A 57,671-nucleotide genomic window follows, 5' to 3' on the forward strand; every position below is an offset into this window, starting at 1 on the left:
CCTCACGGCACAGCTCGTCTTTGAACTCCTGGGTGAAACGCCTACGTGCTGCGGTCATGCTGATCTCGACTTTCAGTGATCCCTCATTTTAAGAGGGCCCACTGTCCGAGATATCCGCGGCAGGTCAGATAGCCAGTTTGCGGCTAATCATCCGTTCCCCCAAACGATCATCGTCGAATTTGTCTAATGATAGCCAGAGTTGAAAAATGCGACCACCTACCACCTACCACCGACCACCTACCACCGCCCGTAAGCCGAACCCTCTACGGAACGACAACAAGTTTGGAGTCGCCACCATCAGTTGCGCGGTACACGGCTAGAAGCGCAGTGCGCTGACTTCAGCTGTAGTCGGCGCTGACTGCGCGGACTATGCCGTCGAGCCGGATCGTGTTGCCGTGCGGGACGATCCACTGCGGTCTGGTGTGTCCGAATGGCACTCCAACGCAGATAACGGCTTCGGAGTTATATCGAGCGACTTGCTCGATGATGGTGTCCCGCTGAACTGCGCGCAGTCGAGCGCGCTCGATCGCGAACGGGACAGCTGAATTCAGTTCGCTGACCGGTGGACGGGCGACGAGAACACCGGCGACGGCATCGAGAACTCCTCGCTCGCCCAGGGCACGCACCCAACGCTTCACTGTGTCGGCATTTGGGAGTTCCTCGCTCGTTTCGAGCAGAAGAATCGCCCCTTCCAAGTCGGCGACGTCGGGCATCCGGTTGGCGAGAGCGATCTGATCAATGACTTCGATGCATCCGCCCCACGTTGGACCTTCGGCCACCGTTGTTGCGCCCGACCATGCCCACGGTTCGGTCGGTTCACGAATACCGAATTTTTCTAGAGCCAGGCGATCCGTCCACGAGACGCCGAAGTCTTCGGACTCGCCCGGATCGGTGAGGTCGATAACGCCTCCGTCAAGAAGCGCCGCACGCAGTGAAGCCACATGCACGTCATCGACATGCGGGCCTGGTCCGAGGTGAACTTGTGTTGAGCCACGGTAGTAGCTGGGCACCCCGAGGTTCCACAGGAGGTTGTGCAGGTTCGTGTTGACACTGTATCCGAGGAACGGTTTGTGGTTTGAGGCGAGGATGTCGGTGTCGATATGTGGGATGACGGTGATCTGATCATCCCCTCCGATCGTTGCAAGAACCGCCCGAATACTCGGATCAGCGAACGCCGCCTCAATATCGGCAGCTCGCGCCTCGGCAGCTCGCGCCGAGCTGCCGTGTCGTCGGATACTCAACCGGCACAAGCCCAGTAACTTCTGTGAGGCGTCGCATCGCCAGCTCGTGAACGTCCTCGGACACCGCAGGAGCCGCGAACGCCGGGGATAGGATCGCGACTAGATCGCCGACAGTGGCCTTGGGGACGTTAGTGAATGTGCGCATCCAGTCATTGAATCACAGGATCGGAACGCCACGCACGTTCATACCGCCCGCAAAGGGAACCTTCATCGCTGCAGCTCATGCCCTAGGTCAGCCATGCCCATTGCGATGATTTCGGCCAAGAGCGTGGCGTAGCGTCCGTCGGGATCAAGATCAGGATCGAATACTGTGACTTGGCCTCCGATCGCTCCGGGGGCGAGTGCCTTGAGAAGTTCTACGAGTTGTTCCGGGTTGAGCCCGCCAGGATCAGGGCTGTCAACGGCGGGCATGAAGATGGGGTCAAGCACATCGACATCGAGATGCAGCCAATAGCCGGCGCTCCCAATGGTGGTTCGAGCGGCTCTCGCCGTCGCGGTCATTCCGATCTCGATCGATCGGTGGGCGGGTAGAACGAGGGCGAGGAAGCGTCGGACGTCTTCGACATGTTGGTCGTCCTCGCGGCATCCAATGTGCACGGTGTTGGCGGGCGAGAAGTACGGTCCGCGGCCGTCGATGTCGGCGACTGCTGGCCAGTGTAGACCAACGGCCGCAGCCAGATCCTCTCCGGCGACGCTGGCACACTGATCCGAGTTCCCGGGATGACGAAAGTCTGTGTGCCCATCGATGTGCACGAGGCCCGCGTTATTCTGGAGCGCGAGCCCAGCCGCCACGAGAAGGCTGCAGTCACCTCCAATCACCAGCGGTGCCCGGCCGTCGGCGATGACTCCAGCGATCCGGTGCGCGAGGCGACGCGCGTGGTGGATCAACTGAGCTTCGTTTCGCACGTGGCCGGCGGCGCGAGTGATGTCGTCGTCGACGTACCGACCGGGAAGAACAACACCACCGTCGACAGCGCCGCCTACTATCAAACGACGGAACAGACCCGCTTCTCGAAGTGCCTCAGGCGCCTTGGACGTGCCCGGGACAGTTCCCGGCTCGGGAGGTCGAAGCCCTAGGTTGGACGGTGCAGATAAGAGCGTGATCACGCACCCAGACTGTCAGGTCCTCATCACGGCGTCGACCATTCCCGACGGCCTTACTACTACGAAAGTCAGCCGAAGTAGAAGTGCCCGTAAATCGAACGTCCTACGGGACAGTTTGGCCGAGCTGTTTGCTCTTGGCGATTGGCCCTAGATCATCAACTTCGCCCGGTTCGTCACCTCTGCCGTAACTCGTAACCCACTGCGCCAGTACCGCACAGTCACACCCTCAGCGGGCGGGAGCGACAGTTTCAAGGACTGGCCTCTGCCAGATCAGTGCAAAGCGCCACATCCCGAACTGCTGCCAAGCCACCCCGGGTAGAACCTCGACTGCACAATCGTGAACTTCTCGGTAAGTATGAGGCGGGGGCCACGCTGTGGGCGCGGAATGCACCCACACGTTTCGCGTCCGCGAGTACCACTGGTGTTGGACAATCCCCAACACGCCTTTCACATGGTCGCGCAACGAGGCGGCTCTTGCCAGCCCGACAATCACCAGCACACCTCCCGGCGATGTGAGATCGGCGAAACGCCTCAACGCGTTGGTCAGACTCGAGAGGTGGTGAACTGTCGCGACCGAGGCGACCACATCGAACGTTCGGTCGAAGTCGAGGCTCATGACGTCGCCGTGCACCCAGTTGATGTCGCGGTGTTCCGCGGCCGCTCTAGTCAACACGCCAAGGTCGAGGTCGACGGCAGTGACGTCCGCCAGAACGGTGCGTAGCTCTGCGGCGAGAAGGCCGTCGCCTGTCCCGATGTCCAGTGCGGAGACCGCTCCTGCTGGGATCGCTTTCATCACCACTTGGTGAAAGTGGATGTTGTGATTCCATCGCGGTTCGCTATGCGCTCGCATTCGACCATTATCCCTTGCCCCAACCTCCCGCAAAACGATTCCTCGCTCTGCCTCATTGACTGATCGTGGCCAGAGGATACCCACAAACGAAAGATGAGTGTGTATCTTCCAAGACTTATTTCACGCTGCGGCACCCGTGTACGCGCCCTCTCCGGGGTCCGCTATCCGTAGGGATATGAGACACCCTGGGAGCAGAAATGACGAAACTGATCGGTGTCATATCTCGAATTCGTCTGCAAACATGTTCGTACTCGCGTGATCACCTCGCTCAAGCCGCCGTCGAATCTCAATTCCCGTGAGGGGAACCTTCTACGGAACACTGTTCGAGTGCTGGATGGCCCAGACACGGGACCGGCACGGTGGCGGTCGGGGGCCGTCTGGGGCCGTAGGGGGCCGTCAGGCTGCGGTTGTTGACCCTGCTCGGTGTGTTTCAAAGACCATGATCGGCGAGCCGTCGGTAGAGGGTGTTCGGTTCCAGTCGCTCCATACGCCGTCGATGACAAACCCGGCCTCGCGCAGTTGTTGTTCGATGAGCTGGCGTTCTCTGAAGGCGAGGGTGAGCTGTTCTGTGATCTGTTCGCCGGTGTCTTCTAACCGGTTATGCGCGGTCAGTACGATCTGGCCGGGCTCTGTTTCGTTGACGTCATACCATTCCCGAAGCGGCCCATTGACGGTGTCGCGCAGGGTCGGCTCTGCAGCGGCCCACTTCTCCCAGGCGCGGGCTTGCGGGTTACGACTCTCGAATGCCAGCACGCCGTCGTCGCGGAGTGCCTCGCTGATGTCCCGAAGGGTCCGTTCCCACTCAGTGTCGGGAATGTGTTGCGCGACGTTCCCGGTCATGACGGCGTAGTCGAACGGCTCGGCTGGTATGTCGCGGCTGTCGCCGAGCATCCAGCGCACGGATCGGCCATTTGCGCGGTTGGTGGCGTACGCGAGCATGTTCGGAGAAGGATCGATTCCGACCACCGTGCGAGCAGCCCGGGCGAAAGTCACCGTCAGGATGCCCGTGCCGCAGCCGAGATCGAGGATAGCTCGCGCGTCGATCTCATCGGCGACCTGCCGGTAGAACTCGTGGTCCGCGCCGTCAGGGTTGTCGCCGTCATATAGCTCAACGAGTCGCGCGTCGTAGTCGTCCATTCACCCACCATATTGGCTTGGTAAGTAACCGTTCAGCGGTCGCCAAGCGGACATAGCTCGAACCCGATGATCTTCCTCATGATGAGTTTGTCCTCTGTTTCTATCCCAAAAAATTCCAGAAGGGCTCAACGCACGCCTTGGCCTGTGTTAGCTCGATGAGCTATGGATGCGTGGTCGTGCCTGATTCAGACTAGTTAACCTAACTGGCAGTCTTGAATCTAAGTGGCTCGTTTTCTTGTGCGCAGCACACCGATGATTGCGGGAACCACAAACGTCACGATCGCGAGCAGCACGACGATTGCGTAGAGCACGAGCGAGGCCAGCCGCCATGCACTCGGTACATACGTAGCGAGGCCCGCGAGGGTGATTTGAAGGAGAACTGAAACAACGAACCAATTCTCGCGTCTTCGCCTCTTGGGATCCCGAGATGATGACATCAGAACACTCGTCGGCTGGGGAGCACGTACTGAGTGACCAGTTGCGCACATTTCGAACAGAATTTGACCCCGCTTTTGCATTTCACAACGGCCCTCTCACGATTGTTTGACGTGCAATTAATTAAGGGACTTGCTCCGCGGTACTGGCCTCACCCAACCCTGACACGTAGGCGCCCGCAAAGGGGAAGGCGGATTCAACCGGTCGTTGCAACACTCGATTTTTGTGAGGTGTTGTACGTGTGGTCGAAGTATGAGTTGGTGGAGAAGCAGGCGCGGTTTTGGGTGTTGATGACTCAAGGCTCGACGCTGACTGCTGCGTGCGATGCTGTCGGGGTGAATCGACGAACTGGACGGCGTTGGCGTCAAGCAGCGGGTGGGCGGATCCCTCGTCCTGAGGCAGAGAAGTCTGGGCGGCACTTGTCCTTGGAGGAACGACTGCGGATCGCAGACTTGCACCTGGCTGGCACCGGCGTGCGGGCGATCGCTGCTCTGGTGGGCCGGTCTGCTGCCACGATCAGTCGAGAGCTGGCTCGAGGCGGGTCCAAGACTGGCCCGCAGGCACAGACAAGGTATGCCCCGTATGCGGCGCAGAAGCAGGCCGAGCTCCGCGGCCGTCGACCCAAGGCCAGCAAATTCGACCATCCGGAACTGGCCCTTTTGGTGCAGAAAAAGTTGTGCCTGAAATGGAGTCCGGAACAGATCAGTGATCATCTGGCCGCGGTGTTTCCCGATCGGCAGGAAATGTGAGTCAGCCCGGAAGCCATCTACCAGGCGCTTTATGGGGGCGGCCGGGGTGACTTGCGTGGTGATCTGCATCAGCATTTGCGCACCGGCCGCGCCATCCGGCGTCCCAGGCGCCCTGCTGCGAAGAACTCGGGCAAGATCCCGGACATGACCATGATCAGCGAGCGACCGGCGGAAGTTTCCGACCGGGCCGTGCCGGGGCATTGGGAATCTCAATGTCTTTGTCAAGCGGTTTTGAGCATCGGGATCTCGGCTGGTTCTTGGTAGAGGGTGTGGTCGCGGAGCATTGCCCAGAGGACGTTGATGCGTCGCCGGGCGAGAGCGAGCAGCGCCTGTTTGTGGTTTTTCCCTTCGCGGCGCTTTCGGTCGTAGTAAGCCCTGGAGGCGGGGCTGTTCTTCAAGCTTGATAGTGCTGCGAGATAGCAAGTTCGTAACAGCCGTCGGTTGAATCGGCGGGGTCGGTGGTGGTTGCCGCTGATGCGGCCGGAGTCTCTGGGAGCTGGTGCGACGCCGGCAACGCTTGCAAGCCGGTCCGGGTTTTCGAAGCTGCGCAGGTCGCCTCCAGTGTTGGCAAGGAACGTGGCGGCGAGGATGGGCCCGAATCCTGGCATGCTTTCCAAGATCTCAGCGTTCTCGTGCTCGTTGAATCGGGCGGTGATGGTTTTGTCGAGGTCGACGAGGTCTGCGTCGATTGCGGTGATTACGGCGGCCAGGCGCGACACGAGGGTGGCGGCGACAATCTCGGTGCGCAACGTCGTTTCTTGCTCACGCGCGGCGTCGATTGCTTTCTGGGCGACGGTGGCGCTGTTGCGGCAGCCGCGGGCTTTCAACCATGCCGCCAGACGCGTTACTCCCATCCGGCGAAGCGCTCCGGGCGTCTGGTAGGTCGATAAGAGGGTGAGAGCGGCTTTGCTTTTGGAGTAGTCGAACGCGCGCTCCAGCGCGGGGAAGTACTCCAGCATGGTCGCGCGGAGCCGATTGATTGCGCGCACCCTGTCGTGGATGATGTCCAGGCGTCGAGCGGTCAGGAGTTTCAGGTCGACGCTGATCTGATCACTATCGCGAACGGGTTGGAGGTCGGTGCGCATCCGTGCCTGATCGGCGATGATTCGGGCATCTTTCGCGTCAGTCTTGCCCTCACCGCGGTAGGTCGCAGCCGCATGGTGAATGATTCTGCCCGGGATATAGAGCAGCTGCTGGCCGTGATCGACCAGCAGGGAAATCAGGAGAGCTGCGCCGCCTGAGTTCAGATCCGTCGCCCATACGACCTCGTGCCCATCGGCAATCTCGGTGACCGTGGCGATGATTTCGAGCAGCACGGTCTCGTCGTTATCTATCCGTTGGGAGAGAAGCATCTCCCCGGCCTGGTCGATCACGACGCAGTGATGCGCCCGCTTTCCTGAATCGATTCCCGCCCATACTGCTGGCATCTGAATGTTCCTTCCGTCTCGTTGATAGCAGTTTCCCTGTCGATAACCACGCCGGCACGTCCTTACCCAGCGATCAATGTCGCAATTCTCAATCAGCGGTCGAGTCATCTGCGGGCAGCGGGCGGCCATTCCCAGTGAGCCGTTTATGCGGCAAGGCGATCTCAGCCATACCCGCCACCCGAGGGTGATCGACACACTACGACAGTCCCGAAATCACCCACCACAACAACGTAAGGAAGGAGATCTGATCTGGGGGTCACACTGCCGGTCGGCGATCGCTACGTTGGTGGAGCGTCAGACCCGGTTCACGATGCTGGTCCACCTCCCTGGTGACCACGGCGCGATCACGGTTCGCGATTGCCTGTTGGCAGCCATACAGACTCTGCCAGAACGCTTGGCGAAGACGTTGACGTGGGATCAGGGAACCGAGCTGGCCCAGCACCGGCAGATCACGCTGGCCACAAAGATGGCTATCTACTTCTGTGATCCGCATTCGCCGTGGCAGCGGGGCACCAACGAGAACACCAACGGGCTGCTGCGCCAGTATTTCCCCAAAGGCACCGACTTATCCGTTCATTCGCCCGAGCGGCTACTCGAAGTCGCTACCGAACTCAACAATCGACCCCGCAAAACACTCGGCGGCAGCACACCCGCTCAAGCCATGCAACGACTATTATCAGAGCCAGAAATACCCATCGTTGCGACGACCGATTGAATCCGCCAACCCTCTACGGGACTGTCAGATTTTGAATCTGTCGCTGACTTTATTGACGCCATTGAACCGGCTATTCATTGTCGAAAACCTCGCTGCGTAGAAGTGGCGCGTCCTTGAAAGCGCACCTTGGGCCTGCGCCTACATCACGTGCACGCCGCAGTTGGGAGCTAACACTTTTGCTATGTCGCTGCAGGCCTCTCTGTGGCCTCGTTCGAAGCTGTGCGTTTTGCCTCGGTGGCGATGGTCGCAAATGCCGCTCGCAGCGCTGGTGGGTCTAGGACGGTCAAGGGTCTATCCATCAGAAGCAGCCAGCGTGCTATTGCGTTATAGCTGTCCGCGCCCGCCTGGACGATTGACGTTTCGGCTGTTTCCTCGGTAATGGTTCCCCAGGCGGCTGAGATCCAGTGGGCGACCTCAGCGCGGGGAGCGTGCACGCGCACGGTAGCGGTGACCTGCCGGACCGCCGTACCGACTCGGCCCGCGACATAAAGATCAAGGTCCTCCGCGGGCGGTTGTCGAGGGCGACTTGAGGCTGACGTGATGGTGGCATCCTCTAGGCGGTCGACGCGAAATATGCGCCAGTCGTTCGCATCGAGAGAAAACGCAACGAGGTACCACCGGTTCATCGTGCGAACCAGATGGAGCGGCTCGAGGTATCGGCACTGACTCGTTCCCGTGTGGCCCTGGTACGTGACGTCGACTTGTCGACGATCCCGGCAGGCTCGAGCAAGCAGCACGAGAGTGTTCGCGTTCACGGGCGCCGGGTCTGAGCCGATCTGGCGGCCGAGGTCGATGCGGCTGGAGTTCTGTGCCAGGGCGTCGATCGTGGAACGCAGTCGGGGTGGCATGACGCGATTGAGCTTGTCGAGGGCACTGAGCGCCCCAGGGGCTGCGCCACGATTGCCTGTCGCAGATGCATCCTGCAGCGCGAGCAAGGTGGCAATTGCTTCTTCGGCGTCGAACATTAGCGGAGGCAATGTTGCACCGGCTTCGAGCTGGTAGCCACCACCAGCGCCGTGAACGCTGGCCACCGGGTAGCCCAGATCACGAAGCCGGGCGACATCGCGTCGAACAGTGCGGGCAGTTACCTCCAGCTCTGCTGCTAACTCGGCAGCATTCCACTCGCGGGTGCGTTGTAGCAGCGCCAACAATCTCAGCAGTCGTCCGGAGGTATCCCACATGACATTCATCTTCCACCTTGTAGCGGACAAGACCTGTCCGGTACTGCTTCTACGGTGGCAACTGCCCGGCAACCACCGGGCCGAACCTAACTGGAGTTCTTCACATGCCCAACATCACCGCGCTTGCCACCACCACCGAAGAGATCGTCCTGAACCAGTACCGCGCCGATCACACCGTCTCTCCTTCGCACTGCCTCACGATGCAGACGATTGAAGCCGCACGTCTGGAGCCCGGTCAGGTTCGAGTGCGGAACGATTTCATTCAGATCACCGCCGTCATGGCCGATCTCATGACGGAACATCCGGGCCTTCCGATGCCGCCCTATGCGCTGGGGACGCCGCTCTGGGGCGGGGCCGTTGGAACAGTCACAGAGTCAGTAGCCGACCTGCCGGTCGGATCCGTCGTGACGCACATGAGCGGATGGCGGGAGGAGACTGTCGCGGCTGCAGAAACGTTTTGGCCGGTACCGATCGAAGTTTTGCCGGGAGCGGAATACGTTTTGAATCAAGGTGTCACTGCGTATCACGGGATCGTTGATATCGCCCAAGTACGCGCGGGCGATGTGGTTTTCGTCAGCGGGGCGGCGGGCGGCGTTGGTTCACTGGCCGGACAAATTGCTAAAGCGCTGGGCGCGAAGACCGTCATTGGGAGCGCCGGCAGCGAGGCCAAGGTCGCCTATCTGGTCGACGAGCTCGGCTTCGACGCCGCGATCAACTACCGCACGGAGTCGATCGCCTCCCGCTTGCAAGAACTAGCACCAGAAGGCATCGACGTATTTTTCGACACGGTTGGCGGTGACCAATTTGAGGCGGCAGTTCAGGCCGCGACTCCCGGCGCACGCTTCGCGCTCTGCGGGGCGCTGGCCGGTCAGATTGATGGCGGCACCGCAGGCAGTCCGCGTCTTGACATCATGACAGCCATCGTCAAACAAATTGAGATTCGCCCCTTCTCCACCTTCCACACCCCCGACCAGATCCAAGCCTGGAACCAGCACTACGGGCTCTGGCTCAGCGAAGGCAAAATCGTCTTTCCGCACACCATCATCAACGGCGGCCTCTCGGCTGCGCCGGCGGTACTTGACGGACTCCTCCTGGGGAAGTTTCGCGGCAACGTCATCGTTCGCCTCGACCGCGAGTGAAACAACACCGCGCTATCCTCACCGTCTGCAGCATCGCGCAGGTCCTGGTCGTTCTCGATAGTTCAATCTTGACCGTCGCACTTCCTCAACTAGCAGCAAACCTCGGCATCTCACGAGAAAACCTGCCCTGGGTCGTGAACGCTTTCGCTATCCCGATCGCCGGGCTGCTCCTCGTGTCGGGACGCCTGGCCGATACCTTGGGCGCGCGTCGGATCCTGCTTATTGGGGTTGCCCTTTTTGCAGTGGCCAGTCTGGTCGGAGGAACGGCTCCAACGGCCGGCGTCCTGATCGCGGCGCGTGTGGCCCAAGGGATCGCTGCGGCGCTCATCTCGCCAGCGACGCTGTTGCTGCTTTCGCTTTCCTTCCCTGCAGGCCCAGATCGCGCTCGTGCTTTTGGACTGTGGGGCGCCGCAGCAGGCAGCGGCGGCGCGATTGGCGTTCTCGCCGGTGGTCTGTTGGTCGAATGGTCGAGTTGGCGGTGGACTCTTCTCGTAAATATCCCGCTGTGCGTGGTTCTCTTTGGCCTTTTGACTATCGCTATCGGACGCATTCAGCCAGTACAGAGGGGCAGCCTCGATCTGCCCGGAGCGGCGGCGGGGACAGTCTGCGTCACGACCGTGACACTGGGATTCGCGTCGCTCCAATCAAAGTTGCTCGACATCACGGCGGCCGTCTGGTTCATCACAGCAGGGGCGACCCTCATGCTGTTCGTATTCATCGAAATCCGGTCATCGACGAAGCCACTGTTACCCCTTCGACGACTGGCGGGAAAAAGAGTGTGGCAGCTCCCCATGGCAATGCTTCTCGTCGGTGGGGCAATGACCAGTACCTTCTATTTTCTGACCCTGAATTTCCAAGTGCACAGAGATCTGAATGCGCTCCAGACAGGGTTATCATTTCTGCCTTTGTCCGTGGCTGCCTTCACCGCAGCCGCCGCCTCTCCGGCCATCGTGAGAAAGCTCGGATCCATGAATGCGGCTGTCCTCGCCGTCTTACTGATGAGTGCTTGTCTGTTCGCCATCGCCGCTATAGCCCAAGACGGTTGGACGGGAGCGATCATCTTCATCAGTGCTGGCTTCGGCGCCGGCATGGGGGTGGCGATCAGTACCCTTGCAAACCTCATCACAGCATCCTTTCCCAGCAGCCTCGGGGGCATCGCCTCCGGAATCCTCACGACTGCCCAGCAGATTGGGAACACCGTCGGACTCGCGGCCATAGTCACCATCGACCTCGGCACCGCATCTCCAAGCCACAACATTGCGTTCCTGGCGGCCGCGACACTGGCACTCACCGCAGCCGGATGGCTGGCCTACCAAGCTGGGACACGACGATCCAACAGATCAGTCGACACACCATCGCCACGTACTGCTGCACACAACAGCCTCTAAAACGTTGCGGCACACCATCGGCCGAAATTAGACCAATATTGCTGCGTCCCGTAAGACGAACCCCTGACGGGACCACACCACCCCTACGGTAGCGCTCGAACTCACCAGAAGTGCGGCGGCTGCATCCGGATCGTTGAGCGATACCGCGAGTCGTTTGCCCTTGGCAGCGTTCAGCACCTGCCAAGGCTCCAGGTCGAGTTGTGCGGTGTCACGCGTCTTGCCAATGGGGCGGCATTTTCAGATCCGCGGGTAGTCGAGTGACGTGGTTGCCGTGCGCGGCGTTGAGTTGCGGCTGCGTCACGTACAGGGCCTTCGAGAGGTCAGCGCCGTCAAGGAGTGCATCTCTGAAGTCGGCACCGAGCAGATCTACCCCTGACAAGTCGCTGTCCCGCAGGTCTGCGGCGATGAGATAGGCCCCACGGAGATCTGCCCCGCACAGTGGGCGGGACCTGAGATTCTTGCCCATCAGGTCTGCTCCCGGTTTCAGCGCGGATTCCAGGTGGTCATCGCCAACGGCAAGGTAGGCCGCCCGTACTTCTTCGCTGACCTCGATCAGCGTTAATCTCACTTGGGAGTGAAGATCCTGAACATCCAGTGAAAGCAAGTCCGACAGTTCACCCCCGACGGCCTGCTCGATCGTGTTCCTGAGCTTTGCCGCACGGTGTGAGGCGTCGGGATCGAACGTTCGCGTCTGTGCCTCGGCCAGATACCACAGCATCTCATGGAGCTGCCGTGCGGCAGCGAACGCGGCAAACATCTCGCTCTTGGTGTCAGGGCTTTCGATCCAGCTCTTTCCGAAGAAGAGCCCTTGCGACACGTTTTGGCCTGCACCGAAGCAGTCAAAGACGGTGCAGCCACGGAAGCCCCTCGGGCGCAGTGTGTCATGGATCGTGCACGAGAAGTCAGGTGCCAGGTTGTGGCACGGAGCGCCTGCGGGTTTGTCGACAGGAAAGTCTGCAGAACGTGAGAAACCGAAGGCAGTGCAGCAGAGGGCAAAGCAATTGCCGCAGTCAGGTCGCAGGGATTCCCGGTCGAGGGCGGGCATAGCAGGCTCGAGAGAGTTCGTTGATGTCATGCGAATGGGTTCTTCCAGTGATGAGTTCGATAGGTGGCCGGTATGCACGGGAACTCCAAATGGAGTTCCCGTCGCGGGCGCACTGAATCACAGCTCCTCGGCTGAGGAGCGAACTGGAATCCCTACAGGGGCTCTGGGTCACAGAGACGAATGAAATATCACTCCCGTCAGAGTACCTGACACTTGGGCCACCGCCTGTGCTCCATGCTCTTCGGTACGTCCCCGTAAGCCGGACGGCCAGCGGACACGTATTGCGTGAAATGGATCACGTTTACGTCTGAGGTGAGATGCCGCGTAGGCGGAACCCTGACCGGGACAGTCGGCGCTGACGCAATCCCATTTGGATTGGCCGGGTTGTCCCTTTATTGAGAGAGGTCGAGGTTAGCCTCGTCGTCGTGCTGCTTGAGCGTGTCTGGCGCTGTCACTTCATGATCTGAATGGTCGGCGGGCTTGGTGGCGCGAGCGGCCGCATGTCAGGGCAAGTACTTGTCTCGTCGAAGCTGCCGGAGTTTCGTGGCGATGTTGTGATGTGAGTCGAGGCTGTCTGGGAAGCCGGCCTGACGTATCTTGATGGTGCTCTGGACCATGTCGAAGTCGGCAGACCAGAGGCTATCCGTGAACTGCCACGAGGTGAGTTGTCCATACGGAATCGGCCGCAGACCGTGGGCAGTGCGCAGAGCGTTCCAGGCTGGCTCCTTGTCGAACATCTGCGTGACGAGGCTCATCGGTTGCGGGGCCGAGGTCGGCATGTTGAATGCGTTGGCGATGTCTTCCCAAATGTGCTCCCACCGGAACTGGTCGCCGTTGGTGACGTTGAAGATCTCACCTCGTGCGGCTTCAGCGGTGAGCGCCCAGCTCACCGCTGAAGCGAGGAGGTCGGCATCCGTGATCTGATGCAGCGCTGTCCACGCGCCCGCGGTTCCGGGAAACCGGAGCGGAACGCCGGCCGCTTTGGATAGTGAGGCGTAGACGCCGATGGTATTGAGCAGATTCATCGGCGAGCCAAGGCTGAACCCGATCACCACATCGGGGCGGAGCACTGAGTAGGTGAACCCGTCTCGGTCGGCGCGGGACGCGAGCAAGTCTTCCTGGTCGTTATAGAAGATCGGACCCAGGAACCTTGGATCGGATTCTTTCGCCGGCGTCTTGTACGCTCCGAGGTGTTCCCCGTACGATTTTCCTCCGCCGATGAGAACCACGTGTTCGAGCGGTGCACCGACTGCTGTGAGGCTGTCGAGGACATGTGTGAGCATCGCAAGGTTCGGTGCGGTGGTCTCGGCCATCGTCGGGCGTTCAACGTAGGCGGCGTAAACGAGGTGAGTGACACGGCCGAGAATCTCGACGCCGGCTAGTGCCTGCGGGTCCAACAGATCGACGCTGAGGTGTCTGGCGTTCAGGCCGGCCGGTGCGCCGCGGCGTGAAGCGGTGATCACGTCCCACGCATCGTCGTCGGCCATCCTTCGGGCGATGGCGCCTCCGACGACTCCGTGCGGTCCGATGATGAGGACGGTGGGCTTGCTCATGCGTTGACCTTGTCTGACTTTGCGGGGCGAAGAAACAGGGCGACGGCTGCGGCGGTCAGCACGCACAGTAATGCGTTCACGCCGATGGCGGTTGTGACACCCCCGAGGACGCTGGCGGGTCCGGTGTCGCCGAGGGCGGTCATCCGTGCGGTCGCGATCGCGGACATGATCGGGATTCCCATCGTGATTCCGACCTGCTGGCTCATCGTGACCAGGCCGGTCGCCAGGCCTTGTTCCGTATCGGGCAGGCCGGAGGTGGAGGTGACGACGTATCCGACGATCGCGACCAGGTTTGCGACACCCCCGATGAAGGTGGCGACGAGCAGGAGAGGAATCCAGCCGGAGTCGGAGCCGAGGAACGCAAGCGGAATCGTGGCAGCTGCCTGGAGCAGGAACCCGGCGACGATTGAACGGTGTGATCCGAGTGTGCCGATGACTTTCGGACCGATGATTCCGCCGAGCACGGTTCCCGCGCCGAGGACGGCGAACGAGAGTCCCGCCGCAAGCGGCGAGTAGCCGAGTACTTCCTGCAGGTACAGGGTCAGCAGGAACACCAGAGAGGTTTCGGTGGCGAAGGCCAGGAGCCCGGCGATATTACCCCAGGCGACCGTTTTCCGTTTGAGGATAGCGACAGGTACCAACGGATGCGCCACCCGCTTCTCAATCTGCCAGAAGACGACTAGGAAGACGGAGCCAGCCAGGATCGACCCCCACGCCAACGGGTTATCCCACGAGGTTTCGCCCGCCGTGGTCAGCCCGTAGACGAGAGCAAGAAGCCCGAAGGTCACGGTGGCAGCACCGGAGAAGTCAAGCTTGGGGTGTTCGTTGGGGCGGCTTTCCTTCAGGACGAAAGGCGCGATCACGAGGACCACAACCGCGACAAAAACGTTGATGAAGAATGCCCACCGCCAGCTGAGCAGGTCGGTGAGTACCCCGCCAAGAATCGCGCCGGTCGTGAACCCTGCCGCCATCAAAGCGCCGTTAAGGCCGAGTGCCTTGTTTCGCTGCGATCCTTCGGAAAACAAAGTCGTCAAAAGCGATAGCGCCGCTGGCACGACCATCGCCGTCGCGAGCCCCTGGGCCACCCGGGCGACGATCATCAACACCGGTTCCTGTGCAAGACCGCCAACGAGAGAGGAGACGCCCAGCAGGGCCATGCCGATAAGGAAGAGGCGACGACGACCGAACAGGTCAGCGATCCGCCCGAAGAACAGGGTGAACCCTGCCGCGCACAGGGCAAACGAGGTCGCGATCCATTGCAAATGATCGAGGCTGAATCCAATGTCGGCGCCGATGGTCGGCAACGCCACGTTCAGGATCGAGAAATCCACGGCAAGGGTGAAACTGGCCGTGAGTAAGACGAAGAGGGCGAGGCGTTGCCGCCCCGTCAATCTCATGGCATCCCCGGCGGGGTCTGCACGGTTGACGGCGTGGTCGGCGGATTGAACGGTGCTGGACATGCCCGTCCTTTCGGTAGAGGGAACAATTCGTGGGCGCCGGGAAAACCGGCACACTGCCACAGTGGGCCACCGTGCGCGCATCAACCAGACCCGCGTCATCCGACCCCCGCGGTGCCTAGCACTGACAGGGACAGGCTTGATCCGCTCAGACAGTCGAGAATGTAACCATGGCTGGTATGAACCACACAGAAGAACTCGGCGAGTTCCTTCGAGCTCGGCGCGCACTACTCACCCCCGAAGGGGCCGGGATTACCTCCTACGGCGCCCGTCGGGTTCCTGGCCTCAGACGCGAGGAACTCGCTCAACTCGCCGGCGTGTCGGCCACGTACTACACACGATTGGAGCAGGGACAGTCTACGAACGCCTCCGAAAACATCATCGACTCGATCGGGCGGGCGTTGAACCTGAATGACGATGAGAAGGTGCACCTGCACGACTTGGCGCGACCCGCCAAAGCCAAGCGGCGCACTCCGGGCAAACCCGACCAGGCAACCCCCGGCACGATACGCCTGCTGAACGCCATGGCCAATGTTCCGACCGTGATCATGGGCCGAAGGAACGAAGTTCTGGCTTGGAACCCCCTCGGGCATCTGCTCGTCGCCGGGCACACCGACTTTGACGCGCCAAGCCGGCCATTCGATCGACCCAACCTCACCCGAATGCTCTTCCTCGACCCCCACACGAAAGACCTCTATCGCAACTGGCGTGACGAGGCCTCCCTCGCCGTGGCATCCTTGCGGTTCATCGCCGCACAACACCAGGACGATGCCGAACTGACCCAGCTCATCGGCGAACTCACGCTCAAGAGCCCCGACTTCGCTGCGATGTGGACGAAGCACCCGGTGCAACAATGCGTGAGCGGTGTCAAGCGTTTCCACCACCCCGAGGTGGGGGACTTCGACCTCAGTTTCGAGGTCCTCCACCTCCCGGGTGCCAGCGGACATCGAATGATGACGCACGCTGCCGAACCCGGCTCAACCGATGCCGCAGCATTGGAGCTCTTATCGGCTACAAACGAGACCTCTCTCGCGCAGCACGTTCCGTCACGGATCTGACGAACGCTCTGGCCGGAGGCAACCGCGGACCTTTTAAACCTGGCTCGATGCACGCTCCAGTTCTTCGGACACCATTCGACACGATCCGATTCCTCAGTGCCCAAGGCTGAGGGCGCAGGTAACCTGACGCCAATGGCCCCATTTCGACAGATCAAGCTTTGATGCCCGTAAGCCGAACCCCTGTCGGTGCGTGGGCGATGGATCTGACAGCGAGGCTCTGAATGCACTGCCGGAAGTCACGGTCGCCACTTCAGGTGATCCAATCGCTCGGCCACGCGGCGCGGTAGTCCTCGTGTAGCCAGCCAGCGGGACCTTGGTCAGCAAAAACGCTTCGTTACCAGGTGTGGAAGGCTGATGCAATGGAAGCCTTGGACTTGATTCGAACACTCACCGCACGACCGGCTGTGCGTTCATTCATCGATCGCCCGGTGCCGATGGAAGTGCTGACACAAATTATTGAGATTGCCCGATGGAATGGTTCAGCCAGAAATCGGCAGCCTTGGCGCTTTATCGCAGTCTCTTACAAAGAACGCCTCGAAAAACTCAGTGCACTGGGAGCGTACGCGCAGCACCTAGCGACCGCACCGTGCGCCCTCGTTCTCCTCTCGGCCGACAACGGCTTTCAGGACACAGAGTTCGATCTCGGCAAAGTCAGCCAAACGGTCACTCTCGCCGCAACCGCCTTAGGGCTCGGGAGCTGCCTGGCAACGATCTACCCGGAGAGCAACGTGACGAAGGCAGCAACATTGCTCCGACTGGAAAGCGGATGGCGCCCACACTACGCCATATCCCTCGGCTACCCGGGAGTTCCGCTGACGGGCACGCGCGCGATCACCACCGGCCGACTATCTACCTCAGAATTGTTATCCACACACCGCCCGTAAGCCGAACCCCCTACGAGACAATTTGGCCGAGCTGTCTGCTCTTGGCGATTAATCCTGGATCAGCTATGTCGCCCTGTTCGTTTCCTGACATTGGTCGGTGCGCCGTTGGTTACGGCACGCGGAGTTCTTTGAGCGGATCGCGGCGGGCGGCCGCCAGCGCGGGTACCAGGGCCGCGATCACGCCGATGGTGGTCGACAGGAGTGCGACGGCGCCGACGAAGTCCCAGCCCGGGAGTGGATCTCCGGAGGCGGTCAGCCCGATCGACGCTGCAATGCTGCCGATCGTGGCACCGACCAGGGCGAGGGCACCGGTTTGCGTGAGGAGCAGCGAGATGATCAGGGCTTGGGAGGCGCCCAAGGCGCGGCGGCGCCCGAAGTCCTTGCGACGCAGCATCACCAGGCCGTAAAGAATCGCTGCCACCAGCACCGCGGTCAGTGCGAAAACGACGACGACGAGGCTGCGGCCGAACGAATCCAGCTGTCCTTCAACCAGGCCACGGAGTGCGGCGAGGTTTTCACTCGTGGTCAGGGTCACTTTGGCGGGATCGGTGACCGCCAGGACGGATCGCACCGCGTCGGAGACGGGAGCGACCAGGTCGGGGCGGTCGGCGATGACAATGAGCACGGCGACCGTTCCCGGGGTGTTTTCGGTCTGCGGGGCGATGACGAGGGGTTCAAGGAAGGCGAGAAAGTCCGGAACGGTCAGGCTCCCGGTCACCGCGAAGTCGACACCGGAGTCGTCCACGACAGCCCCGACGGCGTCCGGCATTCCCAGGCCGGCCAGCGCAGTCGGTGATGCCCAGATCGAGGCGTTGCTCACTGGCGGCAGCGTGGCGATCCCGAGGTGGTTGAGTTGGCTGCTCCAGGCCAAGCGCATCGGGACCTTGGTCGCGCCGGCAAATCGGAGGTTGGTGACGTCCTGGGCGATACCGAACGCTCCAGCCCATTGGATGCCGTCGATGTGTGCCAGCCGGTCCAGCACTGTGGCGTCGAGCCCGGCGTCGGTGTCGGCACGAATGATGATGGAACGCGTCCCCTCCGAGTCGATTGAGCCGAGCACGGCCTGCTCCGCCCCGACCGTGCGTCCAGTCGTCAGCAGTACCGTGGCACACATACCGGCGACCATGACGATGGTGACAACGGATGCGACGGGTTGCGCCCACGCCGTCGCCAACGCTTCCCGCACCACGGCAGCCCACCGGCGCAGCGCGCTCATAGTTCGAGTCGGCGGTCGCAACGGGCGACCAGTGCCGGGTCGTGGGTGACGACGATGACGGCCGCGCCGCGGTGCGCCTGAGCGTGCAGAGAATCGACGACGAGGTCGGATGAGGCCGGATCGAGGTTGCCGGTGGGCTCGTCCGCGAGCAGAATCTGCGGGTCGTTGAGTAGGGCACGGCAGAGCGCGATGCGTTGCGCCTGACCGCCCGACACCTGACCCGGTTTCGCCCCCGCTCGCAGCGCGACGCCGAACTGGTCCATCAGCTCGTGCGCGCGACGAATGGTCGGCTTCCTGGGGGTTCCACGGTAGAGGGTCGTCTCGATGATGTTGTCCAGCACCGTTCGGGTGGCATCGAGGGCAGCGTCTTGAAAGACGAAGCCATACTGATGCGCCCGTAAACCGGCGCGGTCTGCGTCGCGCCGGTGCGCAGCATCCGTCCCGTCGATCTGCACCTGTCCGGCGGTGGGTTTGAGCATGAGGCCGAGCACGTAGAGCAGGGTGGACTTGCCGCGCCCGGACGGGCCGGTGATGGCGACCACCTCTCCGGCGTGGAAGTTCGCGCTCCAGTCCGCCAGGATCGGTGTCGTCGGCACGTAGCCGAAGGTGATGTCGCGGGCGGCCAGCCGGATGGTATCGACCACGGCTAGTCGGCCGTCGCCGGGATGCGCACCGAGGTGCCGTCGGCGACGCCGTCAATAATCGACATGCCGCGGGCGCTGGTAATCACCGTCACGGGATGACTCGTGCCGGCGTTGTCGATGACGGATGCGGTGCCGTCGGCCGCGCTGAGCAGCGCGGCACTCGGGACTATCAGTCCGGCGATTGATTCCACCGTGACGATCCGTGATAACAGCAGCGACTGCTCCGTGACGGGGATGCTCGCGCAGGCATCGGCGCAAATGACCGCGCCGTCTTTGCCCACGAGGGTGATGATAATCAGTCCGGTCTCATCAGCGGCCTGGTCGGCCACGAACCCTTCCCAAATGCCGCCGTCGATGCTGGTGATTTCTACCCGGGTACCCGTGGGCATCAACGCGGCCTGGGATTCACTGACCGGCACGGTGAAGACCGGCGCGGCCGGCAACGCCCGCACGACGTTTTCTCCGCCGGTGAGGAGCGCCCCACGCGTGACGATCTCGGTATCGAGAGCTACCTGGGTCGGCAGCGTCGGGACAAAGATGATGTCGCCCGGCTGCACGACGCCGTCGGCGGGAACGCCCAGAGACTTCTGCCACGTCTTGACCGCCGTGGTGGTGCGGGGGCCGAACTGTCCCTCGACCGCGCCAGTGTAGAGCGCCAGGTCGGTGAGTGCCTGCTGCAGCTGCGTGACATCCGCTCCTTCAGCGTCCTGCGCCAGCGCACGGAACGCTGGCACCTGGCCCTGGGCGATCACGACCGGTCGCAGGTTCACGGTGTAGAGCGTCGCCCCGACCGCGACGCTTTGGCCCGCGGTGACATTCACGGAGGTGACGGTGCCGACTGCCTGGTTTGATCCGGCGGGCACCGGAGTCCACTGCGCCACCGTGTTCAGGTTGATGCTCGACCCCACCTCGCCGGGCACAACCTCGACGAGGGTGAACGCGGTTGTGGCCACAACATCTGTCGGGGGTGTGAGCGCGGTCGTCGCCGCCCACCCCACACCGGCGCCAGCCCCGACTGCTACCAGCAGACCGGTCACCCAGCGCGCCCCGCGCGCCCAGCGCGGTGAGCGCACTGCTGCTGCGTCACTCATCGACGTCGGCAGGAAGCTGCGGACACTTCTTGTTGATCTCATTCCATTCGGACTGTCCGCCTCCGGCTACGCCCTCGTAGAGGTTCCAACCACCCGTCTCGGCGTAGGTATCGATGAACGTTTCCCGGCTCGGAGCCTCCGGGGTGTCGTACCCTTCGGCCGCTAAGCAGGGCTGGAGCTCATCGGTGAAATAGTCAAACAACTCCCCGAGACCCTCGTCGGTAAGCGGCACGTTGTACTTCGGATCCATCGGGTACTTCGCGTTACACGTATACATGGCCAGAGCATGCGCTCCGGCCTGGGAGTTTTGAATCATGCCGGACTCCAGCCCGCCATCCGCTGTGGCGCGCACGTCGGGCCAGCCCAAATCGTGCATGCAGCTTTCCCTTGCCGTTCCCCAGTCATCGTTGTCAACGAAGCGAACGATGTCGATCATCGGTCGCACCGCATCGGGCGATTCGCGTAACACTCGCTCCCATTCCCAGTCGAGTTGTTCTTGACCCGCGACGTCGAGGGTGAGCGCGAGCGAGCTCGCTGGGGCTGTCGAGCTTGAGGCCGCTGGACCAGGGGTGGCGTTCGCACAACCCGAGAGGAAAACGAGGGCGGACGACGTCAGTACAAACAGCGCCGCCCATGATTTACGAGACTTAATAATGGCGAGCATTTTTCCCCCAAATCAGGCCCGGTTGTACCAAACCAGTTCTGTGGCGACACTAGCGAGTGTTGGTGAACATCTGGTGTCGCCGCTCGAATGGCTCAGGCTCGGAGCCAGGTGGGAACGATGAAGTGCAGAGTCATGATCATCATCACAGCCTGTCATCGCCCGTATGACGAACCCTCTACGGGACGGTCACCTGTGTCGCAGTCGCTCATCGTGGGCAGTGGAACAGGACGCAATGCTGTGCGTCACCGCGTCATTACTACTTCGACCAGAGACCCTGACGCGGGCCGCCTGGAAGCAGCCAGCGGCCAGCGATCACCCCGAAACTTCGGGACGATCGTTCACGTCCTTTGGCCTGGTGCGCTCGTGACCGTATTCTGCTCGGCGCTGCAAACGATCGAGCCTTAGACCGGGCACAGTCCGAAAGGCGCCGGCGAGCACGCGAAAGATTGCTCCGCTGTGAGTGATGGTGTGGGTCACCTTAGTCTTGTGGTCGCCAACCGGAACGAGATTCCAAGCGCCTGTTTCATGCGCCTGCAGTCCGTCCAGACGCCAGACTACAGAATCCGTGGATACCTGTTCGTAGGTGATCGTGGGGGAACCAGGTAATTTGGCTCGAATCGGGTACGGCTTGCCAACCAGCGCACGGGGATCGATCGCTGTGACAGAAAGAATCGCGGGATTCCACTCGGGCAGGCGTCGAATATCGGCGAGAATGTTTACAATCGTCGCCCTCGATGCGTTGATGACGCGACTTTCAATGTATTCCATAACTCGCCCCCTAATGTCGCCCGCGGAAACTCTTCATGAACGGATGCTCTCGCCCCCCCCGTCACAGCCTAGAGGCAGGGCAGACGGATCCAGGCTTACCCTTACCAAGTCCGACGCCGAACATCTCCGGAGAGCTGCGCCTAACCGAACCACTGCGCGCAGTATCCGTCCGGCGATTGGGCTCTCTGGTCACTGGATCGACATTTCCCGCCCTAGGTCCGAATGCGCCAACCCCTAGCGGTCCGGAAAGACGGACAGTGCCTTGTCCCATTCGTCGGCCGCCGAGTCAAGTTCTGCAGCGGTCACTTCTACCTCGACCCAGAACTGGTCCCGGTCGTGGCTGCTCTGGTCAACAGGCTTGGTTTCAAGTGCAAAGTGCACCCTGACCGAGGTCGACTCGTCCCTATAACTGGCAACGCTGAACGCAACATTTGGTTCGGTGAATTCGAGCGACGGCACAACCCCGGCGTCTCCCTCGACGCTTGCGGCTTCCATCGGCCACGCTTCGCAGCCAGGCCGAAATTTGGTTCGCTTCGAACGTCGTCAAACACGGAACGGTAAATTGCCACTCCGTGTCACGTGCCGATACGTCGCCGCTGATGATCAGCCAGTTGTCATCCCACTTATCGCCGGCAGGGTTCGGGAACTCATATCGAGCAGGCTCCAACGTCACGGACTCTCTCGTGCCCACACCCAGTTGCATGAATAGATCTTACTGACCGCAGGCAGCGCTGAGGAGTGCGCTCACCCTGGGAAATGTCCAGCCCCTCGGTCCCGTAAGCCGGACGGTCACCGGGATACATGAAGACGCAAGGAGCGCCAACGGAGATCCGCATGGTCCTGGGGCCGCCCCGTTTCCGTTTGCCCCGACCGAGAAAATGCCCGGTGAAGGGGGGATAAACGCGACACCTCAAAAGTATGACCGTGAGGCCTGCTGGGTACGCGCACGGATTATCAACCACTGGACGGCCGAACAGAAAGCCCTCGTCGCCCTTGGCGGTAAATGACCTACTGAGTCTGGTTAGTCGGGGAGGGGGCCGAGAGGCTCGACGGTGGTGCGGGCGAGCGGAACCGGGGCGGGTTCCTTGAGCTCTACGAAAATGGTGTGCGTGGCTGTCTCGCCGATGTTCGCCCCGGAATGTTCCTGGGCGGGGAGCCACCGCGCGACGCCCTCCGGCAGGTCGACGTCGACGGAATGGTCGCCACTTGACAAGCGGCGTTGGAAGGCGGTGAGAGTGAACATGACACTGTCGGGGTGGCGATGCGGCACGGTTTCGTCGCCGGGCCGGTCGAGGTATTCGAGTACCCGCACCCGCTCGTTCTCGAAGATCACCCGGTAGAACTGCGGGTTGGTCACGACCGGATCGCTCTGCATTCCAGCACGGTAGCACCGCGTTGCTCGCCTGCACAGGAGGTGGTGACTGGCGAGGCGGACGGCCGAGGCATCCGCTCGACGAATCGGGTCTTTCGTCACTAGTGCGATCGGGGGAGTTGCGGGAGGCTAGTAGCGCAACTTTGGTCCATCGGCATGCACCGCACGAGAAAGGCTGCCAGACGATGAGCAGTATCACGCCCTCCGCACAGACCCCACCAGCGGCAACGCCACCGACCTCACCGCCACGGGCGCGGTCAGGGGCCAGGCCCGGACCGATCATCATGCTCATTCTGGGTACCGTGCTGGGCCTGGTCGGCGCCGGCATGCTCTCCGGGGGTACGGCGCTCGCAATTGCGACCGCCGCGCAGGGGAATGACGGTTACTTCACTACGCAGACCGAGACCTTCACGGTCGATTCCTCGGCGATCACGTCGCCGAACTTCGATGTCGGCAGGGATTTTGGCGTGCCGACCGGAGTCGGGTTCGACATTGCCACGCTGCGCCTGCAGGCGAGCACTGTGGACAGCGACCAGGACGTGTTCATCGGCATCGCGCCACGCGCCGACGTCGATGCCTACCTCGCCGACGTGCACCACAGCGAGCTGCGCGAGGTGCAGACGTCTCCGTTCCGGGTCGATTACCTCGATGTTCCCGGCACCGAAACAGCGGCCGCTCCCACTTTGCAGGCCTTCTGGACCGAATCGGCCACGGGGGCCGGCACCCAAGAAATCGTCTGGAAGCCCGCCGCCGGCGACTGGTCCGTCGTCGTGATGAACTCTGACGGCAGCCCCGGAGTCGCCGTGAACCTCTCCGCTGGTGTGCACACCGATCTGCTCGGGCCGATCGCGGTCGGACTCCTCGTAGGGGGCGGCATCCTCTTTCTGATCGGTGTGCTCCTCGTCGTGGCCGGTGCGATCGGTCTCGGCCGACAGCTCACGCCGAAGCCGCACGTGCCCGGTGACGCGGGCGTGGTGCCGCAGCCGCCTGCTTTTGGCCGAGTGGATGCGACGGGTCCGATCACCCCGCCGCTCGCGGCCGCGTCACCGGCATCCGTTTTGATTGCGGGCGGCCCGGTGAAGCCGGTGTATCCGGCCGTGCTGACCGGCCACCTCGACCCCGTGCTCTCGCGCGGACTGTGGCTGATCAAATGGTTGCTCGCCATTCCGCACTTCGTGCTGCTCGCCTGCCTGTGGTTTGCATTTCTGGTCACGACGGTCGTGGCGGCGTTCGCGATTTTGTTCACCGGCCGCTATCCGCGCGCGATCTTCCACTTCAATGTGGGCGTGCTGCGCTGGAGCTGGCGCGTGTCGTTCTACGCCTATTCCGCCCTCGGCACCGACCGGTACCCGCCATTCACGCTCGCGCGCACTGACTATCCGGCCGATTTCGACGTCGAATACCCGGAGCACCTGTCGCACGGCCTCGTACTGGTGAAGAGCTGGCTGCTGGCCATTCCGCACCTGGTACTGCTCACCGTGCTCGTCGGCGGCATGTCAACCTGGGCCTACCCGTGGCGCGGAGACGGCGGAACCGGCGTTGGAGGAACAGACGGGGTGTCGCTGCTCGGCGTACTCGTCGTCGTGGCCGGGGTCATCCTGCTGTTCACCGGCCGGTACCAGCGGCCGCTGTTCGAGTTCATTATGGGTGTCAACCGCTGGGTATTCCGGGTCGTGACCTACACGGCGCTGATGCGCGACGAGTATCCGCCGTTCCGGCTGGACCAGGGCGCGACCGAGCCGGTCCCGGGCAAGGCGGGACCCGATCAGGCCTAAGTGCCTCGTTCTCGTTGATTGTCGGCCGCGCTACGCGGGCGGTGACCAACGGGCAGCGGCGTAGTCGACGCGGTACGCGGCATCCGTTTTCGTGGTGAGAAGCGGCGTGTTCTCGGCGCGGTAGTGCGGCAGCGCCTGGCCCTCATGACAGATCGGCGGATGCCCGCCGGCGCGAATCACGCGCCACCAGGCCACGTCGGAGCCGTACCGCGCCATTACCTGTCCCACGGCGCGGGCGGCGCGGGAGCCGACCTGAGCGGCTACGCCGCCGTAGGTCATCACCCGCCCGGGCGGGATGGAATCGACAACGTCAAGCACCCGGGAGACGAAATCGTCTGATTCGGTCATGTGAGGGCTGCGGACTTCAGGGCTAGAGCTTCAGGGAACCGATGACTTCGCCGTACTGGGTCTCACCGACGTCGACGAAGCCGAGGCGGTGGAAGAAGGCCTCAGGGCCGTCGGCACCGGGCTCCCAGATGACGTTGACGTGCTCGAAGCCACGTTCACGAGCTTCGGCGGCGAGGGCTTCGGCGGCGAACTTGCCGACGCCCTGGCCCTGCGTCTCCGCGTTCACGTTGATGCGCCAGATGCAGGCGCGAAACTCTTCGTGCTCGGAATTGGGGTCGAAATTACCGTGGATGAAACCAGCGACGACGCCGTCGAGAAGCACCACGCGCTGCCACGAGGTGGCCGGGTTGATCACCGAGGCTGCAACCGAATACGAGACCGGCGCAATGAATTGTTCCTGGCCTGGCTTCAGGCTTAGGTTGTTGGCCGCGACGATGTTTCGTGCGGATAATTCTTCCAGCTTCAGCTCACCCATGTGTTCAGGCTAACGTGCGCCCGGGGTAGTCGGAAGTCAGTGAGCGTTTGACCCCCGCAATTCACCTGGCGAATTTATCTCGATGTCAAGATAGTTGCGGGCCTCTAGTAGGCTTGACGATGGTCGTGACGGCCACACTGAATAAAGAGGAGAAATTTTTGTCGAAGATCAAGGTTGAGGGAACAGTTGTCGAGCTCGATGGCGACGAGATGACCCGCATCATCTGGCATGCCATCAAAGAAACGCTCATTCACCCGTACCTCGATATCGACCTCGAGTACTACGACCTCTCAATTCAGAAGCGCGACGAAACCAACGACCAGATCACGATCGACGCCGCCCACGCCATTCAGAAGCACGGCGTCGGAGTGAAATGCGCGACCATCACGCCCGACGAAGCGCGGGTGGAAGAGTTCGGCCTGAAGAAGATGTGGCTCTCGCCAAACGGTACGATTCGCAACATCCTCGGCGGCACCATCTTCCGCGAGCCGATCGTCATCAGCAACATCCCGCGCCTCGTGCCGGGCTGGAACAAGCCGATCATCATCAGCCGTCACGCCTACGGCGACCAGTATAAGGCCACCAACTTTCGGTTCAAGGGCAAGGGCACGCTCAGCATGACCTTCACCCCGCAGGACGGCAGCGAGCCGTCCACGTTCGAGGTGTTCGAAGCTCCCGGCGACGGCGTTGCCATGGGCATGTACAACCTCGATTCGTCGATCACCGACTTCGCCCGCGCCACCCTGGCCTACGGCCTCGAGCGCAACGTGCCGGTCTTTCTCTCGACCAAGAACACCATCCTCAAGGCCTACGACGGTCGCTTCAAGGACATCTTCCAGGACATTTTCGACGCCGAGTTTAAGACCGCCTACGAAGCGGCCGGCCTCACCTACGAGCACCGCCTCATCGACGACATGGTTGCCTCGGCCATGAAGTGGGAGGGCGGCTACCTCTGGGCCTGCAAAAACTACGACGGCGACGTCCAGTCCGACACCGTCGCACAGGGCTTCGGCTCGCTCGGCCTCATGACCAGCGTGCTCTCCACCCCCGACGGCAAGATCGTCGAAGCTGAAGCCGCCCACGGTACCGTGACCCGTCACTACCGTCAGCACCAGCTCGGTAAGCCCACGTCGACCAACCCGATCGCGTCGATCTACGCCTGGACCCGCGGCCTGTCGCACCGCGCCAAGCTCGACAGCAACAAGGCCCTGGCCGAGTTCGCACTGACCCTCGAAGACGTCGTCATCAAGACCGTCGAAAGCGGCAAGATGACCAAGGACCTCGCGCTTCTGGTCGGCCCTGACCAGGGCTACCAGACCACGGAGGAGTTCCTCGCCTCGCTCGCTACGAACTTGCAGACGCGCCTGGCGTAGCACTTCGCCACTCTCTACAAAGACCCCGACCGTTACCGGTCGGGGTCTTTGTGCATTTTCGAGCGGATGCCCGACCGGGTGGCGGGCCGAGCGTGCGCGGGCCAGACTCAGTCCATGACCCGCATCCCAGTATTCGCGCTCCGATATCCGACCGTGACAACGACGATCGTCGTCGCGCTTCTCGGGCTGGCGCTCTGGGCCTTCGGGGCGCCGCACGCGGTGCAGTGGCTGTTCAGCGGCTACGGTCTCGTCATCGCCCTGCTGGAATTCATTGGGATGGTGCGCCAACTTTTCCGGGGCAGCTTCGGCGTCGACCTGCTCGCCGTCATCGCGATCGTCGCTACCATTCTCGTCGGCGAATACGTGGCGACCGTGCTCATCGTGCTCATGCTGTCGGGCGGAGCTGCCCTCGAGGATTTTGCCGCGGGCCGGGCAGCGCGGGAACTCGATGCGCTTTTGAAACGTGCTCCTCAAATCGCGCATCGCCTCGACCCTGCCTCGGGTGCGGCCACGGACGTGCCGGCCACCGAGGTGCTCGTCGGCGATCTGCTGCTCGTGCGACCGTCGGAAATCGTGCCGGTTGACGGGCAGTTGCAGAGCGAGAACGCTGCGTTTGATGAGTCCTCGCTTACCGGGGAAAGTCTGCCGGTCGAGCGCAAAGCCGGAGACCCGGTGCTCAGCGGATCCATCAACGGGCAGATCGCAGCCACCCTGATGGCCACGGCGACCGCCGCGAACAGTCAGTACCAGCAGATCATTGCCCTGGTCGAGGAAGCATCGACGAGCAAAGCCCCGGTGGTGCGTCTTGCCGACCGGTACGCCGTGCCGTTCACCGTGGGCGCTCTCGCCCTGGCCGGTCTCGCCTGGGCGCTATCCGGTGACCCGGTGCGCTTCGCCGAGGTGCTCGTGGTCGCGACACCGTGCCCGCTGCTGCTCGCCGCGCCGGTCGCGTTTATGGGCGGCATGAGCCGTGCAGCCCGGAACGGCATCATCGTGAAGGGCGCCGGCGTGCTCGAAGCCCTGTCCCGCGCCAAAACGGTCGTCTTTGACAAGACCGGAACACTCACTTACGGCACGCCCGCCATCAGCGAGGTGCGCCCCGAACCAGGCTTCACCGCCGACGAGCTGCTGACTCTCGCGGCGTCGGCCGAGCAGTATTCGAGTCACGTGCTGGCGGCATCCGTTCTTGGAGCCGCGCACGAGCGCGGTCTCGCGCTGCACACGGCGGACTCGGCGAGCGAGGCCGCAACTTTTGGCGTCGAGGCCCGATTCGGGCCTGGCACGGTGCGGGTCGGCAAGCTCTCGTTCATCAACGACGGGGCAGCGGATGCGACGGCCACGCACCTGGCCGGCGGCGAGCTGGCCATGTACATCGCCGTGGACGGCCGGTTCGCCGGGAGCATCGTGGCCAGCGACCGGGTGCGGGACAACGCCCGCCAGAGCGTCGCTGACCTCGCTCGACTCGGTGTGCGGGAGAATCTCATGCTCACCGGCGATGCGCGCGCCACCGCCCAGCACGTGGCCGGTCAGGTGGGCATCGTGCATGTGCGAGCGGACTGCCTGCCGAGCGACAAAGTCGAGGCGGTGCGGGCCCTGACCCGACGCCCGGTGATCATGGTGGGCGACGGCGTCAACGATGCGCCCGTGCTCGCCGTCGCCGACGTGGGCATCGCGATGGGGGCCAAAGGCTCGACGGCGGCGAGCGAATCGGCCGACGTGGTGATTCTGCTCGACGATATCTCGCGCACCGTGCGGGCCGTGCGCATCGGCCGGGACACCGTTCGGGTGGCGCTGCAGAGCATCTGGCTCGGAATCATTCTGAGCGTCGTGCTCATGATCGTCGCTGCATTCGGCCTGATTCCGGCGACGGCCGGAGCGATCAGCCAGGAAGTCGTCGACCTCATCACCATCCTGAACGCTCTGCGTGCGATCGGCGGTCGGCGCGATGGCGTCCGGGCCAAACGAGTGGTGCTTGGCACTCTCGCCGCTCTGCCGAAAGTGCTGGAGAAAGCGGACAGGCCGGTACTCCCGGGAGTAGACAGACCCGTTTGAATCACGGGCTGCTCAGAGCTTAAAGTGAGCATAAGTCAAGGTAACGATCGTGTTACCGAGCAATCTGCACACTGTACGGGGGCATCACCCGTGCGATACGTTCACGAGCACGCTGTACCCCGAACTGGGGCAGAGCGGCTAGCGCACTCCGATCCGATTGGACACGCACGTGAGATCACAGTTCAGGCGAACCATCCTTCCGCCCGAAAACCCGCATTTCGCACCCCACCAGATGCGGCGGGTGATGGCACTCTGCGTGACCACGACCCTGGTCGCGGCCGGCGCTCTCATCGGTGTGAACCCCGCCGCAGCAGCCCCGATGGCTCCGGGCCTCGGCGGCATCATCGGCGCCGGTAGCCCGGTCACCGACTTCACCGACGGTCGCTACATCGTGACCCTGGCCGACGACGCTGTCGCGACCTACACCGGCGGGGTTGACGGTTTCGCCCCCACCATACCGGATGACGGCGCCCGCCTCGATCCGCACAGTCGCGCTTCGGCGAGCTATTCCGACTATCTGAATGGCAAGCAGAAAGAGGTGGCGGCATCCGTTGATGCCACGATCGACTACTCCTACACGCTGGCCTTGAACGGGTTCGCCGCCGAACTGACCGCCGCGCAGGCAGCCAAGCTCTCGGCCGAGAAAGATGTCGTGGCCATCTCGCCCGACGAGCTCAAGCACCTGACAGCGACCTCCTCGACCGAGTTTCTCGGACTCTCCGGCGATGACGGCGTCTGGGCGACGACCGGCGGCGCCGACACCGCGGGTGAGGGCGTCGTCATCGGCGTGCTCGACACCGGTTTCGCGCCGGAGAACCCCTCGTTCGCCGGCGACGCGCTCGGCACGGCGGCCGGGGACGAGCCCTGGCTCGACGGCGACACGATCACCATGACCAAGAGCGACGGCACCGTCTTCACCGGCGAGTGCATCACCGGCGTGCAGTTCGACGCCTCAGACTGCAGCACCAAGATGGTCGGTGCGCGCTACTTCGTGACCGGCTACGGCGCCGACCGCATCGGCGGGGTCGATGAGCGCGAATACCTGTCGCCGCGTGACGGCGATGGCCACGGATCGCACACCGCGAGTACCGCCGGCGGCAACCACGACGTGTCCGCGACCATCAGCGGCCTGGACTACGGCCTCATCTCGGGCGTCGCCCCGGCCGCCAAAATCGCCGCCTACAAGGTCTGCTGGACCGCCGCTCCCGGCGGCGACGACGGCTGCGCCACCTCCGACCTGCTGGCCGGTATCAACCAGGCCGTTGCCGACAACGTCGACGTGCTGAACTACTCGATCGGCGGTGGAGCGGCCGACACCACGGTCTCCCCAACCGACCAGGCCTTCCTCGGCGCGGCCGCAGCGGGCATCTTCGTGGCCGCCTCGGCCGGCAACTCCGGCCCCGGCGCGTCGACTCTCGACAACGCCTCCCCATGGATCACCACGGTCGCCGCGAGCACCATCCCCGGCTACGAGGCCACCGCCAGCTTCGGCGACGGCACCGCTCACGCTGGCGGATCGATCTCGGTCGACCGCACCCCCGGCGCCACCCCACTGGCCGGCACACTCGTGCGCGGTGACCTCGTGGCGGCGTTCGGCCACGACCCCGCCGACGCCCTGCTCTGCGGCCCCGATTCGCTCGACCCGGATCTCGTCGCCGGAACCATCGTGCTCTGTGAACGCGGCGTCTACGACCGGGTCGCGAAGTCCGCTGAGGTTCTGCGGGCCGGCGGCATCGGCACGCTGCTCGTGAACAGCGTTCCCGGCTCGGTCGACACCGACGAGCACACCGTGCCCACCATTCACCTCGACGCCCCGTACTGGGAGGCGACGTATGCCTACGCGGGCAGTGCAGCGGCATCCGTTATATTCACCGACGGGAATACGACCGGCTACACGCCGCCGACACCGCAGGTGGCCGGGTTCTCCTCGCACGGGCCGGTGCTCGCCGACGGCAGCGATATCCTCAAGCCCGACGTGACCGCGCCCGGCGTGGCCATTCTCGCCGACGGCCCCAACGCCGCTGAGGGCGAGCCGACCTGGCAGTTCCTCTCGGGTACGTCAATGTCGAGCCCGCAGATCGCCGGTCTCGCCGCGCTGTACCTCGGCGAACGCCCGCTCGCCACCCCCGGTGAGATCAAGTCGGCCATGATGACGAGCGCCTATGACACCGTCGATGCGGACGGCGACACCGTCACCGACCCGTTCACCCAGGGCGCCGGGCACGTCGACCCGACGAAAATGTTCGAACCGGGCCTGCTCTACCTGAACGACACCTCGGACTGGTACTCGTACATTCAGGGCATCGGTTACGACGTCGGCGCCGACCCGGTGGACCCGAGCAACCTCAATCTGGCCTCCATCGCAATCGGGTCCCTGACCGCGCCGGAAACCATCACCCGCACGGTCACGAGCACCGAAGCCGGCACCTTCACGGCTCAGCCAGTGACCGTGCCCGGCATTGACGCTGTCGTTTCGCCCAGCACGCTGAGCTTTGGCGCTGCCGGCGAATCGGCCAGCTACACCGTAACGTTCACCCGAACGGATGCCCCACTCGACACCTTCTCGACCGGCTCGCTCAACTGGGTGAGCGACTCGGGCACCGTGGTGCACAGCCCCATCGCCATTCAGCCGGTGACCCTCGTCGCCCCCGCTACCGCCAACGGCACCGGGGTCGACGGTTCGGTTGACGTGTCGATCACCCCCGGAGCCACCGGCGACATTGCACTGAACCTGATCGGCCTCGCGGCGGGACTGCACCAGGGCGATGCGGCCGACCCGTCGAGTCCGAACACCGGATCCGGCACGGCCGGCGACGAATATAGCTATCAGGTGGAGGTGCCTGAGGGCACCCAGCTCGCCCGGTTCGACCTCGACGCGGTCGACCAGACCGCCGACCTCGACCTGATCGTCTACCGCCTGAACGGTGACGAAGGGGAGCCGGTCGCCGGCTGGCAGTCCGCGACCGGCTCGGCCGATGAGCTCATCGACCTGGCCTCGCCGGAGGCCGGTTTCTACCAGGTGATCAACTCCATCTACAGCGGAACGACCGCCTTCAACCTGAACACCTACTCGGTGTTCGCCGGCGCCGGCGAGGGGTCATTTGCGGCCGCGCCATCGGTTGTCGCGGGCCAGCAGGGCGTGGCTTCGACGTACTCGCTGTCCTGGTCTGGACTTCTGCCCGAGACCGGCTACCTCGGTCTCGTCGGTTATGGTGACAGCTCGGTTGCAACGGTCGTCTCGGTCGCCAGCGGCGCAGCCCCCGAGCCGGAAGCACCGGTGAACTCGGTCCTGCCGTCGATCGAGGGCAGCGCCGTCGTCGGCGCGAAACTGACCGCTCTGGCTGGGCAGTGGAACGTCGCCGGGCTGGCCTACAGCTATCAGTGGCAGGCCGACGGTCGCGACATCAAGAAGGCCACCACGGTCGACTTCACGCCGACCAAGTTGCTCGGCGGTAAGACGCTGACGGTGGTCGTCACCGCACGGGCCGACGGGCTTCCAGCCGGCACGGCCACCTCGGCCGGGGTCGTCGTGAAGTATGCCGCGACCGTCGCCCTGAAGGTCGATTTGAAGACCAAGCCGCGCGCGTTGGGCGTGACGGTCGAGGTGTCGGTGAAGACCGACGCACCGCGGTCGGCGCAGCGGGGCACCGTGCAGGTTCTGGTCGACGACCAGAGCTACGACGTGGCCCTCGATCAGAAGGGGGAGGGATCGCTTACGCTGACCGACCTGGACCGCGGCAGCTACACGGTCGCGGCGCAGTATGCCGGAACCGACCTCATCGCCGCGGCCACGAGCAAGCCCGGCACGGTGACCGTGCGGTAGCCGGCCAAGCGCGTTAGCCGCGCCGCGGCATCCGTTTTCACAACGGATGCCGCGGCGCGTTTGCGTCTGCGCGCTTGCGTACCCCGCCTGTGGCACCTGCGGAATGCCCCTATCCGGGGGGCAGTGAGCGCGCTACGGTCACCAGCGAACTGTCCCGCGAATCGGGACAACGCCACGTTCCTGTTGTCGAACGAGACCACCTCGCACCCTAATCGGATTGGACACCCACGTGAGTTCTTTCTTCAGGCGCACGATCTCTGCGCCGGATTCAGCGCTGAACCCAGCGCCAACATCCCGCACGCGCCGCCGCGCCACAATCGCGGCCACCGTCACCATCGCCCTGGTGGGCGCTTCAGTACTCGTCGGCGGCACCCTGCCCGCCGGCGCCGCCCCCGCTGCGACCGGCCTCTACGGCAGCATCGCCTCTCCCGGCGGACAGCGGATGGATTTCACCGCCGGACGATACATCGTGACCCTCAGCGACGAGGCCGTTGCGCTGTACCAGGGCGGAGTCAACGGTTTCTCGGCCACCATGCCCGACGCCGGGGCCAAGCTCAACGCTCAGAGCCGCTCGGCCGAGACCTACAAGGATCACTTGACACGCATCCAAAGCGAGGTGGCAGCATCCGTAGATGCCAAGATGGCGTATTCCTACACGCTCGCCGTCAATGGGTTCGCGGCGCAGCTCACCAGCAAGCAGGCGGCGGCGCTCGCCGTGAAGAAGAACGTGGTGTCGGTGGTACCCGACGCGCTCCGGCACGTGACCGCCGAGTCGTCGACCGACTTTCTGCGGTTGAGCGGACCAAACGGACTGTGGTCCAAGCTCGGCGGAACCAGCGAGGCGGGCAAGGGCGTGGTGATCGGTGTGCTCGACACCGGCATCGCCCCGGAGAACCCGTCCTTCGCCGGGTCATCGCTCGGTACGACGCCCGGAGATGAACCGTGGCTCGACAATGACACCATCACCATGAACAAGGCCGACGGAACCACCTTCACCGGCACCTGCCAGACCGGCGAGCAGTTCGCTGCGACTGCCTGCAGCACCAAGGTGATCGGTGCCCGGTACTTTCTCGACGGATTCGGCGCCGACCAGATCGGCGACGCGTCAACCGGTGAATACGTCTCCCCGCGGGACGGCGACGGCCACGGTTCGCACACCGCCAGCACCGCCGGCGGCAACGCCGACGTTGCCGCGAATCTGAACGGCGTCGACTTCGGCGTTATTTCGGGGGTGGCCCCGGCAGCCAAGATCGCCGCCTACAAGGTGTGCTGGTCCGGTCCCGACAACACCGTCTCGACCGACGACGGCTGCACGGACACCGACATTCTGAAGGCCATCGACCAGGCCATCTCCGACGGCGTCGACGTGATCAACTACTCGATCGGCGGCGGCCCCGCGCAGACCACGTTCTCGCCCACCGACGAAGCCTTCCTGGGCGCGGCGGCAGCAGGCATCTTTGTGGCCGTATCCGCTGGTAACGACGGCCCAACGACATCCACAGTGGAGCACGCGTCACCGTGGATCACCACGGTCGCCGCGACGACGATTCCGTCGTATGAGGCGACGGCCACGCTCGGTGACGGCACGGCGTATGCCGGGGCCTCGATCACCGTCGACCGCACGCCGGGAGCCACCCCGCTCTCGGGCGACCTGGTGCGGGCCGACCTCGTATCGGTCGACGGCTTCGACCCGGCCGACGCGCTGCTGTGCGCGCCGGGCGCCCTCGACCCGGCCAAGGTGGCCAGCGGGATCGTCTTCTGCCAACGCGGCGTTTACGACCGACTGTCCAAGTCGGCCGAGGTACTGCGGGCCGGCGGCAGCGGAATGCTGCTGGTCAACCGCACACCGGCCGACGTTGACACCGACGAACACTCGGTGCCGAGCATCCACCTCGACGCGAACGCCTTCGACCCGGTTTTCGCCTACGCGGCGACGGCCGGCGCGACGGCCACATTCACACCCGACAACACGACCGCCACGCAGACTCCGGTGCCCCAGGTTGCCGGATTCTCCTCTCGCGGGCCGGTGACCGCCGATGGCGGCGACCTGCTCAAGCCCGATATCGCCGCCCCCGGTGTGAGTATTCTGGCCGACGGCCCCAATGCGGAGGGCAGCGACCCGACGTTCCAGTTCCTGTCAGGTACCTCGATGGCAAGCCCGCACATCGCCGGATTTGCCGCACTGATTCTGGGCTTTCGGCCACTCGCGACCCCGTCCGAGATTAAGTCGGTCATGATGACGACCGCGAAGAACACGGTCGATGCCACCGGCGCCCCGGTGACCGACCCGTTCGCGCAGGGTGCCGGCCAGATCAATCCCTCGTCGTTCGAGTTCCCTGGCCTGGTTTATCAGAGCGGCCCGGCCGACTGGCTGGCCTACCTGCAGGGGATCGGTTTCGACGCCGGCGTGGAGCCGATCGACGCCAGCAACCTGAACCTGCCGTCCATTCAGATCGGAGCGCTGACCGCACCAGAAACCATCACCCGCACGGTGACCGCCGTACGGGTGGGAACCTACACGGCCGTCCCGATCGAGATTCCCGGCATCACCGCCGTCGTTTCTCCGGCCGAGATGACCTTCAGCGCGGTGGGTGAGAAGCAGAGTTACACGGTGACCTTCACTCGAACGGATGCTCCGCTCGACCAATATGCCACCGGCTCGCTGGACTGGGGCTTCGGCAATGGTGGTTCGGGCGACCCGGGCGACTTCTTCGACGTGGTCCACAGCCCGATCGCCGTTCGTCCGGTCACCGTCGTCGCCCCCACCGAGGTGGCCGGCACCGGCCTCGAAGGTTCGGTCGACATCACCGTCGCCTCGGGCGGGTCAGAGCCGGTAGCGCTGAAACTCAGCGGTCTGGCCAACGGGATGCACCAGAGCAACGCCGACGACCCGTTCGCTCCGCACACCGATGAGGGCGTGACCGGCGAGCAGTTCACCTACGAGGTGGAAATTCAGGAAGGTCGGTTGGCCCGGTTCGACCTGAACGCCATCGACGACGGGTCCGACCTCGACCTGTTCGTACTGCTGCTCGACGGCGCTGGCGGGAACCCGGTTGCCGGCTGGCAGTCGGCCACGGGTTCCGCCGATGAGCACGTCGACCTGGACGCCCCCGAGGCCGGTTTTTACCAGGTTATCGTGGACGTGTTTTCCGGTTCTACCGCGTTCGATGTGAACACCTTCTCGGTCTCGTCGGGAGAGCCCAGCCATGGGTTCGCAGCGACCCCTCCGGCGATCGAAGGACCGCAGGGCGTTCCGATCACGTACACGCTGAGCTGGGCCGGACTGGTACCGAACACGCCGTACCTCGGTGTGGTCGACTATGGCGACAGCACCGCGTCGACGATCCTCACCGTGGCGGCCAGCGAAGGCGGTGAAACGGATGCCCCGGTGAACACGGTGGCGCCCAGCGTCTCGGGTACGGCAGAGATCGGGTCGGTATTGACCGCTGATCCCGGCCAGTGGAACGTCGAAGGCCTCGATTTCGGCTACCAGTGGCAGAGCGACGGCGTCGACATCAATGGTGCGACGTCAGCGACCCTCACGCCGACCAAGGCGCTTGCCGGGACCACATTGACCGTGGTGGTGACCGCCACGGTATCGGGCGGGCCGAGTGCCACGGCGACGTCGGCCGGGGTCGTTGTGAAGTATGCCGCGAAGGTCGCGCTGGGTGTCAGCCACCGGGCCGTCTTCTTCTCCAGCCGGGTCACCGTGTCCGTCACGGTCACCAGCACGGGCGAGGTCGGCGATACCGCCACCGTAACCGTCGATAAGCGCAAATTCACCGTGGCGCTCGACGCGAACGGGCACGGCAGCGTCACGCTGCCTAAGCTCGGTCGCGGCCTATACAAGGTGGTCGGGCACTACGCCGGAAACGACGCGGTCGCCGCCGCGACCAGCCCAACCCGCTCCCTGGTCGTCGTGCGGTAGCCCGCGCGCTCAGCCTGACCCGGGGCCCGTCTTTGTGGACGGGGCCCGGGCCCCGACCATGGGCGCAGTTTAGAAACTGGGCCCATGGTCATAAGGTGGGCCCGGCGGCGAATGGGTTGCCCGGCGAGGCAGCTTAGGCTGGGGGAATGCGATTGGCGGTATGGATGCGGGGACGACCCAGGGCATCCGCTGTACCCAAGCCGAGGCCGGTCGGCTTGAAGCCCCGTCTGAACCGCGATGTGATCGTGCTCGGCGTCATCGCCTTCTTCGTGATGGTGGGGTTCGGCGTCGTCGTTCCGGTGCTTCCGGTCTACGTGCAGAGTTTTGGGGTGGGCAACCTCGAGGTCGGCGCGGTTGTCTCGGCTTTCGCGCTCATGCGTTTTGTGTTCAGCCCGGCCTGCGGCCGCCTGATCGACTGGGCGGGGGAGCGCACCGTGCTCGCCATCGGAATCGGTATCGTCGCGCTCTCGAGCGGACTGGTTGGCGCGGCCGATAGCTATGTGCAGTTGTTGTTGCTGCGCGGCGCGGGCGGCATCGGCTCGGCCATGTTCTCGGTGTCTGCGATGACGCTGCTGCTTCGCACGGCCGAACCGGGCCGTCGGGCCCGAGCGATCGGCTTCTACCAGGGCGGATTCCTGATCGGCGGTATGGCCGGCCCGGCAATCGGCAGCCTACTCGCGACCATTTCCCTGACCGCACCGTTCTTCTTCTACGCCGGCACCCTCACCGTGGCCGGCCTGGTCGGGCTCCTTCTTCTGCGTTCCGGAGGTCGAGGCAGCGCGCTGGCCGGAGCCGACGCATCCGCCGATCGCACGCCGTTTCGCACCGTGTTGCGCGACGAGCGCTTTCGCGCGGCCTGCATCGCCAACTTTGCTCAGGGCTGGACCTCGCTCGGGGTGCGCACGACGCTCATTCCCCTGTTCGTGGTCGTGGTGCTCGGCGGCACGAGTTCGTGGACCGGAATCGCTTTTGCCGCGGCGGCGGTGGCCCAGGCCCTCGCGCTGGCTCCGGCCGCCCGCTTTGTCGACACCGTCGGACGTAAACCGGCCATCATCGGGGCATTCACCGTGGCCGGGCTGGCGATCGTGGCCATCTCCTTCGCGCCGAACATCTGGGTGCTCGGCGCCCTGCTCTGCGTCTACGGCGTCGCCGCGGCGTTTATGGGCACCGCTCCGGCCGCGGCGGTGGGCGATGCCGCCGGTGCGCGTGGCGGACGCCCGGTGTCGGTCTTCTCGATGTGCGCGGATGCCGGTGCGATCGTCGGTCCGTTGGTCGCAGGCCTGCTGGTTGATACCTTCTCGTTCTCGGCCGGGTTCGCGCTGGGCGGGGTCTTCTTAGTCATCGCGGCCGCCTACGCGCTTCGGATGCCGTCGGACCGTCGCGTCGTCGTCTGACGGCCCGGTACGGCGAGGGCGGCATCACTCCTGCAAATTGTGAGCGGCCGCAAGCTGGTGCGCGGTTTTCCGCAGCCCAATTTTGCTTCCGCGGTTTCAAATTGCAGGAGTTATGACCCGCCGAGGGCGAGAAAGGATTAGCGCAGCTCTTTGCGACCGGAGATGACGCCGCTCACCGTGGCGACGACGGCGAAGATCACGGTGATGATGGGCAAGCCGAGGTCCCACCAGGCGACGGCGGCTGAGCCGAAGATGGCGATCTCGATGACGGCCTTGCCAAATGGATCGAGGCGGAACACGGCCCTTGGTGATCGGAACAGAGCCCAGATGAGAATCGCGAAGGCCGGGGTGGCGAGTCCGAAGAGCAGGCCGGGCCAGGGGAGCGGCCAGGCGACGAAACCCCAAATTCCGAGGCTGACAAAAGCGAAGAGTTCGAGCACGAACCGGAGCATGTCGTTGGGGCCGATTTTCGGCAGGTCACGCGTATCTGTCACCCGTCAATCCTACCGACGCGTCGCACCCCTGCGTTCCGGGCCTGGGCCCAGTCCTCGGGCCCAGGATATAAACTGGGCCCGAGGACGGGGCCCGGGCCCCATCCGGTGCACGGAAGCGGTTCTGTGCTGTCCGGGCCCGTGATCGAGCATGGGCCCAGGCGCAGGGCACTACTTGAAGATGATCGTGCGGGCGCCGTCGAGCAGCACGCGATTCTCGGCGAACCACTTCACCGCCTGGGTGAGCGTGCGGCTCTCCTCGTCCTGCCCGATTGACACGAGTTCCGACGGGGTGCGCGAGTGATCGACCCGCACCACGTTCTGCTCGATGATCGGCCCCTCGTCGAGGTTGCCGGTCACAAAGTGCGCGGTCGCCCCGATGAGCTTCACGCCGCGCGCGTGCGCCTGGCGATAGGGATTGGCACCCTTGAACCCGGGCAGGAATGAGTGGTGAATGTTGATCGCGCGCCCGCTGAGCCGCGCGCACAGTTCCGGCGAGAGAATCTGCATGTAGCGGGCGAGTACGACGAGTTCGATGTCGAGGTCGTCGACCGCCTCGATGACGCGGGCCTCGAAGTCGGCTTTGCTGACGGCATCCGTTATGGGCAACGATTCGAACGGTACCCCGTAGAACCCGACGAGGTCGCGCAGCGTGCCGTGATTGCTGAGCACGAGCGGAATCTCGACCGGCAACTGCCCGCCACGCTGGCGAAACAGCAGGTCGTTCACGCAGTGTCCGGCCGAGGACGCGAGCACGAGCGTGCGCAGCGGGCGCCCGACGACATCGATGATCGACGCCATCGCATAGCGTTCGACCACCGGCGCGAGCGCCGCCTCGAGCTCGGCCCGCGTCGCCGGCGACTGCACCTGCAGCCGCATGAAGAACCGCCCGGTATCGTCGCTGGAGAACTGCTGGCTCTCCGAGATATTGCCGTGCGCCTGCACGATCGCGCCGCTGACGGCGTGCACGATTCCGGGCTGGTCGGCGCAGACCAGCGTGATTACCCAATGATGCGGGGTCGAAGAAGTCATTGGGCCAGAATACCCGGCGCAAGAGCGGATGCCGCGGCTCGCCCAGTTGCCGCCTCACCGGCATTGGGTAGACTACCTGTTGGTCGCACTGAGCAGGTCGGCCCCGGGCGCGCACGTCGGCGCGCAGTCGAGTGGTTTCGATCTCGGTGTGAATGGTCCCACCGGTCGACTACTCCGGCCCAGTTTCGAATGCAGCCATGACCAACACCGCCAATATCTTTTTGCCCACCGGGTCGATCCCGGTCGCGCCGTCCGTCCGCTCCAACCGGGCTGAACCGCCGTTCCCCTGGGTCGGACTGATCACCCTGTCCGCCGCAGTCTTTCTCTCGGTCACGAGCGAAATGCTGCCGACAGGGCTGCTCCCCGAGATGAGTCGCAGCCTGAATGTGGCCCAGTCGCAGATCGGGCTCCTCGTCTCGTGGTTCGCGTTCACGGTCGTGCTCACGAGCGCGCCGGTCGCCATCTGGACCAGACGGTTTCCGCGGCACGGCCTGATCATCGTCGTGCTGATCATCTTCGCGGTGAGCAACATCCTCACCGCCATCGCGCCGACCTATGAGTTCGTCGTCGCTTCGCGGGTTCTCGGCGGCGTGGCTCACGGCCTGTTCTGGTCGGTGGTTGGCGCCTACGCCGGTCACCTGGTGCCAAAAGCGCAGATCGGTCGGGCCGTCTCCATCACGGTCGCCGGCGGAACGCTCGCCTTCGTCTTCGGGGTACCGCTCGGCACCGCGGGCGGGCACCTGCTCGGCTGGCGGCTCTCCTTCGTCATCCTCGCCGGGCTGATGCTCGTCGGCGCGGTACTGGTCTGGAAGTTTCTGCCACCGGTGGCGCGGTATTCCACCGGCGCCGCAGCATCCGTTCACGCACCGAAAACCCGGCAGCCGCGCGACGCGACCGTGCCAGCGGTGGTGCTGATCTGCATCATCACCGGTATCACCATGATCGGTCACTACAGCTTTTACACCTACATCGCGCCGTTCCTGCTCGACGGGCTCAGCGTCGACCCAGAACTGCTCGCCCCGATGCTCTTCGCCTACGGTGTGGCCGGCGCGGTGGGGCTGCTGTTGGTCGGCACGGTCTTCGGCCCGAGCCCGAGCCTCGGCCTCATTCTCGGGCTCGCCGTGAGCGCCCTCAGCGTGAGTCTGCTCGCCGTGTTCACCGCCACCCTGCCGGTCGCGATTGCCGCGTTTGTGCTCTGGGGCATGGCGTTCGGCATGCTCCCTCCGCTGATGCAGACCCGGATGCTGCACGCCGCGTCGCCGCGTATCCGCGATACTGCAAGCGCCTTCTACACCACCGCGTTCAACGCCGGCATTGGCGGCGGCGCACTGCTCGGCGCGGTGCTGATCGACAGCGTCGGCCTCGACCGGGTGCCGCTCGTCTACGTGGGGCTGCTGGTCGTTGCCCTCGCGCTCGTGGTGGTCACGGACCTCATGACCCAGCACCGCGCTCGCGCCTGAGCGCCGAATCGCCGGGTTAACCGCGTGGTCGGTCGGAGAGCGGACGGTTGGCCACGACCGGCACGTGCCCGGTGAAGCCGTCGCGGGCGGCGGCGATCTCGAAAATGCGACCGCGGCAGGCGTACCAGCCGATCATCAGCCCCGGAATGATGAGCACCAGCGAGCTGATCGTGAGCGTGCCGACCGGCCAGTCGAACGCCATGAGCACGAGCACACCGGCGAGGAACACCAGCGTCACGTAGCCCGAGTACGGCGCCCACGGCATGCGGAACACGGGGCGCACCACAATTCCCCGTTTGGCCCATGCCTGCAGTCGAAGCTGGCACAGCACGATCATGCCCCAGGCGCTGACGATGCCGATCGCCGCCATGTTCAGCACGATCTCGAAGGCCTCATCGGGCACGATGGCGTTGAGCCCAACGCCGAGCAGCGTCACGACCCCGGTCAGCAGGATGCCGCCGAACGGCACACCGTTTCGGCTGATCTTGCCGGCAAAACGCGGCGCCGAGCCGGCCAGCGACATTGACCGAAGTATGCGCCCGGTGGAATACAGGCCGGCGTTCAGGGAGGACAACGCCGCTGTGAGCACGACGAGGTTCATGATCACGTCGACGCCATCGACCCCGATCGTGCCGAAGAAGGTGACGAATGGGCTTTCGCCCGCTTTATAGGCCGTGTATGGCAACAACAGCGAGAGCAGCAGAATCGACCCCACGTAGAACACTGCAATGCGAATGATGACCGTGTTGATGGCCTTCGGCATGACCTTCTCGGGGTTCTTCGTCTCGCCGGCGGTTGTACCGACCAGCTCGATCGAGGCGTAGGCGAACACGACGCCCTGCACCACCAGAACGGATGCGATCAGCCCGTTGGGCAGCCAGCCCCCGTTTTCGCCGATCAGCGCAAAACCGGCGATGGCGCCGTCGAGCGGCGTGCCGAAGATCACCATCCAAGTGCCGACGATCAGGAACGCCACGATGGCGAGCACCTTGATGAGCGCGAACCAGAACTCCATCTCGCCGAACACCTTGACCGAGAGCAGGTTGAGCGAGAGCACCAGGGCGAGCGCGGCGAGGGCGTACAGCCACTGCGGCACCGAGCCGAAGGGCGCCCAGTAGGTCGCGAAGAAGTTCATGTACAGCGCCACCGCGGTCACGTCGACGATCGCCGTCATGGCCCAGTTGAGCCAGTACAGCCAACCGGTGACAAAAGCCGTCTTCTCGCCGAAGAACTCGCGGGCATAGGACACGAAGGAGCCGGAGCTCGGGCGGTGCAGCACCAGTTCGCCGAGCGCCCGCAGGATGAGAAAAGCAAAGAAGCCGCAGATGGCGTAGACGAACACCAGGGCGGGACCGGCGCTGGCGAGGCGTCCGCCGGCGCCGAGGAACAGCCCGGTGCCGATTGCGCCGCCGATCGCGATCATCTGCACGTGGCGCGATTTGAGACCCTTGTGCAATGCGTCGTCCTCGTGCACGCTCAGGGCGTCCTCGATGTGCTCGACCGGCGTCTCTTCGGGTGGGTTGGCGTGGTCGTGGTGACCGTGTGGTTCTGCCGGAGAGCTGTTCGGTGCGGGCGTGGAGGAGGGCTGCTGGCCGCGGGTGGGGCTCAAAACGGTACTCGATTTCGCTGGCCGGTCACTCAGATAGCTTCGTGGGAGCAAACAGTTCGAGTGGCGCGGGAAGTGGCCGGAAACTGCACGCACACGCGCTTCTGGCGGTGTGCGGCGTCGGCCGGGGGATAGCGCAACCCTACTCTGTGCCTCAGCGCCCTGCCTGAGCTGCCCGCATTATTCGAACCCCAACTGGGGGCCGCCTGTACGCGGGTAGAGTAGACCTGCACACCCCGACCTGACAAGCCTGGAGGCCGCATGGTTCTTTTCCTCCTCGCGTTTGTTGTTCTTTCGGTGCTTACGCCGTGGCTCACCCGGTATCTGGGTACCCGCGTCTTTTACCTGATCGCCCTGCTGCCAGCTGGTGCCTTCGCGTACACGCTGACCCAGACTTCCACGGTCACCGCGGGTGGGGCCGTAACCCAGTCGATGCCGTGGATTCCTCAGCTCGGCATCAGTCTCTCTTTTCGGGTGGACACACTGGCTTGGCTGCTAGCGCTCGTAGTGACGGGCATCGGCGCCCTCGTTCTGGTCTATTGCGCACGCTACTTCACCGACGACGAGCCGAGCCTCGGCCGGTTCGCGGCGCTGCTGCTGGCCTTCGCCGGAACGATGTACGGTCTGGTCACCGCCGACGACCTGGTGATCATGTTCATGTTCTGGGAGATCACCAGCGTGCTTTCCTACCTGCTGATCGGGCATTACACGCACAAACGCGAGAGTCGCGGCGCCGCCCTGCAGGCCTTGATCGTGACGACGTTCGGCGGCCTGGTCATGCTGGTCGGCGTCGTGATGATCTCGGTCGCCTCCGGCACCACGAGCCTCGCCTACATCGTGGCCAACCCGGTGACGAGCGCCATGGGCACCTGGGCGGTGCTGCTGATTCTGATCGGGGCGCTCTCCAAGAGCGCTCTGGTGCCATTCCACTTCTGGCTGCCCGCCGCGATGGCCGCGCCGACCCCGGTCAGTGCCTACCTGCACGCCGCCGCCATGGTCAAGGCCGGCATTTACATCGTCGCCCGGCTCGCCCCCGGCTACGCCGACAGCGACGGCTGGCTGCCGGTGCTCGTGACCCTCGGCGTCTGGACCATGGTGGTCGGGGCGTGGCGGGCCCTGCGTCAATATGATCTCAAACTGCTGCTCGCCTACGGCACGGTCAGCCAGCTCGGCTTTCTCATGATCGCGATCGGGTTCAACACCCGCGATACCGCGCTCGCCGGAGCCGCCCTGTTGCTCGCGCACGCCCTATACAAGGCCACGCTGTTTCTGGTCGTTGGCGTGATCGACCATCGGGCCGGCACCCGCGACTGGCGCAAACTCAGCGGTGTTGGCCGCAGCGCACCGGCACTCGCCTTCATCGCGCTCATCGCGGTCGCGTCGATGGTCGGCCTGCCGCCGTTGTTCGGCTTCGTCGCCAAGGAGGCCGTGTTCACCTCCCTGCTCGACGCCGGCGTCGGCGGATCCGGCTGGGGCTACGCGGCGCTCATCGGCACGGCCGTCGGGTCCGTTTTGACGGTGGCGTACAGCATCCGTTTCTTCTGGGGCGCCTTCGGAACGCGCAAGGAGCAGCCGAACACCGTGCTGCACGTGAGCCCCTGGGACACCCTGCTCGCACCCGGATTGCTCACCGTGGCAACCATCGGCCTCGGACTTTTCGCCGCGCTGCTTGACCCGTTGCTGGCACCCTACGCCGACTCGGTACCGGGTATCGGCAGCCTCACCGAACCGCCGTACCACCTCGCGCTCTGGCACGGCCTCGAGCCTGCCCTGTACCTCAGCGCGGTCGTTCTGCTGCTCGGGGCGCTGCTGTTCCGCGCGCGCCGGGGAGTGGCCAAGCTGCAGGCGAAGGTGCCCGACGTTATTGACGCCGGCCGCGGCTACGGCAAGGCCATCCGCAGTGTCGACCGAATTGCAGCCCGGGTTACCCATTTCGCCCAGCGAGGTGGACTGCCGCAGTACCTCGGCACCATCCTCACCGTTTTCGTGCTCGCCCTCGGCTTTGCAGCCTTCGTCAACCGCACCTGGCCCGACTCGATCGTGCTCTGGGATTACCCAGGCCAGGTACTGATTGCCCTGATCATGGGCATCTGCGCGGTGATGGCGGCGAGGGTGGGGCAGCGGATGACCGCGGTTATTCTCGCAGGCGTCACCGGTTACGGCCTGGTCGCTCTGTTCGCCTTTCACGGAGCTCCCGACCTCGCCCTCACCCAGGCGCTGGTCGAGTCGATCACCCTGGTGATCTTCGTGCTCGTATTGCGCCGCCTGCCCGCGAACATCGCCCAGCACAACAAGCCGGTGCGCCCGAAGCGCCGCCTGCTGATCGGCAGCCTGGTCGGCCTGGTCATGGGCACGATCGGCTTCATCGCACTCGGGGCGCGGGACTTCGCGAGCATCGCCGGCGCCCTGCCCCGATTGTCGGTCGACGATGGGCACGGCGACAACATCGTCAACGTGATGCTCGTGGACATTCGCGCCTGGGACACCATGGGCGAGGTGTCGGTGCTCATCGTCGTCGCGACCGGCGTTGCGAGCCTGCTGTTCGTGTCCGGCCGAAACGCGGTCGTGCCACGCTTGAAAGAGTCCCGCAGCCTGCGCTCGGCCGCCAACCGGCGCCGCGTCGTGGCCGACCCTGAAATCTCGAGTGAGGGCCACGCCGTCACCCGGCAGGCTTTTCTGCTCGCCGGGCGCAAGAACGATCCGCGCAACCGGTCGATCCTCATCGAAGTGCTCGTGCGGTTGCTGTTCCACCCGGCCATGATCGTGTCGATCTATCTGCTGTTCGCCGGCCACAACCTTCCCGGCGGCGGGTTTGCAGGCGGGCTGCTGGCCGGCCTCGCCCTCGTGGCCCGGTATCTGGCCGGCGGACGCTACGAGCTTAGCGAAGCAGCACCGATCGACCCGGGCAAGATTCTCGGGCTTGGCGTCATCCTGGCCGTGGGCATGGCCGTCGTCTCGCTGTTCTTCGACGGGATCCCGCTCGAATCGGCCTACTTCACGGCCTCCGTGCCCGTGCTGGGTGACCTGTCGTTTGGCACCTCGACCATTTTCGACATCGGCGTCTATTTTGTTGTCATCGGCCTGACCTATGACATTCTGCGCAGCCTCGGCAGCGAGATCGACCGTCAGAGTGAGGCCGACGAGGTCGGCCCGCGGTCGGCGCCAGAGGCCAACACCGCACCGCAGGCCAACACCGCATTACAGACCAACACCGAGGAGGTCACCCGATGAGCGCCTCCCTCACCCTCGTCATTGTGATGGCCGTGATGTACGCGGCCGGCGTCTACGTGATGCTCGAACGTAGCCTCACCCGCGTGCTGATCGGCTTTCTGCTGGTCGGCAACGCCACCAACCTGCTTATTTTCATCATGAGCGGCCGCCCCGGCAGCTCACCGATTGTCACCGGTACGAGCGTCGAAGACATGGTCGACCCGATCCCGCAGGTACTCATGCTCACCGCGATCGTGATCAATTTCGGCATCACCGCGCTGCTGCTCGCGCTCATCTATCGCTCGTGGTGGCTCGCCCAACTCGGCGACGAGGGCGACACCCTCACCGACGAGCACGCCACCGAGAGCGCCGGCGAGGCCGACGTCACCTTCCTCTCCTCATCGGACGATGACGACGCCATCGCCGAATCCCTCGACGAGTTCGAGCGGGGTGACGGCGCCACGAGCGACGAAGACACGATCAAAACGGATGCTGCCCGGCGCGCCGGCGCATCCGCTGCAGACCGGGAGGACCAGCAATGACCGCCCTCGTTCCCCTCATCGTCTGCCTGCCGCTGCTGGGCGCCGCGATCGCACTGATGCTCGGCCAGCGCCGCCGCCTACAGGTACTGGTGAGCGTGCTGAGCCTCACCGCTGCCACCGTGATGAGCGCCGTGCTGCTCGTGCTGGTCGACCGGTTCGGTCCGGCCGTGGTGCAGGTTGGTGGCTGGGAAGCTCCGTGGGGAATTGTGCTCGTCGTCGATCGACTCTCGGCGATCATGCTTCTCATCTCGGCGCTCATGCTGCTCGGCGTACTGCTGTTTGCCGTGGGCCAGGGCATCGTTGACGGCCACACCGAAACTCCGGTCTCGATCTTTCACCCCACTTATCTCGTGCTGGCCGCCGGACTGTTCAACGCCTTCGTCGCGGGTGACCTGTTCTCGATGTATGTCGGCTTCGAGATGCTGCTCTCGGCGAGCTATGTGCTGCTCACCCTGGGGGGCACCGGCGCCCGCATTCGAGTGGGCATCACCTACATCGTCGTGAGCCTGGTGTCGTCGCTGCTGTTCCTCAGCGCGATCGCCCTCATCTACGGCGCCACCGGCACGGTGACCCTGGCCTTGATCGCCGAGCGGATGCCCGACCTCCCCGCCGACATCCAGCTGATCCTCGGGCTGTTGCTGTTGATCGCCTTCGGGGTGAAAGCGGCAGTGTTCCCGATGTCGTTCTGGCTGCCGGACTCCTACCCAACGGCGCCCGCACCGGTCACCGCGGTCTTCGCCGGTTTGCTCACCAAGGTCGGTGTGTACGCGATTCTGCGCACCCAAACCCTGTTTTTTCCCGACAACCAGTTCTCGATGCCGCTCATGGTCGTGGCGGCGCTTACCTTGCTCGTGGGTATTTTGGGTTCTCTCGCCCAGGCCGACATTAAACGACTGCTCTCGTTCACCCTGGTCAGCCATATCGGGTACATGCTGTTCGGCATTGCGATCGGAACCCCACTCGCCATCGCCGCGACCATCTTCTACGTCGTGCATCACATCACCGTACAGACGACCCTGTTTCTCGCCGCGGGGCTGATCGACCGGGTCGGCGGCACCACGTCGCTTTCGAGGCTCGGCGGGCTACTGAAATCGGCACCGCTCGTGGCTGTTCTGTTCTTTCTGGGTGCGCTCAATCTCGGCGGGATACCGCCATTCTCCGGGTTTCTCGGCAAGATCGCCCTGTTTCAGGCCGGCACGATTGTGGGGGACCCGCTCAGCTACGTGCTGATCGCGGTCGGGGCACTTACCTCGTTGCTCACCCTCTACGCCCTCGCCAGGGCCTGGAACATGGCGTTCTGGCGGCCCAAGCAACAGGTCGCCGACAATACCGCGTCGATCTCGGTGTCGCTCGTGGAAGATCCAGAAGACGCTGGGACCGTGCTGAAGAAGACGATCTCCCCGCTCATGGTCGGCGCGACCACGTCGATGCTCGTGCTGACCCTGTGCCTCACCGTCTTCGCCGGACCGATCTTCGACCTGGCCACCCGGGCAGCTGCGAACATCAGCTCGCCGTCGACTTACATCGACGCCGTGTTCCCTGGCGGCACCGGAGCGATCGAAGACAGCAACGTGGGCACCAACTTCGAGGGGGGCACGAAGTGACCACGCGGCGCGAACGGCTCGACGCTGTCGGCAATCAGATTCCGCCGCTGATCGCGCTGATCGTGTTGTGGATGCTGCTGTGGGGCGAGTTCTCTTGGCTGAATTTGCTCGTTGGGATCGTCGTGGGCATCGTGGTGACCGTGGTGTTTTATCTGGTGCCGGTGCAGCTGAGCGGGCGGGTGCATCCGCTACACACCGTGGTGTTTCTCGTGCGGCTGATCGCGGACATCGTGCGTGCGTCAATCGACGTGGCTTGGCTGGCGGTCAAGCCGCGGCTGGTCATGTCCAATGCGATTTTAGAAATTCAGCTGCGTACCCGCAGCGATCTCATACTCACCTGGACGGCCGTTGCCACGTCGATCGTGCCGGGCTCGATCGTGGTCGACATCGACCGGGAATTGTCGATTTTGTACCTGCACGTACTCAATATGCACAGCGCTGGCGATATCGAGAGGTTTCGCCGACGCGTTCAGGACACCGAGCGGCGTATCGTGCGTGGGTTCGGCTCGCGCGAGGACGTCGAACGGATGCGCGGAGTGCGGCCAGCAGATCGCCGCACCCAGCGAACGACTAGAAAAGGACCATCATGATGTTGCAGATTGTGGCCGTGGTCGCCGGGGTAATGTTCGCAGCCGGGGCGCTCCTGGCCGTCTATCGCATTGTGGTCGGCCCGAGCGTGCTCGACCGGGTTATCGCCTCTGACGTGCTCGTGGCCACGATGATCTGCGCCCTCGGCGCCGAAATGGCATTGAACCGGCACACCGACACCCTGCCGGTGCTACTCGTGCTGGCCCTGTTCGCGGTGCTCGGGTCTCTCAGCGTCGCCCGCTTTCTGCCAGCTCGGGATAGCGCATGAGCGGCGTTCTGCACGATGTGCTCACGGCCGTGCTGATACTCGCCGGAGCCGTCATGTGTCTCGCGGCCGGAATCGGGCTCATCCGCTTTCCCGACGTGTTGTCTCGCCTGCACGCCGCGACCAAGCCACAGATTTTTGGTCTCATGGCCGTGTCAACGGATGTCGCGATCAACAATTTCTCGGTCGGCACCGTCACCCTCGTTGTCGCGATCGTCGCCTTCCAGTCACTGACAGCGCCGATGGCCGCGCACCTTGTGGGCCGCGCCGCCTACGAAACCGAACACCTGCGCCCCGACCTGCTTATCGTTGACGAGTTGCGCGATCGCCGCGCCGCCTGCTGAACCGGCGGCATCGGCCGCGGCCCTGATTAGGGATGGCGGCACCCGTACCTCGGGGTGTCCGCTTCCTCAACGAGTGCCGCCGGCCCAACTATCGAGCCGGAGGGCGGCCGGCGGGTTGGCACCCCGGCGCCACTGCCCCAGTCTTCCGAAGCGGTGAAGCCTATGGTCGGCTCACGAATTCCTGGGCGATCATTGACAGCCACTTTTGCCCATCGTCCTGGGCAATGTCGCCAGCTTCCGGCAGGCGGTCTGCACGAAAGGACAGGACTTTGTCATCAAATCGTCCGTAATACTCAAACACGTACCAGTCATCCTTCTGACAGATGAGAGTCGTTTCGACCTCGCCGCCCAGAGTCGCGGCCGGCAAAGACGCCCCGTTGGGGCACTGGTCCTGGGAGTGCGCAGAGCCGTCGGCAACGCTGCGATGGATCGCGACGATGTCGCTCATCTGGCTATCTCCAATAGTGAGGCGGAGACCTTGATGACTTCGTCGGCGGGACTTATAGTGCAGTCGATCACACTCACCGGAGCGCCGACGAGCTCGTCGTCGGGAAACATCGTTATTTCTGGGAGGACGGCCTGCCCAACATCGCCCTGCAAAATGAGGCATAGGTCGTCGCTGGTCAGGCCTGACGGGAGCGACTCCAGAGTCGGCGCGCTTGCACATCCGGTGACGACGGCGACGGCCGTAAGCACAACCGCTGAAACTCCAACATTGCGCCAAAATCTCATTCGTGGACCTCTCATCAGTGCGTGATAGGTCCCAATGTAGTGGTCTCGCGATCAGCGATGCCATGTTTCCCCGACGGAGGTGGTCGCGGCCTGACGGTGCGAAACCGCTCGTGACGAAGTAGGTCATCCGAGAACGCGGATTGAACGCCAGATCACCACGCCGTTCAGAGTGCTGCTAAAAATGCCGGTACAGCCGGTGGGGTGAGATGCAGATGACGAGCTCCCGGCCCACCTAGCCGACCACTGACACGCGCTCGCACATGAAGTCGCCCGAGCGGTCTGCGAAAGGCAAGAATCCGCTGGTCCAGGCACGAGGAACGAGCGATCGAGACCTGCTGCGTGAGGGATCGCTCGCAAGCTCCCGCCTCGATCAACGAGCCGCGGGCCCTACTGGCGAGACGGAGGCTGGCCGACACGAGTGAAACCGGCGGGGTTGAAGCCGGCGGGCAGCTCGAACGGGTCGCGCACCCGAGTGGAACGGTCGGAGGCGGCGACCAGGGCGGCCAGCTCCCCGGCGGCGCGTTCGATGCGGGCCGGCAGTGTGGCCAGGCGGCTGTCGATGCCGCCGTCGCCGCTGCCCCAGTCCTCCGAGGCGGCGAACACCGAGGTGGGCACGACCACGGCGTGCAGGTAGGTGAACATGGGGCGCAGCGCGTAGTCGAGCGCCAGCGAGTGCCGGGCCGTTCCCGCTGTCGCGCCGATCACCACCGGCTGGTCGGTGAGAGAGCGGTTATCGATCACGTCGAAGAACGTTTTGAACAGGCCGCTGTAGCTGGTCGTGAAGATCGGTGTGACGGCGATCAGGCCGTCGGCCGCGGTGACGGCCTCGATCATCGTCTCCAGCCGCAGGCTGGCGAACCTGGTGAGCATGTTGTTCATTATGTCCTGCGCGTAGTCGCGCAGCTCGTAGGTCACCACCCGCGTCGTGAAACCCTCGTCGGTCAGCCGCGCCACGCTGGCCGCGGTGAGCTTGTCGGCCAGCAGCCGAGTGGATGACGGCTGGCTCAGGCCGGCGGAGACGACCGCCAGGGTGCGTTCAGGTCTAATCGTGTCAGGCACCCGTCGTTACCGTTCCGGCGAGGCCGAATGCGGTGCCGGTTCGGGCGGGCGCGATGGCGGCGGCGGTGTCGAGGTCGTCTCGCTTGCCGGACCCGGTCGCAACCGGAGTGTGGGCGGCGAGGCGCAGGGAGTCGTGAGTGGGGCCATCCGGTACGTCGGCCGGGCGATTCTTCGCGAACTCGCGGCGCAGAACGGGCACGACCTCTTCGCCGAGCAGGTCGAGCTGCTCGAGCACTGTCTTCAGCGGCAGGCCGGCGTGGTCCATCAGCCAGAGTTGGCGCTGGTAATCGCCGACGTAGTCGCGGAATCCGAGGGTGCGATCGATGACCTCCTGCGGGCTGCCCACTGTAAGTGGGGTCTGCGAGGTGAAGTCTTCCATGCTTGGGCCGTTGCCGTAAACCGGGGCGTTGTCGAAGTAGGGACGGAACTTGTGCTTGGCATCCTGGGAGTTCTTGCTCATGAACACCTGGCCGCCTAGCCCGACCATCGCCTGGGAAGCCGTGCCGTGGCCGTAGTGTTCGAAGCGTTGGCGGTAGTACTGCACCATCTTTGCGGTGTGCGAGGCTGGCCAGAAGATGTGGTTGGAGAAGAAGCCGTCGCCGTAGTACGCGGCCTGTTCGGCGATTTCGGGGCTGCGGATGCTGCCGTGCCAGACGAACGGCGGCACGCCGTCGAGCGGGCGCGGGGTGGACTGGAACCCCTGCAGCGGGGTGCGGAACTGGCCTTCCCAGTCGACGAAGTCCTCGCGCCAGAGGCGGCGGAGCAGGGCGTAGTTCTCGAGCGCGAGCGGGATGCCTTCACGGATGTCCTTGCCGAACCACGGGTAGACCGGGCCGGTGTTGCCGCGGCCCAGGGTAAGGTCGACGCGGCCGTCCGAGAGGTGCTGCAGCATCGCGAAGTCCTCGGCGATCTTCACCGGGTCGCTCGTTGTGATTAGCGTGGTCGCGGTGGAGAGGATGATGCGTTCGGTCTGCGCTGCGATATAGCCGAGCATGGTGGTCGGCGACGACGGAACGAACGGCGGGTTGTGGTGCTCGCCGGTGGCGAAGACGTCGAGGCCCACCTCCTCGACCTTCTGCGCGATGGCGACCATGGCCTTGATCCGGGCATTCTCGGTGGGAGTGTCGCCCGTGGTGGGGTCGGTGGTGATATCCCCGACCGTGAAGATTCCGAACTGCATGTCGTCCTCCAAGTTTCTATGCGTCTGCATGTATATCGATGATAACGGTAGAACTTGCGCGGCTATTCCCGACCGCTCGAGATTCACGGCACGTGTGTGCGAAGTTGGCACGCGTTGCAACGAGTGCCAGCGTCCTGGGCGCGGGCCACGACGCGTGAGCGGATGTTTGGGCGGCGGGGGCCGGCATCCGCTGATATACTGAGCGGGTCGCAACTGGCGTAGCACGAAGATGGGTCACCATCGGGGAGCGACTGACACGGTTAGTGGCCGCACGCCTGGGCCGCAACATCCATATATAAGGAGAACTCCGTGCCTGATTCCGCTACCACTATGAAGTCGACCTTCAACGAACCGCTCGCGGTCGTTGACCCCGAGATCGCCGCCGTTCTCGAGCAGGAGCTCGGCCGCCAGCGCGACTACCTCGAAATGATCGCGAGCGAAAACTTCGTTCCGCGCGCCGTACTGCAGTCGCAAGGCTCCGTGCTCACCAACAAGTATGCCGAGGGCTACCCTGGGCGCCGCTACTACGGCGGCTGCGAGTACGTCGACGTAGCCGAGCAGCTGGCCATCGACCGGGCAAAGTCGCTCTTCGGTGCCGCCTACGCGAACGTGCAGCCGCACTCCGGTGCCACCGCCAACGCTGCGGTGCTCTCCGCCATCGCCACCCCCGGCGACACCATTCTCGGCCTCGAGCTGGCCCACGGCGGTCACCTCACCCACGGCATGAAACTCAACTTCTCCGGCAAGCTGTACAACCCGGTCGCCTACGGTGTCGACCCGGAGACCTTCCGCGTCGACATGGACGTCGTGCGCGACAAGGCGCTGGAAAGCAAGCCGAAGGTCATCATCGCCGGTTGGTCGGCCTACCCGCGCCACCTCGACTTCGAGGCCTTCCGTGCCATCGCCGACGAGGTCGGCGCGCTGCTCTGGGTCGACATGGCCCACTTCGCCGGACTCGTCGCTGCAGGCCTGCACCCCTCGCCCGTGCCATACGCCGACGTCGTGTCGAGCACCGTGCACAAGACCCTGGCCGGTCCGCGTTCTGGCTTCATTCTGTCGCGCGACATGGCCCTGGCCAAGAAGCTCAACAGCAACGTGTTCCCCGGCCAGCAGGGCGGGCCGCTTATGCACGTGATCGCAGCCAAGGCCACCGCGTTCAAGCTCGCCGCCGAGCCCGAGTTCAAGGAACGCCAGGAGCGCACCCTGCGCGGTGCCAGCATCCTCGCCGACCGCCTCACCGCCGACGACTCGCGCTCGCACGGCATCGATGTGCTCACCGGCGGCACCGACGTGCACCTTGTGCTCGCCGACCTGCGCCACTCCGAGATCAACGGCCAGCAGGCCGAGGATGCCCTGCACAAGGTGGGCATCACCGTGAACCGCAACGCGGTTCCGTTCGACCCGCGCCCGCCGATGGTCACCAGCGGCCTTCGCATCGGTACGCCGGCCCTGGCCACCCGCGGATTTGGCGACGTGGAGTTCACCGAGGTCGCCGACGTCATCGCCGAGGCCCTCAAGCCCGGCGCTGACATCGCAGCCCTTCGCGCCCGCGTCGGCGCGCTCACCCGGGCGTTCCCGCTCTACTCCGGCCTGCAGCAGTAGCTTTCTCGAAAACGGAGGCCGCCGGCCGGCCCGGCCGGCGCCATCCCCTGTCTCGCTGCTGCGCGGAACCCGGCCGGTACCCAGCCATCACCACTGGACGGGGCCTGGGCCCCGTCCCTGGGCCCAGGTTATAACCTGGGCCCGCGGACCGGGCCCGGGCCCCGTCCCAGCGAACTGAACCGAATGAACAAAAGTAGGGAACCACGATGACGGCAATCACACTCGACGGGGTCAAGACCGCCTCCGACATCAAGGCCGAGCTGCGGGANCACACTCGACGGGGTCAAGACCGCCTCCGACATCAAGGCCGAGCTGCGGGACCGCATCGCGGCGCTGCGCTCGCACGGCGTCGTGCCCGGCTTGGCGACCCTGCTCGTGGGCAATGACCCGGGGTCGGAGACCTACGTTGCCGGCAAACACCGTGACTGCGCCGAGGTCGGCATCGAATCGCTGCGCATCGACCTGCCCGGGTCGGCGACCAGTGCCGACGTGCGTGCGGCCATCAACGACCTGAACAACAGCCGCGAAGTCACCGGCTACATCATTCAGCTTCCGTTGCCCGTCGGTCACAACGAGAACGCAATGCTCGAGCTGATCGATCCGTCGAAGGATGCCGACGGCCTGCACCCGACCAACCTCGGGCGGCTCGTGCTCGGCATCGAGGGCGAGCTGCGCTCACCGCTGCCCTGCACCCCGGCCGGCATCGTCGAGCTGCTGCGCCGCTACGACGTGCCGATCGTGGGCCAGAAGGTCGTCGTGGTCGGCCGCGGGCTCACCGTCGGGCGCCCGCTCGGCCTGCTGTTCACTCGCAAGGGGCTCGACGCGACCGTCACCCTGACTCACTCGCGCACGGTCGACCTGGCCGGTGAGGTGCGTCGCGCCGACATCGTCGTGGCCGCCGTTGGCGTGCCGCACCTGGTTCAGGCCGACTGGATCAAGCCGGGCGCCGCGGTGCTCGACGTGGGGATCACCCGCGTGCACAACGAGGAAACCGGCAAGGGCCGCCTGATCGGAGACGTACACCCCGACGTGGCCTCGGTGGCCGGTCACCTCTCGCCCAACCCGCGCGGCGTCGGCCCGATGACCCGGGCCATGCTGCTCTCCAACGTGGTCAAGGCCGCTGAGCAGTCCCTGCGCGCCTACGGCCGGCTGGCTATTCAGCCGGCCGTAGCAAACGCCGGTAAATTTCCCGACACGCCGTTATTTCAGTGATATTCGCCCGGCGTGTCGCATATTTACCGGCACGACGTACGCTCGCCACTACGGCTGGGCGAGGGCCGCGCGGTGCAGCTCGGTGTGTGAGAGATAGCTCGTGGCGTTGTGCCGGATGCTCGCGATCTCCTCGTCGGTCAGCGGGCGTCGGACCTTCGCGGGAACGCCGGCCACGAGCGAACCGGGGGGCACGACGGTTCCGCCGAGTACGACGGCTCCGGCTGCCACGAGCGACCCGGTGCCGATGACGGCGCCGTTCAGGATGGTCGCGGCCATTCCGACGAGAACGTTGTCTTCGATCGTGCAGCCGTGCAGCACGGCTCCGTGCCCGACCGAGACGCCGGTGCCGAGGGTGAGCGGAAAATTGGTGTCAACGTGGCAGGAGACGTTGTCCTGCAGGTTCGAGCCGGCCCCGATGGTGATCGGCTCGAGTTCGGCGCGCAGCACCGAGTTGTACCAGACGCTGGCCCGATCGGCGAGGGTGACATTGCCGACGAGAACAGCGCCGGGAGCGACGAACGCGGTCTCGGCGATGCTCGGAGCCGGCGTGTTCGGCAGGACGATAATTCGGGTGGAGCGCTCAGCAGTCATACGGGTCAGCCTAGCGGCGGCATCCGCTGCCCCAGGTGACGACCGGGCGCAGCGCGCACGTTTACTACAATCGAAACAGTGCGAGAGGGAAGTGGGCCATGGGCGTGACTTTGAGTGTGGGCGAGCGCGAGACGGTGCGCGGAATCGAGGGGGACATCCTCGCGGCCGGGGACAACCTGCGGCATGCTGCGCTCGCGGATCAGGTCACCGCCTTACTTGACCTCGGAGTGTTCAACGATATTCGAGGCATTGAAGAGCTCGCCACCCGCGTCGGGTCCTCGTCTCAGCACGCTCCCGATGCCCTGGCCCTGATCGCCGCCGACGGCAGCCTGACGAACGAACAGCGGGCGTTTGCCGCGTTGGCCGCAGCAATCGGCTATCGCCGTGCTGGAGCGCCGGATCAGAGTAATGCGGTCCTCGACAAGTTGGCCAATCTGCGCGTGGACTGGCCGCATACTGATGCGCTCGTTCTGCACCTCCAGTCGATCAACTTTCTCGGGGCCAATGTGGCCGGTCTGGAGCGGGGCATTGCGCTTAGCCGCCGTGCGAATGCGTTGATGCCCCATTCGGCCGGACTCATGCATGGGCTCGCCCATCTTCTTCTGGAATACGGCATCTGGAACGATGGAGCGTCCTCGACGCGCGATGCCACCTGGCGGGAAGCCCTCGACCTCGTCAGCGGCGCCCTTGCCGAACGCGACTGGCCCAAGTTCCACTTCACCAAGGGACGGTTGTTGCTGCGCCTCGGAGTCTCCGAACGCGACATCTCCGAAGCCCTCGACGAACTGCGCCTGGCTGCTGATCGGGAATCGCGCAGCGCCTTCGATTCGAACGAGCGTCGCCTGCAACACACGATCGAGCGGTCTCTCGCTGAGATTCGGCGGGTGGTGCGTGCCGGTGAGGTCGAACTCGAGCGTCGCCTCGACTCCACTATCGATGAATTCGCCGAGAAATCAGCCACGATGTCGCGGGAACTTGGTGAGAAGGTCGCGATCGAATCTCGTGCGGCGCAGAACCAGTCGATCACCGTGATCGGCTTTGTCACCGTCGGCCTCGCGATGCTGCCGCTCGCGACCGGAATGTTCGGATTTATCGAGACGTCTGGCCTGTGGCAGGTCATGCTCGGCATGCTCGGGTTCGCGGGCATTCTGTGGGGCGCGGTCTGGTTCGCGACCTACAACCTGAACCGCGGCATGCAGAAGGTCATCAGATCGATGCAGAGTCTCGATACTGACCGGTCCGCTCGCCGGTGAGCACCTGGGCACCAGCCTGGCAGGTGGCAACCGTCGACCGGCCGCTGATCGGTAAGAACCACGACGCCTGGCAGGTAGCCGCGGCCGAGGCCTGCGTCGTCGACGGCGCGACCCCGCTCGGCGACGACTGGCCACAGGATCTCAAGGCGTTCGCCCAGGCGATCGCGGGCGCGTTGACCACACCGAAGACCGACGCCGATTCCGAGGTCTGGAGTGGGGCCATCACGGCGTTGCGGGACCGGTTCGAGCCCGCCGGATACCGCCGCTCGGCCGGTGCCGCCCTGGTGCGGATGCGCGGAGACCAGCTCGTGTTCTCCACGATCGGTGATGTGATGTGTCTCGTGCAGACCGTGGATGCCACGGTGCGAGTATTCGATGACCGCCTCGTTGCGCTTGACCGCCAGTCGAGCGACGTGGGCACCCGCGCCGCCCTGATTGAGAACCGAGCCCGGTTGAACCAGCCCGGCGGATATCCCATCTTCGCCGATGATCCGGCGGCCGGCGCTGAGATCACCTCCCTGTCGGTCACCGCAGACTCCGTGCGGGCGTTCGCCCTGCTGAGCGACGGCGCCTGGCACCACCTCGACGACAACCCGGTGGCAGCACTGGACGCG

47 protein-coding genes, 3 pseudogenes and 1 riboswitch (1 of these 51 running past the window's edge) are annotated in these 57,671 nt (G+C 64.3%); of the genes and pseudogenes, 23 read left to right on the forward strand and 27 right to left on the reverse strand.

All coding sequences use genetic code 11. The annotated features are described in order from the left end of the window. Positions 1-338: 338 nt before the first annotated feature. The 4 genes from CJ028_RS00760 to CJ028_RS00775 all read right to left on the reverse strand — a co-directional run bounded on the left by CJ028_RS00760 (position 339) and on the right by CJ028_RS00775 (position 4,332). Positions 339-1,241 carry an LD-carboxypeptidase gene (locus CJ028_RS00760; RefSeq protein ID WP_439099017.1) on the reverse strand — a complete coding sequence of 301 codons (903 nt, stop codon included), beginning with the start codon at positions 1,239-1,241 and terminating at the stop codon, positions 339-341. Between the two features lie 207 nt (positions 1,242-1,448). Next, complete coding sequence (locus CJ028_RS00765) at positions 1,449-2,348, reverse strand: arginase family protein (protein ID WP_105033387.1); 900 nt, start codon at positions 2,346-2,348, stop codon at positions 1,449-1,451. Between the two features lie 223 nt (positions 2,349-2,571). Next, positions 2,572-3,144 (reverse strand): class I SAM-dependent methyltransferase, encoded by a 573-nt coding sequence (locus CJ028_RS00770; RefSeq protein WP_276309356.1) that lies wholly within the window; start codon positions 3,142-3,144, stop codon positions 2,572-2,574. 447 nt (positions 3,145-3,591) lie between these two features. Further along, positions 3,592-4,332: a class I SAM-dependent methyltransferase gene (locus CJ028_RS00775; protein ID WP_105033389.1), complete on the reverse strand. Its 741-nt coding sequence runs from the start codon at positions 4,330-4,332 to the stop codon at positions 3,592-3,594. Between the two features lie 674 nt (positions 4,333-5,006). Here CJ028_RS00775 and CJ028_RS22030 point away from each other — a divergent pair. Next, positions 5,007-5,735, forward strand: a pseudogene (locus CJ028_RS22030) (IS30 family transposase); the annotation flags it as partial. A 2-nt stretch (positions 5,736-5,737) separates the two neighbouring features. Here the strand turns inward: CJ028_RS22030 and CJ028_RS00785 are convergent. Next, the gene (locus tag CJ028_RS00785; RefSeq protein ID WP_439099019.1) at positions 5,738-6,943 is read right to left on the reverse strand and encodes an IS110 family RNA-guided transposase; all 1,206 of its coding nucleotides are present in this window, start codon (positions 6,941-6,943) and stop codon (positions 5,738-5,740) included. 235 nt (positions 6,944-7,178) lie between these two features. Here CJ028_RS00785 and CJ028_RS00790 point away from each other — a divergent pair. Beyond that, positions 7,179-7,658 (forward strand): annotated as a pseudogene (locus tag CJ028_RS00790) (IS30 family transposase); the annotation flags it as partial. A gap of 179 nt (positions 7,659-7,837) precedes the next feature. Here CJ028_RS00790 and CJ028_RS00795 read toward each other — a convergent pair. Then, positions 7,838-8,848 carry a helix-turn-helix transcriptional regulator gene (locus tag CJ028_RS00795; RefSeq protein ID WP_105033391.1) on the reverse strand — a complete coding sequence of 337 codons (1,011 nt, stop codon included), beginning with the start codon at positions 8,846-8,848 and terminating at the stop codon, positions 7,838-7,840. Positions 8,849-8,943: 95 nt separating this feature from the next. Between CJ028_RS00795 and CJ028_RS00800 the strand changes: the two genes are divergently transcribed. Next, complete coding sequence (locus CJ028_RS00800) at positions 8,944-9,978, forward strand: MDR family NADP-dependent oxidoreductase (RefSeq protein ID WP_105033392.1); 1,035 nt, start codon at positions 8,944-8,946, stop codon at positions 9,976-9,978. Further along, the gene (locus CJ028_RS00805) at positions 9,975-11,366 is read left to right on the forward strand and encodes an MFS transporter (RefSeq protein WP_105033393.1); all 1,392 of its coding nucleotides are present in this window, start codon (positions 9,975-9,977) and stop codon (positions 11,364-11,366) included. The genes CJ028_RS00800 and CJ028_RS00805 overlap by 4 nt, the downstream gene beginning before the upstream one ends. Before the next feature lie 208 nt (positions 11,367-11,574). On the opposite strand, the gene CJ028_RS00810 is transcribed toward CJ028_RS00805, so the two are convergent. From CJ028_RS00810 to CJ028_RS00820, 3 genes are all read right to left on the reverse strand, one after another. Next, the gene (locus CJ028_RS00810) at positions 11,575-12,411 is read right to left on the reverse strand and encodes a pentapeptide repeat-containing protein (protein WP_105033578.1); all 837 of its coding nucleotides are present in this window, start codon (positions 12,409-12,411) and stop codon (positions 11,575-11,577) included. Between the two features lie 503 nt (positions 12,412-12,914). Next, positions 12,915-13,964 (reverse strand): SDR family oxidoreductase, encoded by a 1,050-nt coding sequence (locus CJ028_RS00815; RefSeq protein ID WP_105033394.1) that lies wholly within the window; start codon positions 13,962-13,964, stop codon positions 12,915-12,917. Further along, positions 13,961-15,424: an MFS transporter gene (locus tag CJ028_RS00820; protein WP_105033395.1), complete on the reverse strand. Its 1,464-nt coding sequence runs from the start codon at positions 15,422-15,424 to the stop codon at positions 13,961-13,963. The genes CJ028_RS00815 and CJ028_RS00820 overlap by 4 nt, the downstream gene beginning before the upstream one ends. Positions 15,425-15,591: 167 nt before the next feature. Here CJ028_RS00820 and CJ028_RS00825 point away from each other — a divergent pair, with 167 nt between their 5' ends. Together CJ028_RS00825 and CJ028_RS00830 are read left to right on the forward strand one after the other, a co-directional pair. Continuing rightward, on the forward strand, positions 15,592-16,479 hold the full coding sequence (locus CJ028_RS00825) for a helix-turn-helix transcriptional regulator (protein ID WP_338064121.1): 888 nt from the start codon (positions 15,592-15,594) through the stop codon (positions 16,477-16,479). A 359-nt stretch (positions 16,480-16,838) separates the two neighbouring features. After that, entirely contained in the window at positions 16,839-17,363 is a 525-nt protein-coding gene (locus CJ028_RS00830) for a nitroreductase family protein (RefSeq protein ID WP_105033397.1), read from the forward strand. Positions 17,364-17,472: 109 nt separating this feature from the next. Here the strand turns inward: CJ028_RS00830 and CJ028_RS00835 are convergent, their stop codons facing one another. From CJ028_RS00835 to CJ028_RS00865, 8 genes are all read right to left on the reverse strand, one after another. Continuing rightward, positions 17,473-18,579 carry an FtsX-like permease family protein gene (locus CJ028_RS00835; RefSeq protein WP_240607012.1) on the reverse strand — a complete coding sequence of 369 codons (1,107 nt, stop codon included), beginning with the start codon at positions 18,577-18,579 and terminating at the stop codon, positions 17,473-17,475. After that, on the reverse strand, positions 18,576-19,223 hold the full coding sequence (locus CJ028_RS00840; protein WP_105033398.1) for an ABC transporter ATP-binding protein: 648 nt from the start codon (positions 19,221-19,223) through the stop codon (positions 18,576-18,578). The genes CJ028_RS00835 and CJ028_RS00840 overlap by 4 nt, the downstream gene beginning before the upstream one ends. A gap of 2 nt (positions 19,224-19,225) precedes the next feature. Beyond that, positions 19,226-20,314: a peptidoglycan-binding domain-containing protein gene (locus CJ028_RS00845; RefSeq protein ID WP_105033399.1), complete on the reverse strand. Its 1,089-nt coding sequence runs from the start codon at positions 20,312-20,314 to the stop codon at positions 19,226-19,228. Continuing rightward, a complete protein-coding gene (locus CJ028_RS00850) occupies positions 20,307-20,978 on the reverse strand; it encodes a hypothetical protein (RefSeq protein WP_105033400.1) in 672 nt (223 codons plus the stop codon). The genes CJ028_RS00845 and CJ028_RS00850 overlap by 8 nt, the downstream gene beginning before the upstream one ends. A 312-nt stretch (positions 20,979-21,290) precedes the next feature. Beyond that, positions 21,291-21,746 carry an SRPBCC family protein gene (locus tag CJ028_RS00855; RefSeq protein ID WP_105033401.1) on the reverse strand — a complete coding sequence of 152 codons (456 nt, stop codon included), beginning with the start codon at positions 21,744-21,746 and terminating at the stop codon, positions 21,291-21,293. 234 nt (positions 21,747-21,980) lie between these two features. After that, positions 21,981-22,241 carry a WapI family immunity protein gene (locus tag CJ028_RS00860; protein ID WP_105033402.1) on the reverse strand — a complete coding sequence of 87 codons (261 nt, stop codon included), beginning with the start codon at positions 22,239-22,241 and terminating at the stop codon, positions 21,981-21,983. After that, positions 22,150-22,449, reverse strand: a complete 300-nt coding sequence (locus CJ028_RS22035) for a WapI family immunity protein (RefSeq protein ID WP_439099018.1) — start codon at positions 22,447-22,449, stop codon at positions 22,150-22,152. Before CJ028_RS22035 ends, CJ028_RS00860 begins: the two co-directional genes overlap by 92 nt. A 318-nt stretch (positions 22,450-22,767) precedes the next feature. Then, a complete protein-coding gene (locus tag CJ028_RS00865) occupies positions 22,768-23,121 on the reverse strand; it encodes a cupin domain-containing protein (RefSeq protein WP_105033403.1) in 354 nt (117 codons plus the stop codon). Between the two features lie 182 nt (positions 23,122-23,303). Here CJ028_RS00865 and CJ028_RS00870 point away from each other — a divergent pair, with 182 nt between their 5' ends. Next, positions 23,304-24,893, forward strand: a complete 1,590-nt coding sequence (locus CJ028_RS00870) for a DUF4389 domain-containing protein (RefSeq protein WP_205683899.1) — start codon at positions 23,304-23,306, stop codon at positions 24,891-24,893. A gap of 30 nt (positions 24,894-24,923) precedes the next feature. On the opposite strand, the gene CJ028_RS00875 is transcribed toward CJ028_RS00870, so the two are convergent. Both CJ028_RS00875 and CJ028_RS00880 read right to left on the reverse strand, forming a co-directional pair. After that, positions 24,924-25,241, reverse strand: a complete 318-nt coding sequence (locus CJ028_RS00875) for an MGMT family protein (RefSeq protein WP_105033404.1) — start codon at positions 25,239-25,241, stop codon at positions 24,924-24,926. Positions 25,242-25,263: 22 nt separating this feature from the next. After that, on the reverse strand, positions 25,264-25,716 hold the full coding sequence (locus CJ028_RS00880; RefSeq protein ID WP_105033405.1) for a GNAT family N-acetyltransferase: 453 nt from the start codon (positions 25,714-25,716) through the stop codon (positions 25,264-25,266). Between the two features lie 158 nt (positions 25,717-25,874). On the opposite strand from CJ028_RS00880, the gene CJ028_RS00885 reads away from it, so the two are divergent. The 5 genes from CJ028_RS00885 (at position 25,875) to CJ028_RS00905 (ending at position 38,286) form a co-directional block, all read left to right on the forward strand. Further along, positions 25,875-27,089, forward strand: a complete 1,215-nt coding sequence (locus CJ028_RS00885; RefSeq protein ID WP_105033581.1) for an NADP-dependent isocitrate dehydrogenase — start codon at positions 25,875-25,877, stop codon at positions 27,087-27,089. A 114-nt stretch (positions 27,090-27,203) separates the two neighbouring features. After that, positions 27,204-29,141, forward strand: coding sequence for a heavy metal translocating P-type ATPase (locus tag CJ028_RS00890; protein WP_105033406.1), 1,938 nt, complete (start codon positions 27,204-27,206; stop codon positions 29,139-29,141). A 256-nt stretch (positions 29,142-29,397) separates the two neighbouring features. After that, positions 29,398-32,964, forward strand: a complete 3,567-nt coding sequence (locus CJ028_RS00895) for a S8 family serine peptidase (protein ID WP_205683900.1) — start codon at positions 29,398-29,400, stop codon at positions 32,962-32,964. A 229-nt stretch (positions 32,965-33,193) separates the two neighbouring features. Continuing rightward, on the forward strand, positions 33,194-36,892 hold the full coding sequence (locus CJ028_RS00900) for a S8 family peptidase (RefSeq protein ID WP_240607013.1): 3,699 nt from the start codon (positions 33,194-33,196) through the stop codon (positions 36,890-36,892). Positions 36,893-37,038: 146 nt separating this feature from the next. Beyond that, positions 37,039-38,286 carry an MFS transporter gene (locus CJ028_RS00905; protein ID WP_240607014.1) on the forward strand — a complete coding sequence of 416 codons (1,248 nt, stop codon included), beginning with the start codon at positions 37,039-37,041 and terminating at the stop codon, positions 38,284-38,286. Positions 38,287-38,423: 137 nt separating this feature from the next. Here CJ028_RS00905 and CJ028_RS00910 read toward each other — a convergent pair whose 3' ends face one another. Next, positions 38,424-38,780 carry a YrdB family protein gene (locus tag CJ028_RS00910; protein ID WP_240607015.1) on the reverse strand — a complete coding sequence of 119 codons (357 nt, stop codon included), beginning with the start codon at positions 38,778-38,780 and terminating at the stop codon, positions 38,424-38,426. A gap of 168 nt (positions 38,781-38,948) precedes the next feature. Further along, positions 38,949-39,809 (reverse strand): formyltetrahydrofolate deformylase, encoded by an 861-nt coding sequence (gene purU / locus CJ028_RS00915; protein WP_105033408.1) that lies wholly within the window; start codon positions 39,807-39,809, stop codon positions 38,949-38,951. 197 nt (positions 39,810-40,006) lie between these two features. Here purU and CJ028_RS00920 point away from each other — a divergent pair, with 197 nt between their 5' ends. Beyond that, positions 40,007-41,269 carry an MFS transporter gene (locus tag CJ028_RS00920; protein WP_105033409.1) on the forward strand — a complete coding sequence of 421 codons (1,263 nt, stop codon included), beginning with the start codon at positions 40,007-40,009 and terminating at the stop codon, positions 41,267-41,269. A gap of 16 nt (positions 41,270-41,285) precedes the next feature. On the opposite strand, the gene CJ028_RS00925 is transcribed toward CJ028_RS00920, so the two are convergent. Continuing rightward, positions 41,286-42,761, reverse strand: a complete 1,476-nt coding sequence (locus CJ028_RS00925) for an amino acid permease (RefSeq protein ID WP_240607026.1) — start codon at positions 42,759-42,761, stop codon at positions 41,286-41,288. A 375-nt stretch (positions 42,762-43,136) separates the two neighbouring features. On the opposite strand from CJ028_RS00925, the gene CJ028_RS00930 reads away from it, so the two are divergent. From CJ028_RS00930 to mnhG, 6 genes are read left to right on the forward strand one after another with little or no spacing between them, the layout of a single operon-like run. After that, on the forward strand, positions 43,137-46,106 hold the full coding sequence (locus CJ028_RS00930; protein WP_105033410.1) for a Na+/H+ antiporter subunit A: 2,970 nt from the start codon (positions 43,137-43,139) through the stop codon (positions 46,104-46,106). Continuing rightward, entirely contained in the window at positions 46,103-46,627 is a 525-nt protein-coding gene (locus CJ028_RS00935) for a sodium:proton antiporter (RefSeq protein WP_105033411.1), read from the forward strand. The genes CJ028_RS00930 and CJ028_RS00935 overlap by 4 nt, the downstream gene beginning before the upstream one ends. Continuing rightward, a complete protein-coding gene (locus tag CJ028_RS00940; protein ID WP_105033412.1) occupies positions 46,624-48,231 on the forward strand; it encodes a Na+/H+ antiporter subunit D in 1,608 nt (535 codons plus the stop codon). Before CJ028_RS00935 ends, CJ028_RS00940 begins: the two co-directional genes overlap by 4 nt. Continuing rightward, on the forward strand, positions 48,228-48,821 hold the full coding sequence (locus tag CJ028_RS00945) for a Na+/H+ antiporter subunit E (protein WP_105033413.1): 594 nt from the start codon (positions 48,228-48,230) through the stop codon (positions 48,819-48,821). The genes CJ028_RS00940 and CJ028_RS00945 overlap by 4 nt, the downstream gene beginning before the upstream one ends. Continuing rightward, positions 48,818-49,087, forward strand: a complete 270-nt coding sequence (locus CJ028_RS00950) for a monovalent cation/H+ antiporter complex subunit F (RefSeq protein WP_205683901.1) — start codon at positions 48,818-48,820, stop codon at positions 49,085-49,087. Before CJ028_RS00945 ends, CJ028_RS00950 begins: the two co-directional genes overlap by 4 nt. After that, entirely contained in the window at positions 49,084-49,428 is a 345-nt protein-coding gene (mnhG, locus tag CJ028_RS00955) for a monovalent cation/H(+) antiporter subunit G (RefSeq protein ID WP_105033414.1), read from the forward strand. The genes CJ028_RS00950 and mnhG overlap by 4 nt, the downstream gene beginning before the upstream one ends. Before the next feature lie 160 nt (positions 49,429-49,588). On the opposite strand, the gene CJ028_RS00960 is transcribed toward mnhG, so the two are convergent. From CJ028_RS00960 to CJ028_RS00975, 4 genes are all read right to left on the reverse strand, one after another. After that, complete coding sequence (locus CJ028_RS00960) at positions 49,589-49,876, reverse strand: hypothetical protein (RefSeq protein ID WP_105033415.1); 288 nt, start codon at positions 49,874-49,876, stop codon at positions 49,589-49,591. Further along, on the reverse strand, positions 49,873-50,124 hold the full coding sequence (locus CJ028_RS00965; RefSeq protein ID WP_105033416.1) for a hypothetical protein: 252 nt from the start codon (positions 50,122-50,124) through the stop codon (positions 49,873-49,875). Before CJ028_RS00965 ends, CJ028_RS00960 begins: the two co-directional genes overlap by 4 nt. A 423-nt stretch (positions 50,125-50,547) precedes the next feature. Continuing rightward, entirely contained in the window at positions 50,548-51,219 is a 672-nt protein-coding gene (locus CJ028_RS00970) for an FMN reductase (RefSeq protein ID WP_240607016.1), read from the reverse strand. Next, the gene (locus CJ028_RS00975) at positions 51,212-52,399 is read right to left on the reverse strand and encodes an LLM class flavin-dependent oxidoreductase (RefSeq protein WP_105033417.1); all 1,188 of its coding nucleotides are present in this window, start codon (positions 52,397-52,399) and stop codon (positions 51,212-51,214) included. The genes CJ028_RS00970 and CJ028_RS00975 overlap by 8 nt, the downstream gene beginning before the upstream one ends. A 199-nt stretch (positions 52,400-52,598) precedes the next feature. Continuing rightward, positions 52,599-52,687, forward strand: a riboswitch (ZMP/ZTP riboswitch). A 42-nt stretch (positions 52,688-52,729) separates the two neighbouring features. Between CJ028_RS00975 and glyA the strand changes: the two genes are divergently transcribed. Both glyA and CJ028_RS00985 read left to right on the forward strand, forming a co-directional pair. Beyond that, entirely contained in the window at positions 52,730-54,001 is a 1,272-nt protein-coding gene (gene glyA, locus CJ028_RS00980; protein WP_105033418.1) for a serine hydroxymethyltransferase, read from the forward strand. A gap of 273 nt (positions 54,002-54,274) precedes the next feature. Then, positions 54,275-55,213, forward strand: a pseudogene (locus CJ028_RS00985) (bifunctional methylenetetrahydrofolate dehydrogenase/methenyltetrahydrofolate cyclohydrolase); the annotation flags it as partial. A 48-nt stretch (positions 55,214-55,261) separates the two neighbouring features. Here CJ028_RS00985 and CJ028_RS00990 read toward each other — a convergent pair. Then, positions 55,262-55,804 (reverse strand): gamma carbonic anhydrase family protein, encoded by a 543-nt coding sequence (locus CJ028_RS00990; protein ID WP_105033420.1) that lies wholly within the window; start codon positions 55,802-55,804, stop codon positions 55,262-55,264. A gap of 98 nt (positions 55,805-55,902) precedes the next feature. Here CJ028_RS00990 and CJ028_RS00995 point away from each other — a divergent pair, with 98 nt between their 5' ends. Together CJ028_RS00995 and CJ028_RS01000 are read left to right on the forward strand one after the other, a co-directional pair. After that, on the forward strand, positions 55,903-57,057 hold the full coding sequence (locus tag CJ028_RS00995) for a hypothetical protein (protein WP_105033421.1): 1,155 nt from the start codon (positions 55,903-55,905) through the stop codon (positions 57,055-57,057). A 23-nt stretch (positions 57,058-57,080) separates the two neighbouring features. Further along, a protein-coding gene (locus tag CJ028_RS01000; RefSeq protein WP_205683902.1) for a hypothetical protein crosses the window boundary here: on the forward strand, positions 57,081-57,671 show its 5' portion. The gene runs 114 nt beyond the window's last position; 591 of the gene's 705 nt are visible here — the first part of the coding sequence; the start codon lies at positions 57,081-57,083; its stop codon lies off the right edge, out of view.

Origin of the sequence: Cryobacterium aureum, from assembly GCF_002954245.1 — a bacterium.
Lineage (GTDB): Bacteria > Actinomycetota > Actinomycetes > Actinomycetales > Microbacteriaceae > Cryobacterium > Cryobacterium aureum.

Bases quoted from the DNA above. Each gene is read 5' to 3' on its own strand.
- CJ028_RS00775 (WP_105033389.1), bottom strand. From the start codon at position 4,332: ATGGACGACTACGACGCGCGACTCGTTGAGCTATATGACGGCGACAAC.
- CJ028_RS00785 (WP_439099019.1), bottom strand. From the start codon at position 6,943: ATGCCAGCAGTATGGGCGGGAATCGATTCAGGAAAGCGGGCGCATCAC.
- CJ028_RS00795 (WP_105033391.1), bottom strand. From the start codon at position 8,848: ATGAATGTCATGTGGGATACCTCCGGACGACTGCTGAGATTGTTGGCG.
- CJ028_RS00800 (WP_105033392.1), top strand. From the start codon at position 8,944: ATGCCCAACATCACCGCGCTTGCCACCACCACCGAAGAGATCGTCCTG.
- CJ028_RS00810 (WP_105033578.1), bottom strand. From the start codon at position 12,411: ATGCCCGCCCTCGACCGGGAATCCCTGCGACCTGACTGCGGCAATTGC.
- CJ028_RS00815 (WP_105033394.1), bottom strand. From the start codon at position 13,964: ATGAGCAAGCCCACCGTCCTCATCATCGGACCGCACGGAGTCGTCGGA.
- CJ028_RS00820 (WP_105033395.1), bottom strand. From the start codon at position 15,424: ATGTCCAGCACCGTTCAATCCGCCGACCACGCCGTCAACCGTGCAGAC.
- CJ028_RS00825 (WP_338064121.1), top strand. From the start codon at position 15,592: ATGGCTGGTATGAACCACACAGAAGAACTCGGCGAGTTCCTTCGAGCT.
- CJ028_RS00830 (WP_105033397.1), top strand. From the start codon at position 16,839: ATGGAAGCCTTGGACTTGATTCGAACACTCACCGCACGACCGGCTGTG.
- CJ028_RS00835 (WP_240607012.1), bottom strand. From the start codon at position 18,579: ATGAGCGCGCTGCGCCGGTGGGCTGCCGTGGTGCGGGAAGCGTTGGCG.
- CJ028_RS00845 (WP_105033399.1), bottom strand. From the start codon at position 20,314: ATGAGTGACGCAGCAGCAGTGCGCTCACCGCGCTGGGCGCGCGGGGCG.
- CJ028_RS00850 (WP_105033400.1), bottom strand. From the start codon at position 20,978: ATGCTCGCCATTATTAAGTCTCGTAAATCATGGGCGGCGCTGTTTGTA.
- CJ028_RS00855 (WP_105033401.1), bottom strand. From the start codon at position 21,746: ATGGAATACATTGAAAGTCGCGTCATCAACGCATCGAGGGCGACGATT.
- CJ028_RS00860 (WP_105033402.1), bottom strand. From the start codon at position 22,241: ATGGAAGCCGCAAGCGTCGAGGGAGACGCCGGGGTTGTGCCGTCGCTC.
- CJ028_RS22035 (WP_439099018.1), bottom strand. From the start codon at position 22,449: ATGCAACTGGGTGTGGGCACGAGAGAGTCCGTGACGTTGGAGCCTGCT.
- CJ028_RS00865 (WP_105033403.1), bottom strand. From the start codon at position 23,121: ATGCAGAGCGATCCGGTCGTGACCAACCCGCAGTTCTACCGGGTGATC.
- CJ028_RS00870 (WP_205683899.1), top strand. From the start codon at position 23,304: ATGAGCAGTATCACGCCCTCCGCACAGACCCCACCAGCGGCAACGCCA.
- CJ028_RS00875 (WP_105033404.1), bottom strand. From the start codon at position 25,241: ATGACCGAATCAGACGATTTCGTCTCCCGGGTGCTTGACGTTGTCGAT.
- CJ028_RS00880 (WP_105033405.1), bottom strand. From the start codon at position 25,716: ATGGGTGAGCTGAAGCTGGAAGAATTATCCGCACGAAACATCGTCGCG.
- CJ028_RS00890 (WP_105033406.1), top strand. From the start codon at position 27,204: ATGACCCGCATCCCAGTATTCGCGCTCCGATATCCGACCGTGACAACG.
- CJ028_RS00905 (WP_240607014.1), top strand. From the start codon at position 37,039: ATGCGATTGGCGGTATGGATGCGGGGACGACCCAGGGCATCCGCTGTA.
- purU (WP_105033408.1), bottom strand. From the start codon at position 39,809: ATGACTTCTTCGACCCCGCATCATTGGGTAATCACGCTGGTCTGCGCC.
- CJ028_RS00920 (WP_105033409.1), top strand. From the start codon at position 40,007: ATGACCAACACCGCCAATATCTTTTTGCCCACCGGGTCGATCCCGGTC.
- CJ028_RS00930 (WP_105033410.1), top strand. From the start codon at position 43,137: ATGGTTCTTTTCCTCCTCGCGTTTGTTGTTCTTTCGGTGCTTACGCCG.
- CJ028_RS00935 (WP_105033411.1), top strand. From the start codon at position 46,103: ATGAGCGCCTCCCTCACCCTCGTCATTGTGATGGCCGTGATGTACGCG.
- CJ028_RS00940 (WP_105033412.1), top strand. From the start codon at position 46,624: ATGACCGCCCTCGTTCCCCTCATCGTCTGCCTGCCGCTGCTGGGCGCC.
- CJ028_RS00950 (WP_205683901.1), top strand. From the start codon at position 48,818: ATGATGTTGCAGATTGTGGCCGTGGTCGCCGGGGTAATGTTCGCAGCC.
- mnhG (WP_105033414.1), top strand. From the start codon at position 49,084: ATGAGCGGCGTTCTGCACGATGTGCTCACGGCCGTGCTGATACTCGCC.
- CJ028_RS00960 (WP_105033415.1), bottom strand. From the start codon at position 49,876: ATGAGCGACATCGTCGCGATCCATCGCAGCGTTGCCGACGGCTCTGCG.
- CJ028_RS00975 (WP_105033417.1), bottom strand. From the start codon at position 52,399: ATGCAGTTCGGAATCTTCACGGTCGGGGATATCACCACCGACCCCACC.
- glyA (WP_105033418.1), top strand. From the start codon at position 52,730: ATGAAGTCGACCTTCAACGAACCGCTCGCGGTCGTTGACCCCGAGATC.
- CJ028_RS00990 (WP_105033420.1), bottom strand. From the start codon at position 55,804: ATGACTGCTGAGCGCTCCACCCGAATTATCGTCCTGCCGAACACGCCG.
- CJ028_RS00995 (WP_105033421.1), top strand. From the start codon at position 55,903: ATGGGCGTGACTTTGAGTGTGGGCGAGCGCGAGACGGTGCGCGGAATC.